Source organism: Rhizobium leguminosarum (assembly GCF_019798305.1).
Classification (GTDB): domain Bacteria; phylum Pseudomonadota; class Alphaproteobacteria; order Rhizobiales; family Rhizobiaceae; genus Rhizobium; species Rhizobium leguminosarum_U.
In genome coordinates this window covers 1-55,733 of record NZ_JAAXDD010000019.1, presented here as the reverse complement: position 1 = coordinate 55,733, position 55,733 = coordinate 1, and the positions used below count along the sequence as shown (strand labels likewise).

55 protein-coding genes and 3 pseudogenes (1 of these 58 running past the window's edge) are annotated in these 55,733 nt (G+C 61.6%); 25 read left to right on the top strand and 33 right to left on the bottom strand.

Annotated elements, in window-relative coordinates; genetic code table 11:
• Window positions 1-770: the 5' portion of an extracellular solute-binding protein gene (locus tag HFO99_RS28700; protein ID WP_222298968.1), read on the bottom strand. Its footprint begins 280 nt before the window's first position; the window shows 770 of its 1,050 coding nt (coding positions 1-770); it begins with the start codon at window positions 768-770; the stop codon falls past the left edge of the window.
• Window positions 767-2,002 (bottom strand): ABC transporter ATP-binding protein, encoded by a 1,236-nt coding sequence (locus tag HFO99_RS28695; RefSeq protein WP_222365053.1) that lies wholly within the window; start codon window positions 2,000-2,002, stop codon window positions 767-769. The genes HFO99_RS28700 and HFO99_RS28695 overlap by 4 nt, the downstream gene beginning before the upstream one ends.
• Before the next feature lie 502 nt (window positions 2,003-2,504).
• Here HFO99_RS28695 and HFO99_RS28690 point away from each other — a divergent pair.
• The 4 genes from HFO99_RS28690 to HFO99_RS28675 all read left to right on the top strand — a co-directional run bounded on the left by HFO99_RS28690 (window position 2,505) and on the right by HFO99_RS28675 (window position 6,441).
• Complete coding sequence (locus HFO99_RS28690) at window positions 2,505-3,437, top strand: ABC transporter substrate-binding protein (RefSeq protein ID WP_222333264.1); 933 nt, start codon at window positions 2,505-2,507, stop codon at window positions 3,435-3,437.
• A gap of 5 nt (window positions 3,438-3,442) precedes the next feature.
• Window positions 3,443-4,315 carry an amino acid ABC transporter permease gene (locus HFO99_RS28685; protein ID WP_222333262.1) on the top strand — a complete coding sequence of 291 codons (873 nt, stop codon included), beginning with the start codon at window positions 3,443-3,445 and terminating at the stop codon, window positions 4,313-4,315.
• 88 nt (window positions 4,316-4,403) lie between these two features.
• Window positions 4,404-5,534, top strand: coding sequence for a sugar phosphate isomerase/epimerase family protein (locus tag HFO99_RS28680; RefSeq protein ID WP_222333260.1), 1,131 nt, complete (start codon window positions 4,404-4,406; stop codon window positions 5,532-5,534).
• Window positions 5,535-5,694: 160 nt separating this feature from the next.
• Window positions 5,695-6,441: a GntR family transcriptional regulator gene (locus HFO99_RS28675; protein WP_222365051.1), complete on the top strand. Its 747-nt coding sequence runs from the start codon at window positions 5,695-5,697 to the stop codon at window positions 6,439-6,441.
• 199 nt (window positions 6,442-6,640) lie between these two features.
• Here the strand turns inward: HFO99_RS28675 and HFO99_RS28670 are convergent, their stop codons facing one another.
• The 9 genes from HFO99_RS28670 to HFO99_RS28630 form a co-directional block, all read right to left on the bottom strand.
• Entirely contained in the window at window positions 6,641-7,015 is a 375-nt protein-coding gene (locus HFO99_RS28670) for a DUF3307 domain-containing protein (RefSeq protein WP_064249617.1), read from the bottom strand.
• A 13-nt stretch (window positions 7,016-7,028) separates the two neighbouring features.
• Window positions 7,029-8,891: an adenylate/guanylate cyclase domain-containing protein gene (locus HFO99_RS28665; RefSeq protein WP_222365049.1), complete on the bottom strand. Its 1,863-nt coding sequence runs from the start codon at window positions 8,889-8,891 to the stop codon at window positions 7,029-7,031.
• Window positions 8,881-10,197 (bottom strand): NAD(P)/FAD-dependent oxidoreductase, encoded by a 1,317-nt coding sequence (locus HFO99_RS28660; protein WP_222365048.1) that lies wholly within the window; start codon window positions 10,195-10,197, stop codon window positions 8,881-8,883. The genes HFO99_RS28665 and HFO99_RS28660 overlap by 11 nt, the downstream gene beginning before the upstream one ends.
• Window positions 10,198-10,200: 3 nt before the next feature.
• Window positions 10,201-10,674, bottom strand: a complete 474-nt coding sequence (locus HFO99_RS28655) for a DoxX family protein (RefSeq protein WP_222253886.1) — start codon at window positions 10,672-10,674, stop codon at window positions 10,201-10,203.
• Window positions 10,675-10,688: 14 nt separating this feature from the next.
• Complete coding sequence (locus HFO99_RS28650) at window positions 10,689-11,474, bottom strand: putative DNA-binding domain-containing protein (RefSeq protein ID WP_222365046.1); 786 nt, start codon at window positions 11,472-11,474, stop codon at window positions 10,689-10,691.
• Window positions 11,464-12,489, bottom strand: coding sequence for a DUF692 domain-containing protein (locus HFO99_RS28645; protein ID WP_222253884.1), 1,026 nt, complete (start codon window positions 12,487-12,489; stop codon window positions 11,464-11,466). Before HFO99_RS28645 ends, HFO99_RS28650 begins: the two co-directional genes overlap by 11 nt.
• Before the next feature lie 41 nt (window positions 12,490-12,530).
• Window positions 12,531-12,800: a DUF2282 domain-containing protein gene (locus HFO99_RS28640; protein WP_003545955.1), complete on the bottom strand. Its 270-nt coding sequence runs from the start codon at window positions 12,798-12,800 to the stop codon at window positions 12,531-12,533.
• A gap of 243 nt (window positions 12,801-13,043) precedes the next feature.
• Entirely contained in the window at window positions 13,044-14,123 is a 1,080-nt protein-coding gene (locus tag HFO99_RS28635; RefSeq protein ID WP_222365044.1) for a patatin-like phospholipase family protein, read from the bottom strand.
• A gap of 35 nt (window positions 14,124-14,158) precedes the next feature.
• Window positions 14,159-14,989 carry a 3-hydroxybutyrate dehydrogenase gene (locus HFO99_RS28630; RefSeq protein ID WP_222253881.1) on the bottom strand — a complete coding sequence of 277 codons (831 nt, stop codon included), beginning with the start codon at window positions 14,987-14,989 and terminating at the stop codon, window positions 14,159-14,161.
• Window positions 14,990-15,178: 189 nt separating this feature from the next.
• On the opposite strand from HFO99_RS28630, the gene HFO99_RS28625 reads away from it, so the two are divergent.
• From HFO99_RS28625 to HFO99_RS28615, 3 genes are all read left to right on the top strand, one after another.
• Window positions 15,179-16,075 (top strand): LysR family transcriptional regulator, encoded by an 897-nt coding sequence (locus HFO99_RS28625; protein WP_162118318.1) that lies wholly within the window; start codon window positions 15,179-15,181, stop codon window positions 16,073-16,075.
• A 190-nt stretch (window positions 16,076-16,265) separates the two neighbouring features.
• Entirely contained in the window at window positions 16,266-16,757 is a 492-nt protein-coding gene (locus tag HFO99_RS28620) for a cupin domain-containing protein (RefSeq protein WP_222253880.1), read from the top strand.
• Between the two features lie 85 nt (window positions 16,758-16,842).
• The gene (locus HFO99_RS28615) at window positions 16,843-18,060 is read left to right on the top strand and encodes an MFS transporter (RefSeq protein WP_222253879.1); all 1,218 of its coding nucleotides are present in this window, start codon (window positions 16,843-16,845) and stop codon (window positions 18,058-18,060) included.
• A gap of 550 nt (window positions 18,061-18,610) precedes the next feature.
• Here the strand turns inward: HFO99_RS28615 and HFO99_RS28610 are convergent.
• The 6 genes and pseudogenes from HFO99_RS28610 to HFO99_RS28585 all read right to left on the bottom strand — a co-directional run bounded on the left by HFO99_RS28610 (window position 18,611) and on the right by HFO99_RS28585 (window position 22,663).
• Window positions 18,611-19,750, bottom strand: a complete 1,140-nt coding sequence (locus HFO99_RS28610; RefSeq protein WP_222253878.1) for a PAS domain-containing sensor histidine kinase — start codon at window positions 19,748-19,750, stop codon at window positions 18,611-18,613.
• 113 nt (window positions 19,751-19,863) lie between these two features.
• A pseudogene (locus tag HFO99_RS34005) lies at window positions 19,864-19,983 on the bottom strand (alpha/beta fold hydrolase); the annotation flags it as partial.
• Between the two features lie 127 nt (window positions 19,984-20,110).
• Window positions 20,111-20,618 (bottom strand): annotated as a pseudogene (locus HFO99_RS28600) (DUF4334 domain-containing protein).
• Window positions 20,619-20,791: 173 nt separating this feature from the next.
• Window positions 20,792-21,355 carry a biotin transporter BioY gene (locus HFO99_RS28595; RefSeq protein WP_222253901.1) on the bottom strand — a complete coding sequence of 188 codons (564 nt, stop codon included), beginning with the start codon at window positions 21,353-21,355 and terminating at the stop codon, window positions 20,792-20,794.
• A 25-nt stretch (window positions 21,356-21,380) separates the two neighbouring features.
• Window positions 21,381-21,989: an energy-coupling factor transporter transmembrane component T family protein gene (locus HFO99_RS28590; RefSeq protein ID WP_222253875.1), complete on the bottom strand. Its 609-nt coding sequence runs from the start codon at window positions 21,987-21,989 to the stop codon at window positions 21,381-21,383.
• Window positions 21,989-22,663: an energy-coupling factor ABC transporter ATP-binding protein gene (locus tag HFO99_RS28585; RefSeq protein WP_222253874.1), complete on the bottom strand. Its 675-nt coding sequence runs from the start codon at window positions 22,661-22,663 to the stop codon at window positions 21,989-21,991. Before HFO99_RS28585 ends, HFO99_RS28590 begins: the two co-directional genes overlap by 1 nt.
• A gap of 118 nt (window positions 22,664-22,781) precedes the next feature.
• Between HFO99_RS28585 and HFO99_RS28580 the strand changes: the two genes are divergently transcribed.
• Window positions 22,782-23,972: a winged helix-turn-helix domain-containing protein gene (locus HFO99_RS28580; RefSeq protein WP_222253873.1), complete on the top strand. Its 1,191-nt coding sequence runs from the start codon at window positions 22,782-22,784 to the stop codon at window positions 23,970-23,972.
• A 197-nt stretch (window positions 23,973-24,169) separates the two neighbouring features.
• Here HFO99_RS28580 and ribB read toward each other — a convergent pair whose 3' ends face one another.
• The 3 genes from ribB to HFO99_RS28565 form a co-directional block, all read right to left on the bottom strand.
• Window positions 24,170-25,273: a 3,4-dihydroxy-2-butanone-4-phosphate synthase gene (ribB, locus tag HFO99_RS28575; RefSeq protein WP_064249625.1), complete on the bottom strand. Its 1,104-nt coding sequence runs from the start codon at window positions 25,271-25,273 to the stop codon at window positions 24,170-24,172.
• 13 nt (window positions 25,274-25,286) lie between these two features.
• Window positions 25,287-26,384, bottom strand: a complete 1,098-nt coding sequence (gene aroC / locus HFO99_RS28570; protein WP_222253872.1) for a chorismate synthase — start codon at window positions 26,382-26,384, stop codon at window positions 25,287-25,289.
• Between the two features lie 232 nt (window positions 26,385-26,616).
• Entirely contained in the window at window positions 26,617-29,796 is a 3,180-nt protein-coding gene (locus tag HFO99_RS28565) for an EAL domain-containing protein (protein ID WP_222253871.1), read from the bottom strand.
• A gap of 244 nt (window positions 29,797-30,040) precedes the next feature.
• Between HFO99_RS28565 and HFO99_RS28560 the strand changes: the two genes are divergently transcribed.
• Entirely contained in the window at window positions 30,041-30,301 is a 261-nt protein-coding gene (locus HFO99_RS28560; protein WP_003569889.1) for a DUF1344 domain-containing protein, read from the top strand.
• A 274-nt stretch (window positions 30,302-30,575) separates the two neighbouring features.
• Here HFO99_RS28560 and HFO99_RS28555 read toward each other — a convergent pair whose 3' ends face one another.
• The 4 genes from HFO99_RS28555 to HFO99_RS28540 form a co-directional block, all read right to left on the bottom strand.
• Window positions 30,576-31,166, bottom strand: a complete 591-nt coding sequence (locus HFO99_RS28555) for a histidine phosphatase family protein (protein WP_222253868.1) — start codon at window positions 31,164-31,166, stop codon at window positions 30,576-30,578.
• A 23-nt stretch (window positions 31,167-31,189) separates the two neighbouring features.
• The gene (gene fabI, locus HFO99_RS28550) at window positions 31,190-32,008 is read right to left on the bottom strand and encodes an enoyl-ACP reductase FabI (RefSeq protein ID WP_222253867.1); all 819 of its coding nucleotides are present in this window, start codon (window positions 32,006-32,008) and stop codon (window positions 31,190-31,192) included.
• Between the two features lie 121 nt (window positions 32,009-32,129).
• A complete protein-coding gene (locus tag HFO99_RS28545) occupies window positions 32,130-33,347 on the bottom strand; it encodes a J domain-containing protein (protein WP_222253866.1) in 1,218 nt (405 codons plus the stop codon).
• 293 nt (window positions 33,348-33,640) lie between these two features.
• Window positions 33,641-34,099, bottom strand: a complete 459-nt coding sequence (locus HFO99_RS28540; RefSeq protein ID WP_222253865.1) for an RT0821/Lpp0805 family surface protein — start codon at window positions 34,097-34,099, stop codon at window positions 33,641-33,643.
• 66 nt (window positions 34,100-34,165) lie between these two features.
• On the opposite strand from HFO99_RS28540, the gene pdxH reads away from it, so the two are divergent.
• Window positions 34,166-34,786: a pyridoxamine 5'-phosphate oxidase gene (pdxH, locus tag HFO99_RS28535; protein ID WP_028742776.1), complete on the top strand. Its 621-nt coding sequence runs from the start codon at window positions 34,166-34,168 to the stop codon at window positions 34,784-34,786.
• 6 nt (window positions 34,787-34,792) lie between these two features.
• Here the strand turns inward: pdxH and HFO99_RS28530 are convergent, their stop codons facing one another.
• Window positions 34,793-35,830, bottom strand: a complete 1,038-nt coding sequence (locus HFO99_RS28530) for a polysaccharide deacetylase family protein (RefSeq protein WP_222253864.1) — start codon at window positions 35,828-35,830, stop codon at window positions 34,793-34,795.
• 247 nt (window positions 35,831-36,077) lie between these two features.
• Here HFO99_RS28530 and HFO99_RS28525 point away from each other — a divergent pair, with 247 nt between their 5' ends.
• Complete coding sequence (locus HFO99_RS28525; protein WP_222365042.1) at window positions 36,078-37,361, top strand: D-alanyl-D-alanine carboxypeptidase family protein; 1,284 nt, start codon at window positions 36,078-36,080, stop codon at window positions 37,359-37,361.
• An 83-nt stretch (window positions 37,362-37,444) separates the two neighbouring features.
• A complete protein-coding gene (locus HFO99_RS28520; RefSeq protein ID WP_222333230.1) occupies window positions 37,445-37,762 on the top strand; it encodes a MazG nucleotide pyrophosphohydrolase domain-containing protein in 318 nt (105 codons plus the stop codon).
• 94 nt (window positions 37,763-37,856) lie between these two features.
• Here the strand turns inward: HFO99_RS28520 and HFO99_RS28515 are convergent, their stop codons facing one another.
• The 3 genes from HFO99_RS28515 to HFO99_RS28505 all read right to left on the bottom strand — a co-directional run bounded on the left by HFO99_RS28515 (window position 37,857) and on the right by HFO99_RS28505 (window position 40,828).
• Window positions 37,857-38,348 carry a GNAT family N-acetyltransferase gene (locus HFO99_RS28515; protein WP_222298947.1) on the bottom strand — a complete coding sequence of 164 codons (492 nt, stop codon included), beginning with the start codon at window positions 38,346-38,348 and terminating at the stop codon, window positions 37,857-37,859.
• Between the two features lie 17 nt (window positions 38,349-38,365).
• Complete coding sequence (gene tldD, locus HFO99_RS28510; RefSeq protein ID WP_222365040.1) at window positions 38,366-39,781, bottom strand: metalloprotease TldD; 1,416 nt, start codon at window positions 39,779-39,781, stop codon at window positions 38,366-38,368.
• A gap of 372 nt (window positions 39,782-40,153) precedes the next feature.
• On the bottom strand, window positions 40,154-40,828 hold the full coding sequence (locus tag HFO99_RS28505) for an invasion associated locus B family protein (RefSeq protein ID WP_222365039.1): 675 nt from the start codon (window positions 40,826-40,828) through the stop codon (window positions 40,154-40,156).
• 316 nt (window positions 40,829-41,144) lie between these two features.
• On the opposite strand from HFO99_RS28505, the gene coxB reads away from it, so the two are divergent.
• The 6 genes from coxB (at window position 41,145) to HFO99_RS28475 (ending at window position 46,471) form a co-directional block, all read left to right on the top strand.
• Window positions 41,145-42,029, top strand: a complete 885-nt coding sequence (gene coxB, locus HFO99_RS28500; protein WP_064248600.1) for a cytochrome c oxidase subunit II — start codon at window positions 41,145-41,147, stop codon at window positions 42,027-42,029.
• Between the two features lie 17 nt (window positions 42,030-42,046).
• Window positions 42,047-43,768, top strand: a complete 1,722-nt coding sequence (gene ctaD / locus HFO99_RS28495) for a cytochrome c oxidase subunit I (RefSeq protein WP_222365038.1) — start codon at window positions 42,047-42,049, stop codon at window positions 43,766-43,768.
• A 67-nt stretch (window positions 43,769-43,835) separates the two neighbouring features.
• The gene (locus tag HFO99_RS28490; RefSeq protein WP_222333226.1) at window positions 43,836-44,786 is read left to right on the top strand and encodes a heme o synthase; all 951 of its coding nucleotides are present in this window, start codon (window positions 43,836-43,838) and stop codon (window positions 44,784-44,786) included.
• Window positions 44,786-44,926: a hypothetical protein gene (locus HFO99_RS28485; protein ID WP_018069103.1), complete on the top strand. Its 141-nt coding sequence runs from the start codon at window positions 44,786-44,788 to the stop codon at window positions 44,924-44,926. Before HFO99_RS28490 ends, HFO99_RS28485 begins: the two co-directional genes overlap by 1 nt.
• Window positions 44,923-45,531, top strand: coding sequence for a cytochrome c oxidase assembly protein (locus HFO99_RS28480; protein ID WP_222365035.1), 609 nt, complete (start codon window positions 44,923-44,925; stop codon window positions 45,529-45,531). Before HFO99_RS28485 ends, HFO99_RS28480 begins: the two co-directional genes overlap by 4 nt.
• A 61-nt stretch (window positions 45,532-45,592) precedes the next feature.
• Entirely contained in the window at window positions 45,593-46,471 is an 879-nt protein-coding gene (locus tag HFO99_RS28475; RefSeq protein WP_222333224.1) for a cytochrome c oxidase subunit 3, read from the top strand.
• Between the two features lie 501 nt (window positions 46,472-46,972).
• Here the strand turns inward: HFO99_RS28475 and HFO99_RS28470 are convergent.
• Window positions 46,973-47,614 carry a chloramphenicol phosphotransferase CPT family protein gene (locus HFO99_RS28470; protein ID WP_222365032.1) on the bottom strand — a complete coding sequence of 214 codons (642 nt, stop codon included), beginning with the start codon at window positions 47,612-47,614 and terminating at the stop codon, window positions 46,973-46,975.
• A gap of 119 nt (window positions 47,615-47,733) precedes the next feature.
• Here HFO99_RS28470 and HFO99_RS28465 point away from each other — a divergent pair, with 119 nt between their 5' ends.
• From HFO99_RS28465 to rnhA, 5 genes are all read left to right on the top strand, one after another.
• Window positions 47,734-48,114: a DUF983 domain-containing protein gene (locus tag HFO99_RS28465; RefSeq protein ID WP_003545995.1), complete on the top strand. Its 381-nt coding sequence runs from the start codon at window positions 47,734-47,736 to the stop codon at window positions 48,112-48,114.
• The gene (locus tag HFO99_RS28460; RefSeq protein WP_222365030.1) at window positions 48,107-48,862 is read left to right on the top strand and encodes an SURF1 family protein; all 756 of its coding nucleotides are present in this window, start codon (window positions 48,107-48,109) and stop codon (window positions 48,860-48,862) included. Before HFO99_RS28465 ends, HFO99_RS28460 begins: the two co-directional genes overlap by 8 nt.
• A 63-nt stretch (window positions 48,863-48,925) precedes the next feature.
• Window positions 48,926-49,927: a 4-hydroxy-3-methylbut-2-enyl diphosphate reductase gene (ispH, locus tag HFO99_RS28455; RefSeq protein WP_003545997.1), complete on the top strand. Its 1,002-nt coding sequence runs from the start codon at window positions 48,926-48,928 to the stop codon at window positions 49,925-49,927.
• A 69-nt stretch (window positions 49,928-49,996) separates the two neighbouring features.
• Window positions 49,997-50,962, top strand: coding sequence for a homoserine kinase (locus HFO99_RS28450; RefSeq protein WP_222365027.1), 966 nt, complete (start codon window positions 49,997-49,999; stop codon window positions 50,960-50,962).
• Window positions 50,959-51,414, top strand: a complete 456-nt coding sequence (gene rnhA / locus HFO99_RS28445; protein WP_064248608.1) for a ribonuclease HI — start codon at window positions 50,959-50,961, stop codon at window positions 51,412-51,414. The genes HFO99_RS28450 and rnhA overlap by 4 nt, the downstream gene beginning before the upstream one ends.
• Before the next feature lie 244 nt (window positions 51,415-51,658).
• Here rnhA and HFO99_RS28440 read toward each other — a convergent pair whose 3' ends face one another.
• The 3 genes from HFO99_RS28440 to HFO99_RS28430 form a co-directional block, all read right to left on the bottom strand.
• Window positions 51,659-52,744 (bottom strand): putative zinc-binding metallopeptidase, encoded by a 1,086-nt coding sequence (locus tag HFO99_RS28440; protein ID WP_222365025.1) that lies wholly within the window; start codon window positions 52,742-52,744, stop codon window positions 51,659-51,661.
• Window positions 52,745-52,893: 149 nt separating this feature from the next.
• Window positions 52,894-53,085: a CsbD family protein gene (locus tag HFO99_RS28435; protein ID WP_064248610.1), complete on the bottom strand. Its 192-nt coding sequence runs from the start codon at window positions 53,083-53,085 to the stop codon at window positions 52,894-52,896.
• A 115-nt stretch (window positions 53,086-53,200) separates the two neighbouring features.
• Window positions 53,201-53,806: a YqgE/AlgH family protein gene (locus HFO99_RS28430; RefSeq protein ID WP_222333217.1), complete on the bottom strand. Its 606-nt coding sequence runs from the start codon at window positions 53,804-53,806 to the stop codon at window positions 53,201-53,203.
• A 141-nt stretch (window positions 53,807-53,947) separates the two neighbouring features.
• Between HFO99_RS28430 and HFO99_RS28425 the strand changes: the two genes are divergently transcribed.
• Both HFO99_RS28425 and HFO99_RS28420 read left to right on the top strand, forming a co-directional pair.
• Entirely contained in the window at window positions 53,948-54,787 is an 840-nt protein-coding gene (locus HFO99_RS28425) for a protein-disulfide reductase DsbD domain-containing protein (protein ID WP_222365023.1), read from the top strand.
• A 130-nt stretch (window positions 54,788-54,917) separates the two neighbouring features.
• Window positions 54,918-55,403, top strand: a complete 486-nt coding sequence (locus HFO99_RS28420; protein ID WP_222365020.1) for a peroxiredoxin — start codon at window positions 54,918-54,920, stop codon at window positions 55,401-55,403.
• A gap of 139 nt (window positions 55,404-55,542) precedes the next feature.
• On the opposite strand, the pseudogene HFO99_RS28415 reads toward HFO99_RS28420, so the two are convergent.
• Window positions 55,543-55,733, bottom strand: a pseudogene (locus tag HFO99_RS28415) (IS110 family transposase); the annotation flags it as partial.

Genomic DNA, 55,733 nt, shown 5'->3' with positions numbered 1-55,733 from the left:
GAGCCGGTCTCCGGATGGACGAACTCGGCGTTGAGGCCGAGGCTCTTCAGGTGGGCGACGTTGCCGGTCGAGCACATGAACACGGCGATTTCGCCCTGCTGGAACAGCGTCATCTGATGGTTGGTGCTGTCGACCACGCCCTTCAGATGCTCCGGATGATCCTTGAACAGCTTGAAGACGGCGTCCATGTCGTTGGGGCCGGAGCCGAAGATCTTGGCGATCTCGGTATAGGCCATGACGGCGGTGTTCGAGGCAAAGCCGGTCCAGGAAACCTTGCCGCTATAGGCCGGGTTTTCGAAGAGATCGCGATAACCCTTCGGCTTCGGAACGAGATCGGGATTATAGGCGATGCCGTTGACTTCGATGGTCACGGTCGGGCCGTATTCGCCCTGGAAGGACGGATCGAGCATGCCCCAGTTCTTGAGCTTGCTCGGATCGATCTTCTGGATGAGATCCTTCTCGATGGCGACGGCCATCTGACCGGGCGACATCAGCAGCGTGTCATAGGGCGGGTTGCCGGGGCTTGCCATGATCTTGGCAAGCTGGTCCTGCGCCATCGCCGGGGCAATCGTCAGGTCATAGCCTGCATCCTTGACCATCGGCGTCAGCACTGTGCGGTAGGCATCCTCCCAGCTGCCTGGGAAAGTGGCGGCAACGGCTCCGCCGCCGGCAGCGCGGGCGGCAAATGGAAGCATGGCCGATGCGGCGACACCGGCGGCCAGGAAACCGAACCCACGACGGGTAATCTGAAAGTCCTTCATCTCGTTCACCTCTGTTGAATTGTTGCTTCACTCATGATTTCCGGTTCGGCCGGAAAGGCGTGACACCTTGCGGTGTCGATCTCTGCAAATAGCTTCGTTCCCGGTTCGGGAATGAATGTGGAGGGGCCTCTGACCTCGGAAGCGCGCAGGCCCGCACCGTCTTCCAGAACAAGGTCATGGACGAGGGAAGGGCCGAGCGGCACGGAAACCGTCATGCGAACGGGCAGGGTGCTCTCGCTCGGCTGCGTCGCTAGGCGAACCTCTTCCGGCCGGAAGGTGATCGTGACCTTCGAGCCGAGGGTGAAGTTCAGCCGGCGCGGCAGGAGCAGGGTCCGGTCATCGGCAAGGCCGATCAGTGTGCCGTCGGCATCGAGGCGCAGCACCGTTCCGTTGAGCAGGTTTGCCTGGCCGATGAAGCTGTTGACGAAAAGCGTCTTCGGGCGGTCATAGACGGTCATCGGCGTGTCGATCTGCTCGACATTGCCCTTGTTCATCAGCACCAGGCGGTTTGCGAGGCTCTGGGCTTCCTCCTGGTCGTGCGTGACGATCAGCGTCGTGATGCCGAGCGTCTTCTGCAGGTGCAGCAGCTCCACCTGCAGATCGAAACGCAGGGCGCGGTCGAGCGCGCCGAAGGGTTCGTCTAGAAGCAGAAGGGAGGGGCGCCCGGCGATGGCGCGGGCGACGGCGACGCGCTGCTGTTGTCCGCCGGAGAGTTCCCGCGGCAGGCGGTTGCCATAATCCTTGAGCCTGACGAGAGACAGCATCTCCTCGACGCGCGACTTGCGCTCAGTGCGGGGAAGCTTCTGGCAGGCCAGCGGATAGGCGATGTTTTCTGCGACCGTCAGATGCGGAAACAAAGCATAGTTCTGAAAGACCATGCCGACGCCGCGTGAGCGGGCCGAGACATCGGCCAAGTCTTCCTCCCCGAGCACAATCCTGCCGGTCTTCGGCTGGATCAGCCCGGCAATGGCGCGCAGCACGGTCGACTTGCCGCAGCCGCTCGGCCCGAGCAGGGCAACGATCTCGCCGGCCTCGATATCGAAGGCCACATCGCTGATGGCATTCTGGCCACCATAGCTGTGGGTGAGGCCCTGAACGCTGAGCCGTTTGCGTTCAGCCATATTCGGTATGCCTGGCATAGGGCCTCCCTGGTTCTGGGTCGAGGTCACGGATTGCTGCGCGGTCTCCGGCACAAGACGGAGATGCGGTCCGGCGAGAAATTTTGCGTCGAGCTTGTTCATGAGAAACGAATTGCAAGCGGCGTGCCAGTTTTGCCGTTCGTCGTTGATGGTTCTTCCAAGCCTCTGAAAATTAATCAGTATTTTTGACTTATAAAGTTTCTAAAGTTTATAATAATGATTATTCGATTTGAGATTCGCATTTACTTTTTGTATAAATTTTCGCCAGCGCCGTATATTAATTGGGCATCAGATAGAAGTAGCCACGGCCCTGAGCGGGGATCAAGCGGCGAAAAGTGCGGGTCTTGGCCTCTGAATAGGTGTTTTTGGGTCTTGGGGGCGAATGAGACGGTCAAAAATGATGCGGCGGGGCTCGGGAGCGCAAAAATTGTGCATTCTATGTTCGGAACTTTATACGAATTCTAGTGCGAAACTTCTTCCGAAATATCGATATCAACAAAAATCCTAGTGATATCAGATAATTATTGATCAAGAACTGCAAGTGGCACGGCGATTGCATGGATGATCCCGAGAATTCACCGATACAAAAATGTCAGGGGATCACATGATGCGCATTCAGAAAATCTTGAAGGCCGGAGTTGCCGGATCGATGGTCACTTTGATCGCGGCCTCTGCTTACGCTGCCGGAGGTGCCGCCGAGAAGATGGCGGCCGACGCCGATGTCGCCAAGCTCCCCGGTGTCGTCCTCACGCAGAAACTGGCCGACGGGCTGCCGCCCTCCATCAAGTCATCGGGCGTGCTGAAGGTCGCGACCGACCTGACGCCGCCGATCAGCTTTCATGGCGAAGACGGCAAGCTGATCGGCATCGATGCCGATATCGCTGCCGCACTGGGCGTCATCCTGGGCCTCGATGTTGAGATGACCGATGTCGGCGCAGGTGCCGCAATCGTGCCCTCCATATTGGCGAAGCGCTTCGACCTCTCGATCTCGGGCATCAACGACGATCCGGAGCTGGAAAAGCAGGTCGACGTCATCGACTATATGTATGACGCGACGACGATCATGACGATCAAGGACAATCCTCTCGCCATCAAGGGCATGGAGGATCTGTGCGGCAAGAAGGTCGCCGTTCCCGTCGGTACCTTCCAGGCGAAGATGGTCGAGGCGGCATCGGCCAAATGCGCGACGCCGGTCAACATCATGTCGATCCCGAAAATGCCGGATGTGCTGCAGGCCGTCCGCACAGGGAGGGCTGACGCCACGGTCAACGGTTACGCCACCAGCGTCTACACGACCGAACACCAGACTGGAAACGGCAAGGGGCTGCAGGCGCTGCCGGATATCCGCCTTGCCGTCGGTTATCTCGGCATGCTGACCGCCAAGGACAATCCGCAGCTGCGCGACAGCGTTGTTGCCGCCTTGCAGCAGATGGTGGACTCCGGCGCCTACGAGACCATCATGAAGAAGTGGAGCCTCGGACCGCTGGCCGTGAAGACCGTCAAGGTCAACGATGCCGCCAGCATGCCCGCGGATTGACGCCGATGGCCCTGTTTCAAGCGTCACCCATATCGCTCTCCCTTGCGCCATCGGTCGGAAGACCGATGCGTTGGGGCCAGATCGCAACCGGTGCCATCGCGATTTCAGCGCTGGCCTTCTTCGCGCTCGTCGTCGGGCAGAGCCAGAGCATCCAGTGGTCCGAGATCCCCCGCTATCTGGTGGATCCTTCGATCCTGCGCGGCGTGCTGCTGACGCTTGAACTGACGGCAGGCGCCATGGTGTTCGGCATCGTGCTCGGATGCCTGCTGGCGCTAATGGCGACGAGCCAGAACCTGGTTCTCAAGGTGATCGCCGCCGGCTTCGTCTGGTGGTTTCGCGGCGTGCCGCTCATCGTCCAGATCTTCTTCTGGTTCAATATCGCCCTCTTCATCCCGCAGGTCGGGATGGGAAGCTTCACCATTTCGATCAACGATCTGGTGACGCCGGCCCTGGCCGGCTTCCTCGCACTTGGGCTGCACGAAGCCGCGAACATGTCGGAGATCATCCGCGGTGGCCTGGTCGCGGTCGATCGCGGCCAGCGCGAAGCGGCCACGGCGCTCGGGCTGAAAAAGACACAGACTTTTTTCACCGTCATCATGCCCCAGGCCACGCGTATCATCGTGCCGCCGACGGGGAACCAGGCCATCGGCATGCTGAAGGCCAGCGCCATCGTCTCGATCATCGGCATGCAGGATCTGCTGACGCAGGCCCAGGCGATCTACGCCCGGAACTTCCTCGTCATCGAACTGCTGTTCGTCGCCTCGATCTGGTACCTCGCCATCACGAGTGTCGCATCCATAGCCCAGCATTATCTCGAAAAGAGTCTCGTTCCGAAAGGCCGGACAGCAGAGAAGCCTCGCGCTCCCGGACGGGCGTGATCGCGGATCGATCGACGTGAATTGAGATCAACAACGAAGGGGTCGCCAGTGCAGCGCGCCCCATCAGGAAACAGCAGAGGAGCATGACATGAAATTGGGAATCGACAGCATAAAGCTGCCCGAGGCAAAGAAGCGGGGGCCTCTGGCAAGCCTTGATCACGTCAAGGAACTTGGGCTCGGAGGCATTTTCTTCAGTACGGCGCTGGACATGAGCCCCAACCTCGACAGCGGCCTGCTGCGCGAGATCAGGGCGAAGGCCGACGACCTTGGCCTCTATCTCGAAAGCGGCATCGGCAAGATCAATCCCTATTGCAGCGCCGAGGAACCGGCGCTGCGGGCAGCCGGCGGCGGCGATATCATCGCCGGCTTCACGCGCATGATCGAGGCAAGTGCCTCAATCGGCTGCCATGAGCTCTGGGTTGCTCCGGGCAATTTCAAGAGCGAATATCGCGGCCGGCTGGCCAATGACCGCTTCCGCACCGATGTGACCTGGGAAGAGCAGTTGATCGGGATCGAAAAGGTCCTCCGCAAGCTCGCTCCCGTCGCCCGCGCCAATGGCGCGCACATGAACATCGAAACCCATGACGAGATCACCTCCTTTGAGATCCTGAGACTGATCGAGAAGGTCGGCGCCGATTGCGTCGGCGTCGTCTTCGACACGGCAAACGGACTGCAGCGGGGCGAGCATCCGGTCTTCGCCGCCAGGCGCCTGGCTCCCTATATCCGCCAGACCCATATCAAGGATGCCTATGTCGGGCGCGCTCCGGGTGGTCTCGATTTCCAGACCAGACCCGTTGGCGGCGGCATCGTCGATTTCGCCACGATCCTTCCCATTCTTGCGGACGCCCACCCGACGCTGAACCTGTCGCTGGAAGTCGCCCAGTCTGTCGCCGACAAGCCTCGCAAAGCCAATCCGCGCCAGTGCATCGAGCTCGACGATCCTATCTGGCGCGCCGGCCACCCCGACCTGACGGCGGATGAGCTTGCGGCCTATATGGCGATGGTGGATGCCTATGAGAAACGGGTCGCCTCAGGTGAGTTTCCGGACTGGGTCGCCTATGAAAGCAGCCAATACGGCTACCCGACCTACGAAAATCAGTCCTACGGCTTTGCCGAGGCGATCGGCTTCATCCAGCAATCGGCGCGTCATGTCGAGGCGGTTTGCGCCGAACAGGGCATTGCCCTGTCGGTGCCGGAAAAGAAGCAGAAAGCGGCCTGAGTCCCGAAGCAGTATCGGCGTTTTCGCCGGTACCGTCGATCGAAATACATGTGCGGAGATGATCTACGCAGGAATATTCTTATGGAAATAATTATCGGGCACGGATATCTGGTGACGATCGAATCCACGCCGGGCCGCCAGAGGCAATTTGGAGACTGCAATGAGAAAGATGCGCCGTCAGAGTCAGAAAGCGATGACAGCGGCCAATGGGTCGGTGGAGAGCGCCGATACCCATGACGATGTCTCGGAACGTATCCGCGCCACACTTGCCGCCGCCATCGGCGAAGGGGCGCTCAAGCCCGGCACCAAAATCCTGGAGGAGGCGATCGCCGAGCATTTCGGTGTCAGCCGAACCGTCGTGCGCGGGGCACTCGGCGTGCTTGAAAGCGACCACCTGCTGGAACGCAAGAGAAATCGCGGCACCTTCGTCGCCGAGCCGAGCGTCGAGCAGGCAAAGAGCCTTTTCGAGGCGCGTCGGAAGATAGAGAGGCTGCTTCTGGAACTCGTCATCGCCCGTGTCACGCCAGAGCAGCTGGATACACTGCAAAAGCTGACGGACGAAGAAGAGCACATCCACCACCACGGCGACGAAAAATCGAAGACGGTTCTGTCCGGCAAGTTCCACATCGTGCTTGCCGAAATCGCCGGCAACCCGGTGCTGACGGAAGTGCTCGCCAAGATCGTCGCCCGGCTTTCCCTGGTCATGTCCTTGTACGAAGAAGACCGCAAGGACGACTGCGGCGCGGACCACCATCGCATGATCGTAGCCGCCTTGAAGGCGAAAGACCTCGCCAAGGCGCAACAATTGATGGACCACCATCTCGCCGACATCGAGGGTCGTGTGCGCCTGACCGAAGGGCAGGGCGACCGGCACACATTCCTGGCCGTACTGGAGAATTTTTCCTGATGGAGACCTGCGCGTATCGCTGATGCTTGCTCCAGGACTTGAATCAACAAAAGTCCGGCGAGCTACCTGCCGTGGCGGGTTCGTGCGTACAGCCCTCCAGCCGCTTGGAGACGGCAGGAGAGGGCAGTCATCCCAGTCTGGACTGGCTGACAGCAGACATTCGGATGATCTGCAGGATCGACGAGACGTCTGTCTTCGGTCACATCGCAACAGCCAAAATCCCGGTGTAGGTCAGATGATGCAACAACTGATCGGCTCCGTGCGCGGCCCAGTAAGGACGGCTTGTCATGGCAGCCGGATGGCGGCGCGCGTGAACGGCCTTTAAGTGATCAACGGTGAAGTGAATTAGAAATTCGCCTAGCGCCAAGACCGCGACCGTCACGCCATCCAGCCCGAACAGAAGCAATCCCGGTAGGGTGCCCGCTACGTGGATCGCGGCATGGATATAGCCACCCGGATGACGGATGTCGCCCTTGCCCTGCAGAATCCAGGCCGGCTGCAAGAGATAATCGGCGGCGAAATGCTTGACCTGCAGCCAGGCGAGTAAGCCAATAAGGAAAGATGCGCTTTCCATGATCCATCCTCCCTCAAATCGGGGGCGATTTCCGGTCCAGGGTAAAGATCGGCACCGGTTGCGATTTGCCGCGCACCACCGTCTCTCCCAGCGAGCGGGCATCGAGCCGCCGGTCCGCCCGTTCCCACGTCTCGCCACTCAACACGATTTCAACGCCTTTGTCTTTGGCGACGCCGACCAGGCGGCTTGCGAGGTTTACGGCATCGCCAATCGCCGTGTAGCTCAGGCGTTCGGCCGAGCCGATATTGCCGACGAGTGCCGTGCCGCTGTTGATGCCGATCCTGACCCGCACTGCGTCGTGCTGGGGCGCGAGCGGCGGGATGGCATGCATCGCGTCACGGATCGCCGCCGCCGCACGGCAGGCGCGCGACGCGTGATCGGGCTCGTCGTTCGGGGCATTCCAGATCGCCATCACAGCGTCGCCGATGAATTTGTCGACCGTGCCGCCCTCGGCGTGGATCGCGGCGATGGAAAGCGTGAGGAAGCGGGTGAGATGCGGTTCGACACCGGCGCCGAGTTCCTCGGTCATCTCCGTAAAGCCTGGCAGGTCGGCGAAGAGAACCGTGATGTCGGTAAGCTTGCCGCCGGGCCTGGGCTCGATGCCGCCGTTGACGAGCGGCTTGACGACATCGAGCGGCATGAAGCGGGCGAAGGCCGATAGCCCCGAAGACATTCGTTTCAGCGCGACGGAGAAGTCATTGAGTTCAACCAGCATGGTGGGCGTGTGGCTGACGGCATCGAGTTCGAAGCGTTCGACCGCATGCAGCTGTTGGGCAAGGCGGGCGAGCGGCCGGGCGAAAAGCAGGCGGGCGAAAATAATCGCGGTGACGGCGGCGAGCAGCGCGATGGCAGCGACGATGAAGAGCACGCGCTTGGTGTTTTCATCGATATCGCCGGCAAAGGTGGAGCGCGGAATGGCCGTCAGCAGCCGCCAGTCTTCAAACGGCAGCGCACTGGATGAAATGAAGACCGGCCCGAGAGCGGCACTCTGTTGCAGCGTGCGGAAGACGTTTTGAGGATGGGTTCGGCGCGCGGATGCGACGGCAGCAGAAAGCACGTCGGCCTTCGGAAAATCGGCGAGATGCGCCGCCATGATGCCGTCCGACGGTTCAGAAGTGGCGAGGACCACATCGTCCTTCGCGAGCACATAGACTTTGCTCTCCGAGGGCATGTTGAGATTCTGCAACGTCAGCGACAGCCGCCTGAGGCTGACCGCTACCATGACGACACCTTCAAGCCGCCCGAAGGCTTCGACCCGTTTTGAAAAAACGATCGAAGGTTCGAAACCGTTTGGCAAGATGTCCACGACGGTCCAGGCCGGATCGGTGCGGTCCTTGCCCTTGCGATACCAGGACGAGCCCTCCGTCACATAGGCGCTCTCGGTCATGACGCGCTCTTCGAAGAAGATGTCGCCGGGGATCGGCTTGTACCGGTCACGGCGCAGCGTGCGCGGCTCGCCGGGCGCGGCTTTGCCGATTTCGATCATCTCGATCCGGCCATCGGCGGCGGCATGTGAACCGAAGAAGCGCCCATCGGTGAAACCGAACCCGATCCAGGCGATCGCCGGCTGCTCACGCAGCAGCGAGAGAAATAGGAACTCGCGCTTGACCTCGTCATCGGGCTTGATGGCGCCCTGGAAGAAGACCGAGCGGATTATTTCCGCGGTGCTCGATACCAGTGCGAGTTGCGAGGCGAGTTCGTTGCGAACGGCGCCGGTGCTCTGCGCATCGAGGGCCGCCACGACATTATCGACATTGGCACTCGCGGTGCGTTGCCAGATCAGATGGACGAGGGTCGCCGTCGAGATGACGGCAAGCAGCAGCAGCATGGTGACTGCGCGGCCCATCTTCACGCGTGGAAGGAAATCAGCGCTCATGGCGGTCGGTGATGAGGCGGGCGCTCCGCTCGTAGCGAAGATAGGCCAGGCCCCAATCCATGAAAACCACGAGGCGATTGCGGAAACCGACGAGGAACCAGAGATGGGCGAGGTTCCAGATCAGCCAGGCCGAAAACCCGGATAGCCTGATCCGTCCGAAATCGGCGACCGCCGCCTTGCGGCCGATTGTGGCGAGATTGCCGAAATGCCGATAGCGGAACGGCTTGACCGGATTGCCCGCGATGAGCGCCCGGATGGCATGCGCGGCATGCTCGCCCATCTGCTTGGCGGCCGGCGCTGTGCCTGGCACGGGATGGCCATCCGCGTTCTTCGCCGCAGCGGTATCGCCGATGACGAAGATGTTGTCGTGACCGTGGACATTCAGCCGTTCGTCGACCACCGTGCGGCCGGCGCGGTCGGCCCCGGCGCCGAGCCATTTGGCCGCTTTGGATGCCATGACACCTGCGGCCCAAAGCACGCATGCCGAGCGAATCTGGCGGCCGTCGGCGAGCATGACGCCTTCGCCATCGCAATGGGTGACGGCAGCGGTGGGCAACACTTCGACGCCCAGGCCTTCGAGCTGACGCTGCGCCTTTGCCGAAAGGCAGCCCGGCATGGTGGGCAGGATACGGTTGCCGGCTTCGACCAGAACGACGCGTGCCGAAGCGGCATTGATGTGACGGAAGTCGCGAACCACGACGTTGCGGGCAAGTTCCGCAATCGCACCGGCCATTTCGACGCCTGTCGCGCCGCCGCCGACCACAACGAAGGTCAGTAACGCCTCGCGCCGCTGATCATCCTCAGTGACTTCGGCGCGTTCGAAAGCGGTGAGAATCCGGGCGCGGATCTCCGTCGCATCGCCGATCGTCTTCAGGCCCGGCGCGCTTTCGGCCCACTCTTCATGGCCGAAATAGGCATGACGGGCGCCGGTCGCGACAACAAGATAGTCGTAGGGGATGGTCCGCTCGGCGGTGTGAACAACCTGCGTGGCTTTCTCGATCCGTTCGACCCTTTGCATCAATACCGTCACATTCTTCTGGCGCGACAGGATGCGGCGGATCGGCATCGCGACTTGAGCGGGGGACAGGCCTGCAGTCGCCACCTGGTAGAGCAGCGGCTGGAAGAGGTGATAATTGCGACGGTCGATGACGGTGATATCGACCTGGATGCCCTTCAGCGCCATCGCTGCGGCAAGCCCGCCGAAGCCGGCACCGAGAATGACCACGCGCGGGCGGCCATTCCCAGGCATTGGGCGGATCATGTTCGGCGCACCGCCCGTCATCGCGCCGTCGGCTTCGATCCGCATGGCTCAGCGCTCCCGCGAGAAAAAGCGGCCGGCGAGATGGTCGAGCGAGATGACGCCCGCGCCTCGCGCGAAAATCAGCAGCAGCGGAGCCGCCCAGGTCAGATGTTCGCCCCAATGGGTGGGATAGACGAAGATCTGGATCGTCGCCACGACCCCAAGCAGCATAAGCGCCGCGAGGCGCGAGAAGAGACCGAAGAAGATCAGGATTGCACCCGACAGTTCGGCGGCCGTGGCGAGCAGGGCTGCGACGCCGGGATCGAGCACCGGCAGGCGGTATTCGAAGGCGAAGAGCTGGACCGTGACGGGCCAGGAGGCGAGCTTGCTCTGCGACGATTGCCAGAACACGTTCGCAACAGTGAGCCGCGCGACGAACTGCACCGCCGAAAGCGGCACGGATGAGGCTAGCCGGAGCGCCTGCGAATAAAGGCCGGCGAAACCGCCTCGTTCGGGCATGGATGTCGGGGTCATCATGGTCATCGATCCATTCCTTGTCAGTTGATGTTTGCAGGTTGGTGGCGGACGCGCGTGACGAGTCCGTCGGCAAAGAGACCGCCGAGCGAGGCGACGAGGTCGAAATTCGGATCGCGCGCGGCGGCTTTCTGGACGGCATTTTCAAGTCCGCGGCCGCTCTTCAGCGCCTGCAGAAAGGCGTAATGGGCACCGTTGAGGCGGAGAAAACGAACGCTGTCCCGGTTCCGCCACAACGCGATCCGCTGCGGTTGCCTTCTGATGTCGCCAAGCTGGTCGAGATCGCCGCTTGCCTGGTGCGCCGACCAGATGTCGAGCGCCGGCCAGCGGCAAAAGAGCAGTCGCAAAGACGGCTGGAGGATCAGGTCGGGCATGGTGTCTTCGCCACCCCGGGAGAGCTCAGCCATATTCGCAGGCGGCAGCGCCGGCGCATCGAGCGCCTCGGCGATCAGCCATTCAAGCCGCGCCGTATCGGCGATGAACGGCATAGGCTTGAGGTCTTCGAGCCGGCCGAGGAAGTCGGCGAAGTCGCTGCCATAGCGTACCAGCCGCGCTTCGGACGGCGGGCTCACGCGAATGAAGCTCGCGGCAATATGGCGGAAATACCGCTCTCCAATCAGGCTGACGGCGACCGGGAAGACCGATACGAGCGTGGCGCTCAGCGATGCGAATGTGTTGTTGCGGTAGATGTTGAAGCGGCGCATCGGATCGAAGCGGCCGCCCGTATCGAATGAGGGACCGAGATCCGGCCCTCGACGGTTAAGGATAGCATCCGCGACGGCGTGCTGCAGTTCGAGTTCAGACAGCATAACGCGCCCTCCGCGTGACGGAGTTGCTCGCGAAGACCGACGGTGTGATCGTCGTCAAGGCCGAGATCGCCGGCATGGCGCCGCGTGCGAGATTGCTCGTGGAGAACAGCTCGATGCCGTGGAACCGGCGATCCGGCTGCTGGGCGATCTGCGGCGCACCACGCTTCTCGAAACCGATCGCGGCGGCCATCATGTCGGCCCACATTGCTTCGCCGAGCAGCACATCGAGCGCGGGAACCTCGGTGTCCCATTCAATCAGCGTCGGGCGTGGGCCAATCTTGCGCAATACATGCGCATAGAGCGACCAGACGGCCGGCGGCACGCGGGAGCCATGATCGTCGATCAGCACGATGTCGCCCTCTACCTCGTTGACCGCATGGCCGGCGAGATGGATCTCGCCGATGGCATCGGCCGGCAGGTCGTCGATGAAGGCCTTGGCATCGAAATCGAGATTGCAGGCTGAGACATAAACATTGTTGACGTCGAGCAGGAGGCCGCAGCCGGTGCGCTTGACGAGCTCGGCGAGGAATTGCGCCTCGGTCATCGTGGAATTGGCGAAGGCGATATAGGCCGACAGGTTCTCGATGAAGACGCGGCGCTGCAGCCTGTCCTGCAACTGGTCGACATTGGCTGCAACGATATCGAGCGCATCGTCGTCATAACGGAGCGGCAGGAGATCGTTGAGATAGGCGCCGTCGGCAACGCTCCAGGCCAGATGTTCCGAGACCAATGCTGGCTGAAACCGGATGCACACGCTCCGCAACCGTTCCAGATGGTCCCGATCAAGGCCCGAAGCGCTGCCCAGCGAGAGACCGACGCCGTGCACCGACAGCGGATAGGTCTCGCGCAACTTTTCCAAAGCATCGACGGCCGCGGAATCGCCCATGTAGTTTTCAGCATGGACCTCCAGCCATCCCGCCGAAGGCCGGCGGGAGATCATATCGGAAATATGCCGGGAGCGCAGACCAATGCCTGCGGCATCCGGTACTGGAAGATTAGGAAATATCTTGGACATTGGTCACTCCTTCATATGGGTTGAATGAAGCTCGGGAGCCCTCAGGCCTTGGGTTCGATGGCGCCGCCGGAAATCTTGGCGCAGGTGCCGGCCGGAACGTAGACCCAGGCATCACCCTGGTTGTCGGCCGTTGAGGTGCCGGCGCAGGAATGGGTGGCCGTCTGGCAATCGTTGAGGCCGGCCTTGACGACGCCGTAGCACTTCTCGAACGAGAATTCGGGCTGTGCAGCCGGGCCGGCAAAGGCGCTGGAGGCAGCCATGGAGGTGATGGCAGCAAGGGCGGAGCCGATGAGGATGCGGGTCGAGTTCATGGAAATGTCTCCTGGTTGAGGTTGGATCAAACCGGTTTTCGGCTTGACTGAAATTACTTTCCCGCATTGCCGGTGATGTTTGAAATGCTGTTGCGGCATGGTTTTGATAGGCTGGCGCTATGCGCGGCGGCGGCTGGCGAGAAGGCAAAAAATACCCCCGGGTGGCGACCGGGGGGAGAAGTGGCGTGCCGCGAGGGAGTGAGCGGGACGGAACCGGCGACGCGGAAGGAAGTCCCTGGAAAATCAGAGATATCGTTCGCGAATGTCGACCGTCGATCGCTTGCCGATGTCCTGGTAGTTGGCCAGCAGCCACATGTCGGCGCATTCCCGGCCGCGGTCGCGCAAATCGACCAACGCCCCCCAATCGGCATTGAGCTTGCTTGACACGGAAAGGCTTTTCATCGTCTCGTCATCGGAGATGCCGTGCACGAAGATGCGCTTGAGATTGCCGGTACTTTCGGGAGATGCATCGATCAAATCGGTGACGAAAGCCACCGCCCGCATTTCCCGCAGCAGCGACGAATTGAAACTGATCTCGTTGATGCGATTGAGTATCTCGGAGGCGGTGTGCGGCACCTCGGCCCGCTCGATCGGATTGATATGGACGACCAGCACATCCGGCGTGTCGCAGCCATAGATCAGCGGAAAGATTGCCGGATTGCCCATATAGCCGCCATCCCAGTAGGACTCACCGTCGATTTCGACAGCCTGAAACAGGAAGGGCAGGCAAGCCGATGCCATGACGGCGTCGACCGACAGTTCGTCATTGCCGAACACCTTGACCTTGCCGGTCCGGACATTGGTAGCGCAGATGCTGAGTTTCACCGGGCAGCGCGCCGTGCGGATCGCCTCGATGTCGACCGATTGCTCCAAGATCTGCCGCAGCGGATTGAAATTGAACGGGTTGAACTGGTAGGGCGACATCAGTCGCGTCACCATGTCGAACATCATGAAGGCCGGCGAAAATTCCAGCGCCCGCGATCCGGTTATCTTGTCGAAGATCGTGGGTTGCAAAGGCCCGGATGCCGACGCATGGCTGACGCGCCGCCAGAAATTGGCGAGCGCGGTCTGGGCGCCGCTCCGCCCGCCTTCGGCCAGGCCATAGGCCAGCACGGCGGCATTCATCGCGCCGGCGCTGGTTGCGACGACACCTTCCAAGGACAGGTTCGGCTCGTCGAGCAGCCGGTCGAGCACGCCCCAGGTGAAGGCGCCATGCGCGCCTCCGCCCTGGAGCGCCAGATTGAGCGTCCGCGGCTCTGGCGCAGAGGAGGCGACAACCGCGTTGTCGGCGATTATTTTCTTCACACCTGTGTGCTTGTTCATGGTCCTCACTCCCCGATTTGTTGGTGTTGAGATTTTCAATGCGCCGTCCAGCCACCATCGACCGGTATGGCCGTGCCGGTGATGGAGCCTGCGAGATCGCAGCAGAGAAAGACGCTGAGCGCGCCCATTTCCTCGACCGTTGCGAACCGCTTGGTCGGCTGGTTCTTGAGAAACACGTCGCGGATCACTGCGTCGCGTGCGATGTTGTGCGACTTCGCCTGCGCGTCGATCTGCTGCTCGACAAGCGGCGTCCAGACATAGCCGGGGCAGACTGCATTCGACGTCACGCCGAATTCGGCACCCTCAAGTGCAATCGACTTGGTGAACCCCACCATGCCGTGCTTTGCTGCGACATAGGCCGACTTGAAGGGCGAGGCGACAAGGCCGTGCGCCGAGGCGACATTGATGATGCGGCCATAACCGCGCTCGCACATGCCGTCGAAAGTGGCCTGGACAAGATGAAAGGCGGCCGACAAGTTGATCGCCATGATCGCATCCCACTTCTCAGGCGGAAATTCGCCGATGGGAGAAACGTGCTGGATGCCGGCATTGTTGACGATGATATCGATTTGGCCGAATCTGGCCTTGGCGCGCTCCACCATCATCAAGATAGCGTCGCGCTTCGACATGTCGGCGCTGTCATAGGCGACATCGACATCGTTGCTCTCGGCCATCTCGGCGCGCAACGTTTCAATGTCGGCGGGATCGCCGAATCCATTGAGCATGATCGAGGCACCCGCCCTTGCCAGCGCATGGGCAATGCCAAGGCCGATACCGCTGGTCGAGCCGGTCACGATCGCGGTACGACCCTCGAGCATCTTCCGGCCAGTTAGTGCTTCAGTTTCGGTAGCAAGCAGATTGAGCATCGCATTCTCCATTTTTAGGCGCCACGACGTGTAGCTTTCCGTTCAAAATGGCGCGGTTGCAGTCATAAGAGAAATGCCGCTCACTAATGGAATTGATAATTCAGTGGCATTGGCCGAATATAGCGCCGAGGACCAGAGTAGATGCATTGGCTTACTTTGGAATTGTTGGGGAATTGTTGGGGAGCGGATATGGATATCCATCACATCCGGTATTTTCTGGCCGTTTGCGAAACGCGCAATTTCACGCGCGCGGCGCAGAACTGCAATGTCACCCAGCCCGCGCTGAGCAGAGCGGTTCAGCAGCTCGAGGACGAGGTGGGCGGGCTGCTTTTCCGTCGCGAACGGAACCTCACCCACATCACCGATCTCGGCAATCTCTTGCGTCCGCGTTTCCAGCAAGTGCAGGACGAACTCCTGGGCGTCAAAACCGAGGCATCGAAATTTCTCTGTCTCAACGATGCGCACCTCAAGGTCGGCATCATGTGCACGATCGGACCGCGACGCTTTACCGGCCTGCTCACCGACTTCAACATGCGCCACAAGGGTATCCAGCTCCAGCTCGTCGAGGGCATTCCGGCCAAGTTGGCGGGATTGCTGGAGCAGGGCGAGCTCGATATCGCGATCATGTCGAGCGCCGACAATTTTCCGGAGCGCTTCGATGTGACGCCGCTGTTTCGGGAACGGTTCATGCTGGCCTTTCCGGCGGGGCACCGGCTGAGCCAATACGATGCCATTCCGATCGCCGCGATCGATGGCGAGATCTATCTTCGCCGTGTCAATTGCGAGTACTGGGACTACCTGACGGATCTCTGTGACGCCCAGGGTGTGAGCACGATCGTCTCCTATTCGAGCGAACGTGAGGACTGGATTCAGAATCTTGTCGCTGGTGGTCTCGGTATCTGTTTCATTCCTGAATACAGCGCCGTCGTGCCTGGCCTGCAAGTCCGGCCGGTCGCCGAACCGGAGGTAACCCGCGAAGTCTGCCTTGTAACCGTAGCTGGCCGCCGCTTCTCCCCGGCCGTCTCGACTTTCGTCGGTGCTGTCAAATCTTACGGTTGGGCCGCGCTGCCAGGCCGCTCACATTGAAAGCATAACGAATAATGAACTGCGCTCCGTGTCCTGGCGATGCGGAGCGTCCGCACGTCCTGCGTTTCACGATAGCCTCAGGCTATGGAATTGAGAATGAGGCGGCATTTCTCATTCGCAATCACCTTCTGCATGCTCTTTGTCATGCCCGGCGCGAACGCTTCATCCGGGCCCAACAAGGAGAACTCTGATGAAATTCGAAGTTAATGCCAAGCGCCTGACGCTCGCCTCCGTCCTCGCTCTCGCGTCCTTCACCACCATTTCGACCGGCCAAGCCTATGCCGGCGAATGCCCGGCCGACCAGGTCGCCGAAAACGGCATGCAACCCGGCGAAATGATGCCGAAGGGTGTGACCGACAAGGTCATCTCGTCGATCGACCTCGCCTCCAAGGGAGATGCCTGGAAGAACAGCGCCCTGCGGATGCGCAAGCTGGTTGTGCAGCCTGGCGGCGTCGTGCCGTGGCATTCGCATGAGAGCCGTCCGGCCAACATCCTGATCGTTTCGGGCTCGATCACCGAATACCGCAGCACGTGCAAAGTGCCGATCGAGCATAAGGCTGGCGACGTGACTGCCGAATTCGGCATGCTGTCGCATTGGTGGAAGAACAACGGCAGCAAGCCGGCTGTTCTCTACTCCGCCGACATCCTGACCTCGGAAAAGCAAAAGAACGAATCCATGTGAGCCGCTTCCGAGCTCGCTGACAGCGTCTCCGGCCCGCCAAGCCGGAGACACCACACGCATTCACCCGACACTTGGAGTGATCGCCATGACCGGCATCGAGCATGTCCTCAACCCGCCGAGAACGACCCTCGGCGCTACCGCCGCCGATGGCTGGCGCTTTGCCGTCATCGCGCTGATTTCTTTCCTGACATTGGTCGATCTCTTCGCGGCTCAGGCGATCCTGCCCGCGCTTGTGGAGAAATTCCAGGTCAGCCGCGCCGCCATGGGCTTTGCCGTCAATGCCAGCACGTTCGGCATGGCCGTCGCCGGGCTTGGCATAGCCTTCTTCGGTCGCAGGATCGATCGCCGTAGCGGAATCTGGATCAGCCTTGCGCTGCTTTCCCTTCCCACGACAGCTCTCGCCTTTACCCACGATTTGACGGTTTTTGCCGTCCTCCGTATCGTCCAGGGCCTCTGCATGTCGGCAGCCTTCACGCTGACCATTGCCTATCTCTCGGAACACTTCTCGCCAACCCAGGCGACAGGCGCCTTGGCGGCCTATGTCACCGGCAATGTCGCGAGCAATTTCTTCGGCCGCATCCTCTCCGCTGTCGTGGTCGGGTTCGGTGGGCTTGAAATCAACTTCCTCACTTTCGCGGCCCTCAACATCGCCGGCGCGCTGCTTGTCCGGCTCACCCTCAAAAAGACCTCGGCCATGATGCAGACCAGCGAAGACGGGTCGTTCAACATGCGCCGCTGGACCTATCATTTCGCCGATGGTGAGCTGCGCCGTGTCTTCGCGATCGGCTTCCTCATCCTTTTCGTCTTCATCGGAACCTTCACTTATGTGAATTTCCAACTCGTGGCACTCGGCCTGTCGCCGATGACGCTCGGCCTCGTTTATCTGGTATTCCTGCCGTCGATGCTGACCACGCCGATGGCAGGCAAGCTCGCGGTCCGGATCGGGGCAAAAATCGGGATCATCTCGACGCTTGGGCTCGCCGTTGTCGGTCTCGCGGCACTTCTGAGCGTCAGCTTGCCTTTGGTGTTGGCCGGACTGGCGCTCGTTGCAATAGGGACATTCCTCGCCCAAGCGATCGCCACCGGATTGGTTGGCCGACGCGCGGTCACGGACAAGGCAGGCGCCAGCGGAATTTACCTCGCCTCCTATTACACCGGGGGTCTCGCAGGCAGCCTCGTACTCGGCCAGATCTATGATCAGGTGGGCTGGCCGGCCTGTGTCGGCATGCTCGTCGCAGCGCTGCTTGCGGCCATCGTGATCGCCCTTCCCATCGGCTCAACGCCCGGTCCACTCCGGCGATGATCCGAAACGCACATCGAACGGCATTCTCCATGTTCTGATCCATCAGGCGAACGACGGTTCGGTGAATGCGGTCTTGCCCGCTGATGCAACAGCCCGCGCTTGACGTGCCGCTGGATGTCATAAAAGTTTCATATTCGGGCTATTGCCGGGACCAGGAAAATAATCCACTATTTTAGTAGGAAACAAGATTTCCTGAAACAAACGAAGGAGACTTATTGAATACACTTTTATCGGATGGCGTGTTTTTTGTATGCTTCATCGCCTTTTGTGCCGTGATGCTTGCGAGTAGAAAGCACAGCTCAGGCGGTTCGCAAGGCGCTGGCGACGGTGGTGGAGTTGGGTTCGACGCCTCATACGGTGGCGACCGTGACGGTGGCGATTGTGACGGTGGCGACGGAGGGTGTGGAGACGGCGGAGGAGACTAGATCGAACGAAAACAGAAGAATGCCCGACCGCCTCAAGGCGGTTTTTTGTTGCCCGGATCCCGGACGGTGCCGAGACGGCAATCGACCGGAAGGTTGGCCATGCCGACGCGGCTGTGCAGCCCGGATCAATCCAACGGCATCACAAAGGTAAAGCGCGTCTCCTTGTCATCGGAACTGACCGCGATCGTCCCGCCATGGGCGCGGGCGATTTCCGAAGCGATATGGAGACCCAGCCCCAATCCTCTTTGAGTTGTGCCGACTTCGCCCCTGAAATAAGGCTGAAAAAGCCTTGTCATCGCATCGCAGGAAATCGGAGGGCCGCTGTTGGCGATCCAAAGTTCCAGTCTTCCGTCGACAGTTGCCGCCGAGAGCCGCACCGGTTCGTCCGGCGTCCCATGGGTAAGGGCATTTCCGAGCAGGTTGGACACCAGCTGGCCAATCCGGCCGCTGTCGCAGTTTATCGGTCCGGCGAATTCGATACTCACCTCAATCCCGCGCTCGAGATGACAGGAGCGGAGTTCTCCGATGACCTGTCGCAGGATCGGTTCCAGATGCTCCGCTCGCCTCTCGATCGTGATGCCGCCACCCAATCGTCCGCGCGCAAAGTCGAGGACGTTGTCAATCAGGCCGGACATGCGAACGACGCTGCCCTGCATCAAATCGAGAACGTTAATTGAGCGATCGGTCTGCTCCTCTTTTCGCAGCATGCGAGCCGCGGCGGCGATCGAGGCAAGCGGGTTGCGCAGGTCATGGCCAAGCACAGCGATGAACTGCTCCCGCAATTCGGCGGTTTGCTGTTCAAGGTCGAGCTGGGATTTGACGATGGCGCCGGCTGCGTCCGCGGCTGCGCGCGCCTCGACCAACTCCCGTTCATAACGGCGACGCTCGGCAGCCTGGAACATCGTCACGCGGGTGAAAAGCAGGGCACCGTCTTCTGCGCGTCTTTCCATTGCATTGGCGAGCACGGGCAAGGTTCTGCCGTCGGCCGTCACAAGATCGAGAGCAACCTCATTGAAAAACCCCTGCATGCGCAGCAAAGGCGCAAAATGGGATTCGTAGGATATCCGGCCCGACGTGTTGAGCAGGTCGCGAAGTCGTTTGCCGAGGAGTTGCTCGGCAGGGATGCCGATCCAGGTCGATAGCGTTCGGTTCAACTTGACAATGCGCCCGTCCGGCTGCAGCGAAAGATAGCCGCATGGCGCGTTTTCGTACAGGTCCTCGAGGTCTTCCGCCGGCATGAAGATCTTCGTGTCGCCACCGGTCATCGAACGGACCGCCGGATTGCAGATATGACCTCGTCGGGAGCGCTGAGGTTAGGGCAGTGGTCACTGGCGTTCAGCGCGACCAATTGACTATTTGGAATTTGCTGATGAACGAATTCGCCGACCGGGGCCACGAAGCGCCACATATCTTGGTCGCACCCGAATCCATGCGAAAAGATCATCGCACGCTGGCCATCGCCCCGGACTTGAACATGATTTCGATCGATGACGGTCATCTCGCCCTCTGCCCTGCCTTCATAGCATGTTCCGCCTGTATTGGATTGAGGAAAGAATTGGGCAATGGGTTCGATGGTCGTGTGCCGCGATGTTCCAGAGGTGGCCGCCAGCCGTTTGCTGCATACCTCAGTCCGCCAATTTCCGGAGCTTGAAGAAGAACCGCCGAGGGTCGCCGCGGACGCACATCATTCCGGCAATCTCGTCATCGTCAATCCTGCGGAAATAGTCCACGATCGGCTGTTTGTCGTAGATCATCGCAGCCGTTTCGATGCCGTCGAGGGCCTGAAGCCGCAATGAAGCGGTCGTGCCTCTCGCTCGAAGCACCTTCTGCAGGTATGAGAACCAGCCGCGGGCGACGAATGTCCGGCCAAAGGGCGCCATCTTGATCGCCAGACCAATGGGTAACAAGCTTGGCTCAAGCGCCACGAGTCGGCCAGGTCTCCATGTGAAGAGCAGGGCGTCCAAACCAGTTGAGATTCTCGAGCACGCCGTCCAGTGGATGACCTGACGTGATACCGACGCCGCTCCAAAGGCCGACCATGTCCTTCGGCTGGACAGGATCCAGCGACCGGAACCAGGCAGTCATTTCCTCCTGCCGGTCGCCTCGCATGGGTTCTCCTTCAGGGACGTTCATTGCAGAAAAATGAAAAGAAGGTTTGGAAGTTCCCGTTCATGCGGACCTGGCGGAGCGCTTGGGTTTTCGCATAGGCTCAATTTTAAACAATCTTATTTGGCCGCCTACGTCTTTAAGCGCAACGGCCCCCGAAGGGGCCGTTGGGTGTTCACCAGACAAGACCGGCCTCTGCGTCAGGCGCGCGACGGCAGCAGGGGATAGCCGACCATGACGGCGCGGCCAAGCAGGGCTGCGACGAAAGCCTTGATCACATCGCCGGGAATGAAGGCCATCGAGCCGACGAAGGCTTTCGTGAAGCCGAGACCGGCGACGGTCGCCAGATAAGTGATGCCGAAGGCGTAGAGCACGACGATGCCGCCGACCATGGCGGTGAGGAAGAAGCTCACTGTCTGCACCAAGCCGGATTGCTGATGGTTGACCAGCCGTTCGCTGAGATAACCGGTGACGAAGGCGGCAAAGATCCAGCCGACCAGGAAGCCGGCCGTTGGCGATGCGAAGATCGCAAGCCCGCCGCGGCCGCCGGAAAGCACCGGCAGGCCGATCGCCACCAGCACCAGCACGATCAGCACGGCAATTGCGCCGCGCCGGGCACCGAGCACGACGCCGGCCATCATCACGCCGAGGGATTGGGCGGTGATCGGCACCGGAATGAAGCCGAGCGAGATCGGCGGCAGCAGGCCGAGTGCCACGATGATCGCGGCAAAGAGGGCGGTAAGAACGAGGTCGCGAGTGCTCATCATGAATTCCCGTGTTTATCAATCGTTAACTCACATGCCGCCGAATGCCGCGCGCGTCAATCGCCGCGGCAATATTATCCGCATCCTTGAGCGTCAGGATGATCAGCGGCGCAAGCAGCGTCGTCGGCCGCACCTTCAGCCCGCGTGCCTTATGCGCCTCGCGGATCGCCTGATAACGGCCGACGATCTCCGGCACGAAGCGCAGCACCAGCCCCAGCGCCAGGCCGATATCGTCGGCCTGCACCCAGCCGGTGCGTTCGAGCGGGCGGGCAAGCGCCGTCACCTCGTCGATGAACGCGGTGATCGACGTCGTCGCTGTCACCATGGCAGCCAGAAGCATCAGCGCCGTCAGCCGCAGCAGGGGCACGAGCGCCTCCTGCCAGGGATCGAAGATGAGGTTGAAGAGTGCCACGACCGCGATCGTCAGGAAGATCGGCCGCAGCCGCCGGAGCCCATCCGCAAACGGCAGGCCGATCATCCGGTAGAGAACCGCCGTCAGCAGCACGGCGATTGAAAGCAGGATGAGGTTCCCGCTGACGAACAGCACGACGCCGAAGATCGTCAGCGACAACAGCTTTACCCGCGGCGAAAGCCGGTGCATCACGCTGTTGCCTTCGACATAGAGCGACTGCATTAGGCGGCGATCTCCTTGTAGCGGGCGATCGCCTCAGTAGCCGGCGCATCGGCGGCAAGCCGCCCTTCATGAAACAGCAGCACCCGCTCGAAACCGGCGATCAGCTCCAGATCATGCGTGATGATGATGGCGCTTTCCGGCAGCCCGGCGATAATCCCTTCAACCAGCGCCCTATTCTTGAGGTCGAGCTGGTTGGTCGGCTCGTCGAGAATGAGAATGCCCGGCCCCGTTGCCAGCACCGAGCAGAGGGCCGCCACCTGAAGCTCGCCGCCGGAAAGCTCATGCGCGCGTCGTTCGGCCAGCGCCTCAGCGCCGAAGCGGGCCAGCACGCCCTCGACCTTCGCCTCGATTTCCGCCTTGCTGAAGCCGCGCCGCTTCAGCCCGAAGGCGATGTCGTCTTTGACGATCGGCAGGATGATCTGGTTCTGCGGCGATTGGAAGATGAAGCCGACATCGGCCACCGCAGTCTTTTCGTCGCTGGTGTCGCGGCCGTTGACGGTGACGCGGCCGACCGATGGTTTGGTCAACCCGTTGATCAGACGCGCGAAAGTGGTTTTGCCCGAACCGTTCAGCCCGATGATGCCGATGCGTTTTCCACTGATGCCGAGCGTCAGCGGCTGCAGCGCCACACGCGCCCCGAAACTGACCCCGGCACCTTCGAAACGAATATCCAAACCAATCCCTCGCATCCATGCGATCCCGCTTCTATACGGGTAATCGAGGATGATGAAAGAGCAAATGTCGCTGTCGATATCGGGTGGCTAGGAAGATTTTCCGGATTATGATGGGGTCATGACGAATCTGCTTTCCAATTCCGACGCCCGCCGTGTCTTCCTTGCCAAGCAGGGCCTCAGCGCCCCGCCCAACCGCGCCTTGACCAAGGCCGGCCTGCTGCAGCTCATCCATGAGCTGGGTTTCGTCCAGGTGGATAGCATCCAGACGGTGGAGCGGGCGCATCATCAGATCCTGTTTTCCCGCAATCAGACCTATAGACGCGAACATCTGAAGGCGCTGCTCGAAAAGGAACGCGCGTTATTCGAGCACTGGACGCACGATGCCTCAATCTTGCCGAGCGCCTTCTTCGTCTATTGGAAGCACAAGTTCCGCCACCAGGAGACGGTCTTGATCGAGCGCTGGCGCAAATGGCGCGGCGAGGGCTTCGAGGCGGCTTTCGAGGAGACCTATGAGCGCGTGCGGCGCGACGGCGCGATCCTGTCGCGTGACATCAAGGCCGACGGCCACGTTTCCGGCGGCTGGTGGAACTGGCATCCGAACAAGACGGCGCTCGAATATTTCTGGCATACCGGGAAGCTCGCCATCGCCGGCCGCTCGAATTTCCAGAAGATCTATGATCTCACCGAGCGGGTCATTCCGGCCGAATTCCGCGAGCCAGAGGTGAGCCGCGAAGAGTTTGTCGACTGGGCCTGCCGCAGCGCGCTCACCCGCCTCGGTTTCGCCACCCATGGCGAGATATCGGCCTTCTGGAACCTGGTCTCCCCCGATGAGGCCAAGGCCTGGGTATCAGCCCATCGCGACGAACTGATCGAAGTGCTGATCGAATCAGCGCTCGACGGCAAGGCGCGACCCTCCTGGGCCTTTGCCGATTTCCCCTCGACGCTCGACAGCTATCCCGATGCTCCGCCCCGCATCCGCGTGCTCAGCCCCTTCGACCCGATGATCCGCGACCGCAACCGCACCGAACGCCTGTTCGGCTTCTTCTATCGCATCGAAGTCTTCGTGCCCGAGCCGAAGCGCGAATATGGCTATTACGTCTTCCCGCTGCTCGAAGGCGACCGGCTGATCGGCCGCATCGACATGAAGGCGGATCGCAAGAGGTCGACGCTCGACGTCAAGCGGCTCTGGCTGGAGCCGGGCGTCAAGCCGTCGGCCGGGCGGCTGGAGAGGTTGGAAGCGGAGTTGGAGCGGCTGGCGCGGTTTGCCGGTGTGGAGAAGGTCCTGTTTCTGGAGGGGTGGAGGGGGTAGTCGAATTACCCTCAGTGCCTCATCACGCACTCCCTCATCCCTGTGCTTGTCACAGGGATCCAGCGCACCCAAGTCCTTGGGTGCAGGAAACTCTCTTCGTAGAAGCAAATGAATCATTCACGGCGCGGACGCGCCGTGGCTGGATTCCTGTGACAAGCACAGGAATGAGGGAGGGCGAGGGTCAGAGCCCACGCCCCTCAGCAGATCTCCGTCGTGCTGATCTTGATGCCGAAACCTTCCAGGCCGACATAGTGACGTTCGCGGCTGGTGAGCAGCTTGATCGAGCTGACGCCGAGATCCCTGAGGATCTGGGCGCCGAGGCCGATTTCCAGCCATTCGCTGTCGCGCGTCTGGGCTTCGGCATGGGCCTCGCGGCCCTGGCTGCGGCCTTTGCGGCCGTTATCGTGGTGACCGACGCCGACGGAGCCTTCGCGCAGATAGACGATGACGCCGCGGCCTTGCTCGGCAATTTTCTGCATGTAGAAATCGACCGGGCTGTTCTTGCCGAAGAGGTCCTCGGCGACATTCTCCGGATGCAGACGGACCGGGATGTCGACGCCGTCGCGGATGTCGCCGAAAACGACGGCGAGATGCTGCATCGGATCCCAGGGCAGGGAATAGGTATGGGCCTTGGCCTTGCCGAACGGCGTCTCGATGTCGAAGCTGGTGCCGAGTTCGATCAGCGTTTCCTTGCGCTGGCGGTAGGCGATGAGATCGGCGACGGAGACGAGTTTCAGCCCGTGCTGCTCGGCGAAGTCGACCACCTGCGGCCCGCGCGTCACCGTGCCGTCGTCGTTGACGAGCTCTGAGATGACGCCGATCAGCGGCAGGCCGGCGAGCTTGCAGAGGTCGACGGCCGCTTCCGTGTGGCCGGAGCGCATCAGCACCCCGCCTTCGCGGGAGACCAGCGGGAAGATGTGGCCGGGACGGACGAAATCGGAAGCGCCGACATTCGGATTGGCGAGGTTGCGCACCGTCAACGTCCGGTCGTCGGCCGAGATGCCGGTCGTCGTGCCGTGCTTGAAATCGACCGAGACGGTGAAGGCCGTCGTATGGGCCGAATCGTTTTCCGCCACCATGGCGTTGAGGTTGAGGCGCTTGGCCTCTTCCTTCGGCATCGGCGCGCAGACGATGCCGGATGTGTGGCGCACGATGAAGGCCATCTTTTCGGGCGTGCAATGTACCGCGGCGACGATCAGGTCGCCTTCGTTCTCGCGGTCATTGTCGTCCATGACGACGACGATCTCGCCGGCTTCGAAGGCCCTTATGGCGTCGACGACGCGCTTCTGGTCATAAGACATGGGGCGAGCGCTCCTATTTCAGACGGCCGGTCTGGCCGCGGTCGCGAAGATAATGGTCGGCGATGGCGCAGGCGACCATCGCCTCGCCGATCGGCACGGCGCGGATGCCGACGCAGGGGTCGTGCCGGCCCTTGGTGCGGATATCGACATTCTTGCCCTCCGCATCGATCGACTGGCGTTCGGTCAGGATCGAGGAGGTCGGCTTGACGGCGAAACGCGCCACCACCGGCTGCCCGGTGGAGATGCCGCCGAGAATACCGCCGGCATTGTTGGAAAGGAAGATCGGCGTGCCGTCATTGCCCATGCGCATCTCGTCGGCATTGTCTTCGCCTGACGTTTCGGCGGCGGCAAAACCATTGCCGATCTCGACGCCCTTGACGGCGTTGATCGACATCAGCAGCGAGGCGATGTCCTGGTCGAGCTTGGCATAGATCGGCGCGCCGAGGCCGGCCGGCACACCTTCGGCGATCACTTCGATGACCGCGCCGATTGAGGAGCCGCTTTTGCGGATGCCGTCGAGATACTCCTCCCAGACCGGCACGATTGCGGCATCGGGCGAGAAAAACGGGTTTTGATCGATCTGGTCCCAATCCCAGTTGCGGCGGTCGATCTTGTGCTTGCCGATTTGCACCAGCGCGCCGCGCACCGTGACGCCAGGCAGGACGAGGCGGGCGATGCCGCCGGCGGCAACCCGCGCAGCGGTTTCGCGCGCCGAGGAGCGGCCGCCGCCGCGATAGTCGCGAATGCCGTATTTGAGGTCATAGGTATAATCGGCATGGCCGGGGCGGTATTGCCGGGCGATCTCGCCGTAATCCTTGGAGCGCTGGTCGGTGTTTTCGATCAGCATGGAGATCGGCGTGCCGGTCGTCGTCATCGTCTCGCCATCGGCGTCGAGCATGACGCCGGACAGCACCTTCACCAGATCGTCCTCGCGCCGCTGCGTCACGAAGCGGGATTGCCCGGGCTTGCGCTTGTCGAGCCAGACTTGCAGGTCCTCGAGCTTGAAGCGGAGCCCTGGAGGGCAGCCGTCGACGACACAGCCGAGCGCCGGACCATGGCTTTCGCCCCAGGTGGTTACGCGGAAAAGGTGACCGAATGTATTGTGCGACATGTGTTCCCACGGTGGCGCGCCAAAGCCGGTCGCTACCGGCCGCGCCATTGCTTGAAAAGGCGCGACACTCATAGGCCAAAAAACCGCCGAGGCAAAAGCCTTTCTTTGCGCCAAACCGGCAGCCAGGAAATGTTGTTTCCGTCCGCTGTCAGGGACGGGCGGTGCATTGTGCCGCCATTCTCTCTGCACAGGCGGGGAGGGGTCAGGGCTGAGGGCGATCGGCGGGCAGCGATCAGGACGCCAGCCGCCAACCCGTTCCGGTGGCTTCGTTGGTGAAATCGTCGAAGGAGAGCGGCCGCGAGAAGGCATAACCTTGCAGGATATCGCAGCCGAGATCGCGCAGCAGTGCGGCGTGTGCCGCCGTCTCCACGCCTTCGGCCACCGTCTCGACGCCGAGCGAGCGGGCGATTTCGATGATCGAGCTGACGAGTGCGCGCTCCTGCGAGGCATTGACGATCGGCTGCACCAGCTGGCGGTCGATCTTCAGGCGCTTGGGCTTCAGTTTCAAGAGGCTGACGATCGAGGTATGGCCGGTGCCGAAATCGTCGATCTCGATATCGATGCCGAGCGCCTTGATGCGCTCGAGATTCTGCGAGACGACGTCCTCGCTCTCGTCGAGGAAGATCGATTCCACCAGTTCGAAGGAGATTTCACCCGGACGGATATGCAGGTCGGCGAGCGATTCCAACAGGCTGCCGTCATGCAGCCTTCGCGCCGAAACATTGACCGAGACCTTGGGCACTATAATGCCACGCGCTGTCCAGCGCACCTTGTCGCGCAGCGCCGTTTCGAGAACGATCCGGTCGAGCATCTGCACGACATTGATCTCGTCGGCAATGCGCAGGAACTTGTCGGGGGCGAGCCACCCCTTGGACGGGTGCTTCCATCGCACCAGCGCCTCGACGCCGGTCAGTTCCATCGTCCGGGCCGAAAATTGCGGCTGATACCAGGCGGTGAATTCACCATTGTCGATGCCGGCGAGGATTTCGTCGGCCGTCCGCTTGGTGTTGATGATATCGGCCTGGAGATTGTGATTGAAGAATTCGAAGCGGTTGCGGCCCATGCTCTTGGCGCGGTAGAGCGCGATATCGGCATTGATCAGCACCTTGCGCGCGTCGACATGGATGCCGTTGGCGAGCGCAATGCCGATCGACACGCCGCAGCGGCAGGAAAAGCCCTGGAAATCGATCGGCTGGCGCATCTCCTCGATGATCCGCGTCGAAAGCTGCGCCATCTCCTTGTCGCCGACGTCGAGGGCCAGAATGACGAATTCGTCGCCGCCGATGCGCGCGACGATGTCGCTGCCGCGGACATTCTTGGCAAGCACCTTCGAGGCGTGCACCAGCATCGCATCGCCGGCCGCATGGCCGAGCGTATCGTTGATGTCCTTGAAGCGGTCGAGGTCGATGTGCAGGATTGAGAATTTCTGCCGCTGCTGGCGACCGTCATGGGTCAGGCTTTCCAGTGCGATATCGAGCTTGCGGCGGTTGGCGAGTGCGGTCAGCGGATCATGCAGCGAATTGTGCTCGATCCTGTTCTTGACAAGCTCAAGCTCGATATTCTTGGCGACCGCCTCGTCCTTGGCCGCCTTCAGCCGGATCGTCATCAGCACGTCTTCGGTGGCATCGAAGGCGATGCCCATGATCTTCACCTCGCCCGTCCCCGTCTGGTGGACCTTGCCGACCGAGCGCACATAGCGCACCGAGCCGTCGTCGACGAGCACGCGGCAGACGAGTGTGTGTGTATCGCCGTTTTGCTTGAAGTGACGCGCGCTTTCGAGCGCGAGAGCCCGGTCCTCGGGGTGGATGCAGCCAAGCCAGGTCTCCTCGGTCATGAAGCCGTTGCGCGGGGTGAGGCCGTAGAGTTCGTGCATCCGCTCGTTCCAGATCGAGCCGCCGAGGCCGGGCCGGGCTTCCCATATGCCGCACTGATAGGAATTGAGCGCCAGGTCGAGCCGGCTGGAAAGCTCGGCGAGCTGCCCCTCGCGGCTCGAGAGCTCTTCAAGCGCCAGCTCCAGCTCGGCATTCTTGACTTCGCTCGTATCCTTGGCCTTGCGCAGCGTGTCGGTGATCTCCGCGTCGGCAGTCACGTCCCAGACGATACCGATCGTCTTGCTGACGCCGCCGGCATCCGTATAGAAGGCGCCGACCGATCGCAGGTGGCGGATACCGTCGTCGGCGAGCATGATGCGGTATTGCGCCGTGCAGGCAGCACCGGCAATGCTGCAGCTGAAGAAATGCACTTCGGCGACGTCGCGGTCCTCGGGCAGGACCGCCGCCAGCCACTCGTCGAGCGCCCAGCTTCCTTCCTCAGCCGGCTTGCCGTGCAGGGCCGCGGCGCGCGTGTCCCAGAGCAGGCTGCTCGAATCATCCTGCAGCTCCCAAATGCCGATATTCGAGGATTCCAGCGCCAGATTGAGCCGCTGCGACAATTCCAGCAGTTTTGCCTCGCGCGTTTCCAGCGCGGCAATATTGCGATTGCGCTCGCCGAGCAGAAGGGTCACGAAGAAGATCGGCACGATGATGATGAAGCCCGCGGCAAGGATGATCAGACGCAGCTCGGTGCGGTTTTCGGGTATCGCGTTCCAGCCGCTGTTCGGGACCGCGGAAAGCTCCCACTTGCCGCCGGCAAAGCCGATCTTCTGACGCATCGGATGCTTGTCATCGATATCGGATGAACCGAAGAACGGCGGCGGCAGAGCAGCATTGGTCGCGGCCGCCGCGCCGATATCGCGGATGGCGATCGAAAGATGGTCGAGATGCGGATAGCGTTCCCGGTTCTCGCGGTCGCGTGCCGGCATCAGCCCGGTCGCCTGGTAGAACATCGTCTGGTCGATGGCGACCTCGACTGCCCCCCAGAGCCGCCGCTGGCCGTTCTCCCTGACGAAAACCGGGAAGAAAATGGCAAAGGCGTCGCGGCTGTCAATGCTGATCGCGCCGTAGAAGCGCGCCGACTGGTTGCTGGCCGCGCTGGTCATCGCCTGGCGGAAGAACAGAGCCTCGCGCACATCGCGGCCGATCCGCTCATTGCCGGACTGCGATGGGTGGATATCGCGGATGATGAAATCAGGCGCGACGGCGATGTGAATGAAAGACGGGTTCTGGATCAGCAGCCAGTTGATCTGGCGCTCCATCTCCTCTCCGTTTGCCGCGCTGACGGAGATCAGGTTCGTCAGGTCGCGCACGACGCTGAGGTCCATATTGATCTGGGCCATGACGCGGGCGCGGATCAGGTTCGTCTCGTTTTCGGTGCGGATGTGAAGTTCGCGCACATGAGACGCAGTATTGGCCTGGTCGAGCCCGAAGCCGACCATGATGACGACCAGGGCGACAAGCGACGAAACCAGAAACGAGACGCGGCTATTCTTCAACACGCGCCGCAACTGCTTGCTGTCGCCGAGCCTGGATAACAAAATGAAACCCCCATGTTGACGAGCAACTGTAGGGCGCGCGGGTTAATTTACGATTGCCCGCCGGAGATGCCGAAAGATCGCAGGAAGGGAAAAACCGCGGATTAACGCACCATCTTGATTATATTTAAAATCCTATTCATCAATTGGGCGGGAAAAGCCATTCTTACGGGCAATTTTCGCCATATTCAGGAGCTTATCTGTGGCCAGTCAGTTTCTCGTGCAGCGTCTTAAAAGGATTGTAGCCATGCGTTTCGTCGTCGCCACGCTTTTGGCAACAGCAAGCTTCCTGTCACCAATGAGCGGTTTTGCCGAGAGCGCCGATGTCGAGGCGACGATCAAGAAGGTCGACACGGCCAATCTCGTGCTGACGCTCGATGACGGCAAGACCTATCAGGCGCCCGAGGAATTCAATTTCGACGGCCTCGAAGCCGGCGTGAAGGTGATCGTCTTCTATACCGAGGTCGACGGCAAACGCGTTATCAACGATCTCGATATCGTCAAATAGGCAGTTCTCTGGAGAATGACCGGATGAGGTACGCGCCGATGGCTGCCCCTCACCCTAACCCTCTCCCCGTAAACGGGGCGAGGGGACGTGCCCTACGAGAGGTTGGCGGGGAACGGAGAGGTCGCGCCTATCGCCCTTCGCCCCGCGAGCGGGGAGAAGGTGGCGGCAGCCGGATGAGGGGCTGGTCTCGGCAATCTCCCTGGGCAGCACAGGCCCGAACAGCTCGTTCGCATCCCCAATCCGACCTACTGAGCGCATGGCAGGCTGGCAATGGCTACAGCCAGGCGATCGTCCGCTCCGTGGTTTCGATCCTGATGATCCGGTCCTGTGGGATCGCGCCTTCTGCAGCGGTGCTTTTCGGCAGGTCGGCGATCGCCTGGAACAGCGTACGGATGACGCCGCCATGCGTCACGCAGACCGTCGGCCGATCGACTGAGTTTAGCCATGAGCCGGTGCGCCAGGAGAGGATTTCATAGCTTTCCGCGTCATCGCCGGGCGGAATGAAATCCCATTTCGAAGCGTTGCGTTCCGCCACCCGCTCGCGCTGCGTCGCCTTCAGCTCCTTGAGCGTTGAACCTTCCCAGTCGCCGAAGGAAATTTCCACCAGCCTCGGATCAGTGCGATAGGCCAGCGGCGGCAGGCCCATGGCGGTGCGCATGATCTCCATCGTCGCGCGCGTACGCTGGAGCGGGCTTGCGACGAAATCGAACTGGTCGATCGTGTCGCCGAGAATTCCGGCAAGCGCGATGCCGTTCTGCCGGGCCTGTTCTAGGCCCGTTGCATTCATCGGGATATCCTTCTGACCCTGCAGGCGGCGCTCGGCATTCCAGGCGGTCTGGCCGTGTCTGATCACGTAGATAAGCACGGTCTCGCATCCATATGGAGAAATCAGTCCTTGATGACGGAAATGTCGGGCGCGTCGACCGCCTTCATGCCGATGACATGATAGCCGCTGTCGGCGTGGTGCACTTCGCCGGTGACGGAGCGCGACAGGTCCGACAGGAGATAGAGGCCGACATCGCCGACTTCCTCGATGGTGACGGTACGGCGCAACGGCGCGTTATATTCGTTCCACTTCAGAATATAGCGGAAATCGCCGATGCCGGAGGCGGCAAGCGTCTTGATCGGTCCGGCCGAAATGGCGTTGACGCGGATATTCTGCGGGCCGAGGTCGACTGCGAGATACTTGACGCTCGCTTCGAGCGCGGCCTTGGCGACGCCCATGACGTTATAGTTCGGCATCACCTTTTCGGCGCCGTAATAGGTCAGCGTCAGCATGGCGCCGCCATCCGTCATCAGCTTCTCGGCGCGGCGTGCGACCGAGGTGAAGGAATAGACGGAGATCTGCATCGTTTTGGTAAAATTGTCGGGCGAGGTGTCGACGTAGCGGCCGGTCAGCTCGTCCTTGTCGGAAAAGCCGATCGCATGCACGAGGAAATCGATCTTGCCCCACAGCTTTTCGACGTTTTCGAAAACGGCGTCGATGGTGGCTTCGTCGGCGACGTCACAGTGGCCGACGAGCGTCGCGCCGATTTCGGCGGCGAGCGGCTCGACGCGCTTCTTCAGCGCATCGCCCTGGTAGGTGAGCGCGACTTCTCCGCCCTGCGCATGAATGGCCTTGGCAATACCCCACGCAATCGAACGATTGTTGGCGACACCCATGATGACGCCGCGTTTGCCTGCCATGAGGCCGGATGCTTGAGCCATATTTCGCTCCCTAGGATTCTGATCGATCCTGCCTATGGCATAGGCCGTTAATCGGTTCAAGCTTGGCCGGGATCATCAACTGTTAGGGATCGTAATAAAGGGTGCGAATGTCATAAAAATTTCATAGGAACAGGCCTTCGCGCATGCTTCGCATGAGATCGGTGATTTTGTCGTCGGGTTTTTCCCACAAGATAATGCGCAATTCGACAACGAGATCGCCTCTGCCGCCCTCTTCGCGGGGCAATCCCTGGCCGGGAACCCGGATCATCTTGTCCGAGCCGGACCATGCCGGGATCGTCACGTTCAGCGGGCCGCTCGGCCCTTCGATGCGCGCCTCGGTGCCGAGCACGGCATTTTCGATGCTGAGCGGCAGCACGGCGTGCAGATCGAAACCATCGACCGTGAAGCGCGGATCGGGAGCAATGCGAATGTTGACGACAGCGTCGCCGCGCTGCATGCCCGGCAGCTTGAAGCCTTGTCCCTTGAGCCTGATCTCGTGACCGTCGGTCGTGCCTGCCGGCAATGCGAAACCGATTTCGCGGCCCTCCGGCAATGACGCGGTGATCCAGCCGCTCTTCAACACGTCGTCGATCGTGACCGTCGCCGTCGTCACCTCATCCGGTGCCCTTTCGAGGCCGGTATCCTTGGCGCCGGTGAAACGGCGCACCAGGTTTGTCAGGATACTGAGCGGCAGCGACAGGTTGGCGGCGGCATTTGCCCCAGCTTCGCCCGCTTCCTCGTCGCCCTTGGTGTCGGCCTCGGCGGCATCGCCATCCATGCGCTTGCCGGCCTCGCCCTGGGCGTTTTGGGCCTGCTGATTTTGGGCCTGCTGATATTGTGTCTGCTGGACGCGACCCTGCGCCTGGCCGCCGGCAGCCGCGCGGGCCTGGGCGCCGAAAATGCGATCCACCATCTCGTCGGCCGCCTCAGCGGAACCTGCCTGTTGCCTGGAGCCGTCGGCAGCAGCCTTCTGGGCGGCGCGCGCCAGCTCTTCCATCACGCGCTCGGCATTGGCCTGCGCCGCCTTGGCGCGCACAGCCGCCTCGCGGGCGGCCTGGCGCTGCTGCATGATCGTCTGTTCGTGCTTCTTGGCTTCGGCCATCCGCAGGGCATTGTCGAACAGGCTGCGTTTGCGCGGGTCCTTCAGCGTTTCATAGGCGCGGCCGATCTCGGCGAACCGGGCCGTCGCCGTCGGATCGTCCTGATTGTGGTCGGGATGGGCCGATTTGGCCATGTTGCGCCAAGCCGCCTTGATCTCGTCGACTGCCGCGTCGCGCCTGACGCCCAGAATTTTATAAGGATCGCGCATGTTAAAACCGCCGGTGTTGCGATGCGGCAAGCCTCGTCCTTGCCCGGCATCCCCGTTCAATAAAACCTGTGTGGCGCCACCCGCTACAAAGGCAGGAACAGCCACTCTCAACGCCGATCCTGCGGCGGAGTTGCTAATCACTTGTTATTTCTGTGGAGACATGTGGGGTGTTTCGCGGCGAATGGTTAGCTCTTTGCTAAGCATTGGGCCGAAACCGGTCGGGCGTTAACCTGTCGGCAACAGCTCCGCGCCTCTTTTCGGGCGCGCAAAAGAACGCTGTCACACAGTTGATTATGCAGAGGCAGATCAGCTTTCCCGCCGGATCAGCTTTCCGGCTGGAAACTCAGAAGCTGCCAGTTGCCGCCGCCGACGAGGCAGGTCTTGCCGTAGAATTTGGCGATGCCGACATAGGAATGGCGGGTCGTGCGGAACTGCCGGCAGACCTGGCCGGACTCATTGTTCTCGACGATCGTTTCGATGACGCCGGCACTGCCGGTCGATGCGTTCGCCCAGGGAAGCGGCTGGCCCTCGAGCCTTTGCACGTCGGCCGACGTGACGGCATTGCGCACGGTCATCTCGTCGGAGAGCGTGTCGGTGCTCGGCGGCGTCTGCGGCACGGTGCCGGTTGCCACCGACCGGTCGACCTTGGCGTCACTCAGGAAATCCATGCCGCCGCCGACGCAGCCGGAAAGCGACATCATCGCGACGCCGATGACGAAGGATGCGCTGCTGCGTCGCAGTAGGGCCTTTGTATAGCGAGATGACTTTGCTATCACTTCCACCCTGCATCCTGTCCAGTTATCAAAAAGCTGGGCGAGTTTTGAATAATCCGGGGCATTTGAACCAATATGTCGGCAAACGAGTTAACAAGCGGTGACTTTACCGAAAGTGGCGAACCCTTCAAGCTCTTTGCCGAATGGCTGAAAGAAGCCGAGGCGTCCGAGCCCAACGACCCGAATGCGGTGGCGCTGGCAACGGTCGATGAGGATGGCCTTCCGAATGTCCGCATGGTTCTCCTGAAGGGATTCGACGACGACGGTTTCGTCTTCTACACCAATTTCGAGAGCCAGAAAGGCCGCGAAATTCTTGGCCAGAAAAAGGCCGCCATGTGCTTTCACTGGAAAAGCCTGCGCCGTCAAGTGCGGCTGCGCGGTCCCGTCGAGATCGTCACCGACGCCGAAGCCGACGCCTATTTCAAGACACGTGCGCGCGGCAGCCGCATCGGCGCCTGGGCCTCTAAACAATCCCGTCCGCTCGAAAGCCGCTTCGCGCTGGAAAAGGCCGTGGCCGAATATACCGCGCGTTATGCCATCGGCGAGATTCCGCGCCCCGCCCACTGGTCGGGCTTCCGCATCCGGCCGACCTCGATCGAATTCTGGAAGGATCAGAAATTCCGCCTGCATGATCGGGTCGAATTTCGCCGGCCATCACCGGAAGGCGAATGGGACAAGGTGCGGATGTATCCGTAACGGGCCTTACCGGCCCATCAGCTTCAGCGGTATGCCGGAGGCAAGCGCCGAGACGTAGCGTCGTTTCTGGTAGAAGCCGTTGAGCGAAATGCGCGGGAGATAGCCGGTGAGCCGCGCTGTCGGCAGCCCGGGCTGCGTGGTGAGCGCGAGGGTAAAGCCGAGATTGCGTGCGATGCGCGCCTCGCGGGCGGTCGCAGCCGCCGGCGTGCCGTAGGGATAGGCGATCGTCTCGGGACGGATGCCGGTCACCGCCTCGAGGTAATCCGCCGAAGCCTGCATCTCGATTCGCACTTCGGCTTCCGGCAGGCGGGCGAGCGCGCGATGGCTGATCGTATGGGCGCCAAGCGCTGCGAGCGGATGGCTGGACAGCCATTGCAATTCACCGGCCCCCATCACCAGTTCGCGGACGATATCCGTCGGCTCGATGCCGTTTTCCCGCGCCAGCAGATCGATCGCGGCGACGGCGCGCGCCTCGTCGGAGCGGTGGATATACCAGGCGAAGCGGTCGAAGGCATGCCATTGCTGCTGCGGGCTGTCGAGCACCAGGCGCTCCATGCCGCGGCCGAAATCGAAACGGAGCTCACTCGCCTGGCGCAAGAGGATCGCCAGCGTCTCCCACCAGATACTGTGAGAGCTCTCGGCAAAACCCTTGGCGACGAACACCGTGAACGGCGCCTCATGCCGTTCGAACACCGGCAGCGCATGTTCCAGATTGTTGCTGTATCCGTCGTCGAGCGTGAAGGCCGCAAACGGCAGTGCGCCCTCGGGCTCTGCCAGCAGCGCCGGCACCTGATCGAGCGGCACGAAGCGATAGCCCTGCCGCCTCAGCCGCTGCAGCGCCGCGTCGAGAAAACGCGGGGTGATTTCGAGATGCGCATTCGGTTCGAAGGCCTCTAGCACGTGCGGGCGGACATGATGCAGCGTGAAGACGACGCCGCGCCCGCGCGCTTCGCGCATCAGCCCGGCCGAGCCAAGCAGCCAGGACACCTCGAGCCCGGCGCCGATCGCAGCGCGTTTTGCCAGTCGCTTGAATTGTCCCGTCATGCGGCGCCTGTCCCTTGCCTTTGCCGGAAACTAGCAAGTGTGGCTTAAGCCTTGCTGAATCCCTGTTCGGAACAGGTCTTTGATTTCCTGTTAACCAAGGCGATGAAAAGACTAGAAAAATGATAGGCGTTGCCTCAAAGTCGCGCCAAACTTACGGCTTCTGTCACATTACGGCACAAACGCCGGTCTGACCGAAAGCTTGCATCGAGGGCTGCGCATCAGGGGCCAGGGTATGAGGGGAAAGTGCATGAGAAAGCTTTTGGCGGCTGTGTTGACCGTAACGCTTGCGGTTTCGGCGCCACTTGCGGCCCTTGCCGGAAATGCTTCGCTGATCCTCGATGCCCGGACCGGCAAGGTTCTCGCCGCCGAAAACGCCGATACGCTGAACCATCCGGCCTCGCTGACGAAGATGATGACGCTCTATCTCACCTTCGAGGCGTTGAAGCGCGGCAAGATCACCTGGGACACGCCGATCCGGATGTCGAAATACGCCGCTACACGCCCGCCGACCAAGCTTGGCGTCAAGGCTGGCGGCACGATCACCGTGCGCGAGGCGGTCTATGGCATGATCGTCAAGTCCGCCAATGATGCCGCCTCCGCCATGGGTGAGAAGCTCGCCGGCTCGGAAAGCGGCTTTGCCCGGGTGATGACGGCCAGAGCCCGCCAGCTCGGCATGAGCCGCACCGTCTTCGTCAATGCCTCCGGCCTGCCGGACGGCCGACAGGTCACGACGGCGCGTGACATGTCGACGCTCGCCATCGCGCTGATGAAGAATTATCCGAACGAATACCGGCTGTTTTCGATGGCCAGTTTCAATTTCCGCGGCCGGACGGTGCGCGGCCACAACAATCTCATGTACCGCTACCAGGGCATGGACGGCATCAAGACCGGTTATACCAACGCCTCCGGCTTCAACCTCGTCAGCGCGGTCAGAGACGGCAACCGCCGCGTTGTCGGCGTCGTGCTCGGTGGCCGCACGGCCCGCAGCCGCGACGCCAAGATGGCTGGTTTGCTCGACCGTTATCTCGGCCGTGCCTCGTCCTCCGGCGGCGCAAAGCTCGTCGCGAGTGTCGGCGCGAGGGAACCCGTCGAAGTCGCGTCTGCCGCCGAGGCCTCCGATGTTCCGGTGCCGCTCAACGCACCGCGGCAAGTCGACGATCTCGCAGCCAAGAGCCTGGCCTATGCCGACGACGCCGTCGTGCCGCTGGATCGTCCGGTCGCGATGGACGAGATCCTGAACGCCGGCAAGACACCGAAGACATCAGCAGGGAAGACCGATGGCGACTGGCAGATCCAGATCTCGGCCGCACCGAGTGCCGATGCGGCGCGTGCGCTTCTGGCCCAGGCGAAGTCGGAAGGCGGCGCACCGCTCGTTTCCGCTTCGCCCTATACCGAGGCGGTCGGGCAGGGAGCTAACAAGATCTACCGCGCCCGCTTCGTCGGCTTCGCCAGCAAGGATGCCGCCGTCTCGGCCTGCGATGCGCTGAAGCAGCGCTCCTATGACTGCATGCTAATGCCGGATCGCGGCTGATCGCCGCCCGGCACTCTGGGCAATCCCAGTCTGGACAATCATCGAGAATCAGGGTCTCCTCCGTAAACAAAAGGAGAACGCCCATGCTGCGCCATCTCGCCGATCAGTTCGAAACTTCTTCCTCCACCCATGTCGCCGCCAACGGCATTGAGCGTGATGCCGATTGGTTCCTTCTGAAACTGCAGGAGGAAATGGGCGAACTGACACAGGCCTGGAACCGGCTGACCGGGCGCGGCCGTGCAAAGGGGCGTTCACCGGAAGATATGCAGCAGGACCTTGCCGACGAGACCGCCGACGTTCTCGGCCACCTCCTGCTCTTCGCCCGACGCAACGATATCGACCTTGCCGCCGCGATCGAACGGAAGTGGCTGTTTCAGCCGGCGCAAACGTCGAAGAGCTGATGCAGGGCGGCCAAAACGTGCGGCGGTTTTCGGACGGTCGCTTTAGGCGAGGCTGTTCGTGTTCAGCCGCATCACGATCTTCCCGGAGCTTGGGTCAGCCGACCTTATGGCGGTAGAATTTGCTGTCCACCGCCATCAGCGGGAAGGAGCGGGGCAGGGCGCTCTTGGCAATCTCGGTAAAGCCGTTCTTCTCGTAGAAACGATGCGCGGCGACGAATTTGTCGGTTGTGCCGAGGAAGATATCGGTGAGGCCGGCATCTCTGGCATGGGCGAGCAGGCGATCGAGGAGCCGCGCCGCGACGCCGTGTTCGTGGCCGCGAACCTCAGCTGAGACGAACATCTTGCGCAGCGCCGCCTGGTTGTTGCCGATATCCTTGAGCCCGACCGTGCCGACGATGGCGCCATCCTTGACGGCGACCCAGAACTGTCCCTTGCCGGACTGGTAGAAATCCGGGATGACCCTGAGATCCGGCTGCGCATCGGCGGTGATGTCGATGCCGAATTCCTCGCGCTGGATCGGCAGGATCACCGAAAGCACGGCATCGGCGTCATCGGCTGTGAAGGTCCTGATTTCAATGTACGCCATCAGCCGATCCTTTTGCCTCAGGTCTGGGTGCCGCCGACCGTCACCTGATCCATGCGCAGATGCGGCTGGCCGACGCCGACGGGAACCCATTGGCCGGCCTTGCCGCAATTGCCGATGCCGGTATCGAGCTTCATGTCGTTGCCGATCATCGACACCCGCTTCATCGCATCCGGTCCGTTGCCGATCAGCATCGCACCCTTGATCGGCGCGCCGACCTTGCCGTTCTCGATCAGATAGGCCTCGGTGCAGCCGAAGACGAACTTGCCGGAGGTGATATCAACCTGGCCGCCGCCGAAGGAGACGGCGTAGATGCCCTTCTTCACCGAGGCGATGATCTCCTCAGGCGTCTTGTCGCCGCCGAGCATATAAGTGTTGGTCATGCGAGGCATCGGCACATGGGCATAGCCTTGGCGGCGACCGTTGCCGGTGGGCGCCATGCCCATCAGCCGGGCATTCTGCCGATCCTGCATATAACCGACGAGCTTGCCGTTTTCGATCAGCACGTTGTAGGCAGACGGCGTACCCTCGTCGTCGATGGTGATCGAGCCGCGGCGATTGTCGATCGTGCCGTCGTCGACGACGGTGACAGTGGGAGCGGCGACCATCTGGCCGAGAAGGCCGGCGAATGCCGACGTCTTCTTGCGGTTGAAATCGCCTTCCAGCCCATGGCCAACAGCCTCGTGCAGCATCACGCCCGGCCAGCCCGAACCGAGCACGACATCCATCGTGCCAGCCGGTGCATCGATCGCCTCGAGATTGACGAGCGCCTGGCGCAGCGCCTCGTCGGCGCCGTATTGCCAGCTGCCCTCGGCGATGAAGTCGCCGAAGCCGATGCGCCCGCCGTGGCCATAGGAGCCGCTCTCCTGCCGATCGCCCTCGCCGACCATGACCGAGATATTGATGCGCGTCATCGGCCTGATGTCGCGCACACGATGTCCGTCGGCGCGCAGGATGTCGACGACTTGCCAGCTCGCGGCGACCGAGGCCGTCACCTGCCGCACCTTGTCGTTCTTGCCCCTGAGATAGGCGTCGATGTCCTGCAGGACCTTGACCTTCTCCTCGAAGCTCGGCTGGCCGATCGGGTTCTCGTCGCTGTAGAATTTCTTATTTGTGCCCTGGGGCGCTGCCGCATAGGAGCCGGAATAGCCGCGCGTCACCGCGCCGACGGCATCGGCCGCCCGCTTCAGCGCCGCCACCGAGAGATCGCCGGCATGGGCATAACCCACCGCTTCGCCGGCAACGGCGCGCAGGCCGAAACCCTGTTCGGTGTTGAAGCTGCCGCCCTTCAGCCGGCCATTGTCAAAGGTCAGCGCTTCCGCCTGCGCATGCTCGATGAACAATTCGCCGTCATCGGCGCCGGACAGGGCCTCGGCGACGTGCTTGCGCATCGTGGGTTCATCGGCATCGAAAAGCGTCAGGAGATCGGTGGTCATGGTATGGCTCCAAGCATGCGTTCAGGAGTGCACTTACTCCCTAGATAGGGCTCCACATAATAACGAGTGAAGCCCCGCCGTCGAATTATTCTTTTTTAATGGGATGGGAGCGGTGTCTACCGCCTTGCGCTGCGTGGCGGCGCGGCCTTTCTACATAATCAGCCTGGGAGCCGATTTGTTCGAGATGGCGAGCAAACAAATGCCCCTCACCCTAACCCTCTCCCCGTAAAAACGGGGCGAGGGGACGTGCCTTACGCGAGGTGAGTGGGGGGGAACGGAGAGGTTTCGGCATGTCCCCTTCGCCCCGTTTACGGGGAGAAGGTGCCGGCAGGCGGATGAGGGGCGGACCCACGGCAGACGACTAGCCCGCCCTCACGGCAGGGCGTCGAAACCTTCGGCGAAGCCCTTGAGATCGACGGGGATGCCGATACCTTCTTCCGGGGTCTGGAAGACGATGAAGGTTGCCTGGGCGCCGCTGCGGAAGGTCTTGAGCAACTCGTCCTCGAGCACGACCTCGGCATAGCAGCCATCGGCGAAGCAGCGGACGAAATAGGCGCGGCCGATATCCTTGCCGTCGACATTGAGCCCGAGGCCGTTCGGCAGCAGCACGCCGAGCGGCGCCAGCACGCGCAGAATCTTCGATTTCCGGTCGGCCGTCTTCAAGACGACGACGGAAAGGCCGACCTCCGGCCGATCCTCGGCGATGACATTCTGCATCAGCGCGCATTGTTCGGTCGCTGCACCCGCCGGCTTGTCGCAGACGACAGACCATGCGCCGTGATTGGATTTCACCGTGCCGGGCGCCGGCGGCTGCGTCTGGCCGGGTGTCACCTGTCCGACATTCGGTTTGGCGGCGCTCGGCTGTTGCGGCGCCGGAGCAGGGGTCGGCGCAGGCGCCGGCGCCGAAGCGGGCGGCGTGGCCTGCGACGGAGTGGGTTGCTGCTGTGCGAAAACGGGCGTCGTCGCTGCGGCCGCGATGCTGGCAGTCAGGAGAAGCGACTGCGCGAGGGAACGGAAACCCATGGAAACCTCTGGATATCGAATCATTGCGGCTATTGTTGAAGCTGCCCACCAAAAATGAAAAGCCCCACCCCGTGAAAACCGGGGGACTGCGGCGGAAATTGGACCTTTGCGAAATAATGTGTCGCGCGCGGATTGGCCGGAAAGCCGATTTTTCATATGCTGATGAAAAACTTGGGATGTTTTGCCGTTCTGACCTGCCTATGCTTTGAGCAAAAATGCCGCATAGACAATTGCTCTGACCTGTTGCGGCAAATGCCAAACTGTGGTTTGAAGCGCTGAAGATGGCAAGGATTCTGCGTTCTATTTTGCAGGTCAAGCGCTCGAGGGAGATAATAAGGTGATGAAGAAGGCTTATGCAGCCCTGACCACGCTGGTCTGTCTGCTTTTTGCTTCCGGCACATATGCCGACCAGCCCATGCCGTGGCAGGCGACGCTGCAGCCGGCGGCAACGCCGATCATGCGGGAAATCCACTGGTTCGAACAATATACCCTGTGGTTTATCGTTCCGATCACGCTTTTCGTTCTGGTCCTGCTCATCGTCGTTTGTTTCAAGTTCCGCGCCAGCGCGAACCCGGTTCCCTCGAGGACGAGCCACAACACGATGATCGAGATTGCCTGGACCGTGGGGCCGGTTCTGGTGCTGCTTCTTCTCGCCATTCCTTCGTTCAACCTGCTGACGGCGCAGCTGACGCTGCCCGAAAATCCCGACGTGACGATCAAGGCGACCGCCACCCAGTGGCAGTGGAACTACGAATATGAAGGTTCGGGCGAAAGCCCGCTGGCTTTCGATTCCTACCTCTTGAAGGATCAGGACCGCGCCGCCGCCGGCAAGGAAGACAAGTCGATCTATCCCAGACTTCTCGCCGTCGACAACGAGCTGGTCCTGCCGGTCAACAAGACGGTCCGCGTTCTCGTGACCTCCGCGCCGACCGATGTCATCCATGCCTTCGCCATGCCTTCCTTCGGCGTCAAGATCGATGCCGTGCCGGGCCGCCTGAACGAGACCTGGTTCAGGGCCGAGCGCGAAGGCCTGTTCTACGGCCAGTGTTCCGAGCTCTGCGGCAAGGACCATGCGTTCATGCCGATCGCCATCCGCGTCGTCTCCGAGGACAAGTACAAGCAGTGGCTGACCGCAGCCGCCAGCGACCTGCCCGGCGCCTACAAGACACTCATGGCCGCAACCGATGGTCCCGCAAAGACCCTCGACGTCGCCGAAGCACAGTAATTAAGGGGATCGGGACAATGGCTGGACCTTCCGCTCACGACGATCATTCTCATGATCACGATCGCATGCATGGCGATCACGCCGCCCATCATGACCACGCCCACGACGATCACGATCACGGGCACAAGCCGAGCTTTGCCAATCGCTGGCTGTTCTCGACGAACCACAAGGACATCGGCACGCTCTACCTGATCTTCGCGATCATTGCCGGCATCATCGGCGGCGCACTGTCGGTTGCCATGCGCATGGAGTTGCAGGAACCGGGCATCCAGATCTTCCACGGACTGGCCTCGATGGTCTACGGCTATGAGGGCGATGCCGCGATCGACGGCGCCAAGCAGATGTTCAACATGTTCACGACAGCGCACGCGCTGATCATGATTTTCTTCATGGTCATGCCGGCGATGATCGGCGGTTTCGCCAACTGGATGGTGCCGATCATGATCGGCGCCCCCGACATGGCCTTCCCGCGTCTGAACAACATCTCCTTCTGGCTGATCGTTCCCGCTTTCGCGCTGCTGCTGCTGTCGATGTTCGTCGAAGGCCCGGCAGGCGCCTATGGCACGGGCGGCGGCTGGACGATGTATCCGCCGCTGGCGACAAGCGGCACGCCGGGACCGGCGGTCGACCTTGCGATCTTTGCGTTGCACATTGCCGGCGCCTCGTCGATCCTCGGTGCGATCAATTTCATCACCACGATCCTCAACATGCGCGCTCCCGGCATGACGCTGCACAAGATGCCGCTGTTTGCCTGGTCCGTGCTGATCACCGCCTTCCTGCTGCTGCTGTCGCTGCCGGTTCTGGCAGGCGGCATCACCATGCTGCTCACCGACCGCAACTTCGGCACCTCCTTCTTCTCTCCGGAAGGCGGCGGCGACCCGATCCTTTACCAGCACCTCTTCTGGTTCTTCGGTCACCCCGAGGTCTACATCCTCATCCTGCCGGGCTTCGGCATGGTCAGCCACATCATCTCGACCTTCTCGAAGAAGCCGATCTTCGGCTACCTCGGCATGGCCTACGCCATGGTCGCGATCGGCGCCGTCGGCTTCGTCGTCTGGGCCCACCACATGTATACGGTCGGCCTGTCGCTCGACGCGCAGCGCTACTTCGTCTTCGCGACGATGGTCATCGCCGTTCCGACGGGCGTGAAGATCTTCTCCTGGATCGCGACGATGTGGGGCGGCTCGATCTCGTTCCGCACGCCGATGCTCTGGGCGATCGGCTTCATCTTCCTGTTCACGGTTGGCGGCGTCACCGGCGTCCAGCTCGCCAATGCCGGTCTCGACCGCTCGCTGCATGACACCTATTACGTCGTGGCCCACTTCCACTACGTTCTGTCGCTCGGCGCCGTCTTTGCGATCTTCGCCGGCTGGTACTACTGGTTCCCGAAGATGACCGGCTACATGTACAATGAGTTGGTCGGCAAGCTGCATTTCTGGGTCATGTTCATCGGCGTCAACCTGGTGTTCTTCCCGCAGCATTTCCTCGGCCTCGCCGGCATGCCGCGCCGCTACATCGACTATCCGGATGCCTTTGCCGGCTGGAACTACGTTTCCTCGATCGGCTCCTACATCTCGGCCTTCGGTGTATTGATCTTCCTCTACGGCGTCTTCGAAGCCTTCGCCAGGAAGCGTGTCGCCGGCGACAATCCGTGGGGTGAGGGTGCAACGACGCTCGAATGGCAGCTGCCTTCGCCGCCGCCCTATCACCAGTGGGAACAGCTTCCGCGCATCAAGTAATTTGCGCGGACATCAGGACGCCGCATGCGATACGGCGTCCTGATGGTAAGACATTCAGGACGGAATGATGACGGTCATCGACAATCACGAGGTGCTTGCAAAGGACGGCGAATTGTCGGAAGCGAGTGCGCGCGATTATTTCGAATTGCTGAAGCCACGAGTGATGTCGCTCGTGGTCTTCACAGCCTTTGCCGGTCTCGTGCTGGCGCCGGGCCACATCCATCCGGTCCTCGGCCTGATCGCCATTCTCTGCATCGCCGTCGGCGCCGGCGCGTCCGGCGCGCTGAACATGTGGTATGACGCCGATATCGACGCCATCATGAGCCGCACGGCCAACCGTCCGATCCCGGCCGGCCGCATCGCACCCTCCGAGGCTCTGGCCTTCGGCCTGGTACTATCAGGCTTCTCGGTTGTCATTCTCGGCCTGGCGGTCAACTGGCTCTCGGCCGGCATCCTCGCCTTCACCATCTTCTTCTACGCCGTCGTCTACACCATGTGGCTGAAGCGTTCGACGCCGCAGAACATCGTCATCGGCGGTGCTGCCGGCGCCTTCCCGCCGATGATCGGCTGGGCTTGCGTGACCAACAGCGTGACGATCGAGAGCACCGTTCTCTTCCTCATCATTTTCCTGTGGACGCCGGCGCATTTCTGGGCGCTTGCCCTCTTCAAGATGCGCGATTACGAGGCCGTCGGCGTACCGATGCTGCCGAACGTCGCCGGCGAGCGGGTGACCAAGCATCAGATCGTCGCCTATGCGGTGCTGACCGCCGTCTGCGCGGTCTTGCCGTCCTTCCTCGGCTTTGCGAGCTTCGGTTATGGCCTCGTTGCTGCCGCCCTCGGCGCGATCTTCATATACTGTTCCATCGCCGTCTGGCGCATGCCCGACGGCGACCCGAAGATGATCCCGGCAAAGAAGCTCTTCGGCTTCTCGATCTTCTATCTCTTCGCCGTGTTCTCCGCCTTGATGATCGACCGGCTTGCCTCGGTGGTGGTCTCGCATGCGGGAGGTTGGTTCTGATGGAATTGGTCAAGCTTACCGAAGCGCAGCGCAAGTCGCGCCGCAACCGCAACGTCGCCCTCGGGCTGGTGCTTGCCGGCCTCGTCATCCTGTTCTACGCGATCACCATCGTGAAGATCGGCGGGGGAATGGCTGGATGAGCGACAAGGCCGGTACACCGAAGAAGCATGTGCGCAACAACGGCGCCGTCGTGATGATGTGCCTGAGCTTCGCCTTCGGCATGGGCGCGATGAGTTATGCCGCCGTGCCGCTCTATCGCATCTTTTGCCAGGTGACCGGCTATAACGGCACGACGCAGCGCGTCGACCAGGTGTCGAGCGTCGTGCTCGACCGCACGATGCGCGTCACCTTCGACGCCAATGTCGCGCCCGGCCTGCAATGGGAATTCAAGCCGGTCCAGCGCGAGGTCAATCCGAAGATCGGCGAAACGATCCAGGTCAATTTCACCGCCGAGAATCGTTCGAACGAGACCCAGCGCGGCCAGGCGGTTTTCAACGTCACCCCTGGTGAAGCGGGCGTCTATTTCAACAAGGTCCAATGTTTCTGCTTTACGGAAACGGACCTGAAGCCGGGCGAGAAGCTCGACATGCCGGTCGTGTTCTACATCGATCCTGAAATCGTCAAGGCCGTGGAATCCAAGGATATCCATACGGTTACGCTGTCATATACGTTCTACCCGAAAGAGGGTCCGAAGCCGGTGGCTTCGAATGAGGGTGGAGCGGAGAAGATTGAAAAGAAACTTTGATCAAGGCTCGTTTCCGGCTATGCCGGGAGCGGAGTGAAGGAAGACATCCGGGGATAGCTACATGGCTGATGCTCACCAGAAGAATCACGACTATCACATCATCGATCCGAGCCCGTGGCCGATTATCGCTTCGCTCGGCGCCTTCATCATGGCGATCGGCGGCGTCTGCTACATGCGCTACCTGAACGGCGGTTCGTTCAAGGTCGCCGGTGCGGAGCTCGCCAATCCCTGGCTCTTTTATATCGGCTTCGCGCTGGTTCTCTACGTGATGTACGGCTGGTGGGCCGATACGGTGAAGGAAGCCCATGAGGGCGCCCACACCCGCGTCGTCTCGCTTCATTTGCGCTACGGCATGATCATGTTCATCGCTTCGGAAGTGATGTTCTTCGTCGCCTGGTTCTGGGCCTATTTCGACGCCAGCCTGTTTCCGAACGAGGCGATCCAGGCCTCGCGTCTGGCCTATACCGGCGGCACCTGGCCGCCGAAGGGCATCGAGGTCCTCGACCCCTGGCACCTGCCGATCTACAACACCGTCATCCTGCTCCTGTCGGGCACGACGGTCACCTGGGCGCACCACGCCCTGCTGCACAACGACCGCAAGGGCCTGATCCAGGGCCTGACGCTGACGGTGCTGCTCGGCGTGTTGTTCTCCAGCGTCCAGGCCTATGAATATGCCCACGCGCCCTTCGCCTTCAAGAATTCGATCTACGGCGCGACCTTCTTCATGGCGACCGGCTTCCACGGTTTCCACGTCCTCGTCGGCACGATCTTCCTGGGTGTCTGCCTGATCCGCGCGCTGCGCGGCGACTTCACCCCGAAGCAGCATTTCGGCTTCGAGGCCGCCGCCTGGTACTGGCATTTCGTCGACGTCGTCTGGCTGTTCCTGTTCTTCTGCATCTACGTCTGGGGCGGCTGGGGCGCACCCGTCGCAGCCGGCTGACCGGAACGAAACTTGAGAAAAGGCGGGCCTGGTGCCCGCCTTTTTTGTTGGTGGGGTCCGCGACAGCCCGCAACTTTTCGGAGACGCGAGAGGGATGTGCCACCCGGGCGGTCGAGGAACGGAGAGGTTGCCGCATGTGTCCTCTTCTCCCCAGCGGGGGTCCGAAGGACGGGTTGAGACCGGTGGCTCAACCCAGGCAAAGGTGGCCCGAAGGGTCGGATGAGGGGGCCACACGGCACGCCCTCTCATCTAACTATCCCGCCATGCCGACGCGAGCGCGGTCGAATCCCGCATGAATGTTGTTGGAAAGACCGGCTTTGCCGGCCCCTCATCCGCCTTACGGGCACCTTCTCCCCGAGGGGAGAAGAGGGAATCGAGACGCTGCGGCATATCTCTTCGGCCCAGCTACGGTGCCAAAGGTCGGTGCCGGCAGCCGGATGAGGGCTGCCATCGGCAATCTCTTCGGCCGAGGTAAAGGCTCCGTGCCAGCTTTTTATCGCCTCAGCGCGCCCCGGCGATCCGTTCGAAGGCCGAAGGCTCGGGAATACCGAAATCCAACTGGTGGCGGATCGCTTCGGCGCATTCGAGCGGCGTCAGCACTGACGTATCGACCTCCATGTCGTAGATGCCGGGCCGATGAACCTCGTCCTGCCAGCGCTGTACCGGTTCGGGTACTGCTACGTCCTCCGTGGCGCTGAGATAAAGCGTCTCGCGCCCTTCCTGGACAATGTCGCGCCGCTGCATGATCGTCTCGATCGGACAGCGCACGCCGACGAACAGCACTGGAAAGTCTTCCAGTCGCCGGGCGCAATCGCCGAGGATGCCGAGCGGCTGCGAATAGCTGTCATGGTGGCCGAGATCGGCGACGACATTGAGCCCCAGGCTGGCATGGATGGCGATCGATTCGTAGAGTGCTGCATAAAAGAACGGCACCAGTTCCTCGAGATCCGGCCGCTCGCCGCCCGGCCGCAGTCCGATGCCCGGCAGGTAGCGCTTCGGTGTCATGGCATTGTAGCCGTCGACGCCGAGGTTGATCCACGGTCCCTCGAATTCGTCCTGGATTGCGCGCGCAATGCTTGATTTGCCGCTCCGCGGCGCGCCGTTTAAAATAACGATCTGTCCGGCATGGCTGTCATTGCTCATCAGTTTTCTTCTTCTGTTTGGCGCGAATCGCTCGGCAGAGACCGCGTAGGCATTTCCATTTGGGATGCGAATACTTTATGGGAGAGTTAAGGCAGCATGGAATTGTCACAAGGAACAGCATGAACGAGGACAGCGCCCACTTTCCGCCCGTCGATCCGGTGAAGACAGGCATCAAGGGCTGCTGCCCGCGCTGCGGCCAGGGCAAACTGTTCGACGGCCTGCTCGGCGTGAAGCCGCGCTGCGCCGCCTGCGGCCTCGATTATTCCTTTGCCGATTCCGGTGACGGCCCGGCCGTCTTCGTCATCCTCATCGTCGGCTTCATCGTCATCGGCATGGTGCTGTGGCTGCAAGTGAATTACGGGCCGCCGATCTGGGTGCATATCCTGCTCTTCGCTCCACTGACGATTATCCTGTCGTTGCTGACGCTGCGCTGGTTCAAGGGCATCCTGATCGCCATGCAATACCGTCATAATGCCCGCGAAGGACGCCTGAGTGACTGAAATGGTGCATGCAATGCCGCGCCGCCGGCTGCCGGTTTTCACCGGCATCCTGGTGCTGATCGCCCTTGCCATCCTGATTTCGCTCGGCACCTGGCAGGTGGAGCGCCTCCACTGGAAGGAAGGACTGATCGCCGATATCGCCGCGCGGCAGGCAGCAAGCCCCGTGCCGCTTGCCGACATCGAGGCGATAGCGGCTGCAGGCGGCGACATCGAATACCGCAAGGTCACCGCTACCGGCCGCTACATCAACAACAAGGAGCGGCACTTCTTCGCCACCTGGCGCGGCCAGACCGGCTTTTACGTCTATACCCCGCTGGAGCTTGCCGACGGGCGCATTCTCTTCGTCAATCGCGGCTTCGTTCCCTATGACAATAAGGAGCCGGAAACGCGCATGCAGGGCCAGCTGACGGGAGAGCAGATCGTCACCGGCCTGGCGCGCGAAAAGCTTCCAGCCAAACCCTCCTGGGTGGTGCCTGACAACGACGTCGCCAAGAACATCTTCTACTGGAAGGATCTCGACGTCATGGCCGAGAGCGTCGGGCTGGAGAAAGCGAGCGTCATTCCCTTTTTCGTCGATGCCGATTCCACCCCCCATCCGGCCGGCCTGCCGATCGGCGGCGTCACCCAGGTGGATCTGCCGAACGACCATCTGCAATATGCTTTCACCTGGTACGGGCTGGCCGCCGTGCTCGTCGTCGTGGTGGCGATCTCCTGGTTCCGCAAGGGTGCCAAGGAACCTCAGCAATAGTATCACTTCAATTCTCGACGATATTGGGCTAGAGGTCCCTAAATCTCTCAACCCGGAACTGACATGAATATTGCGGCGAAACCTCCTTTGACGATCAGGCTCTGCGGCCCGCGCGGCTTCTGCGCCGGCGTCGACCGCGCCATCCAGATCGTCGTGCTGGCGCTGAAATCCTATGGCGCGCCGGTCTATGTGCGCCACGAGATCGTCCACAATCGCTATGTCGTCGAGGGGCTGGAGGCCAAGGGCGCCGTCTTCGTCGAGGAGCTGGACGAGATCCCGGCCGAACATCGCGCCCAGCCGGTGGTTTTTTCCGCCCACGGCGTGCCGAAATCCGTGCCGGAGGATGCGGCAAGCCGCAACCTCTTCTATCTCGACGCCACCTGCCCGCTGGTCTCCAAGGTCCACAAGCAGGCGATGCGTCACAATCGCCTCGGCCGCCACGTCGTCCTCATCGGCCATGCCGGCCACCCCGAGGTGATCGGCACGATGGGTCAGCTGCCGGAGGGATCGGTTTCTCTGATCGAGACGATCGAGGACGCCGACGCCTATGTCCCCGTCGATCCCGATAATCTCGGCTATGTCACCCAGACGACGCTGTCGGTCGACGATACGGCCGGCGTCATCACCCGCCTGCACGAGCGCTTTCCGAACCTGACGGCGCCGGCAGCGGATTCGATCTGTTATGCGACGACCAACCGCCAGGAAGTGGTGAAACAGGCAGCGCCAGGCTGCGATCTCTTCATCATCGTCGGCGCCCCGAATTCGTCCAACTCCAAGCGCCTCGTCGAAGTAGCGCTCAGGGCAGGGGCGAAGAAATCGATCCTCGTGCAGCGCGCCGCCGAGCTCGACTGGGACGAGATCGGCGCGATTTCGACGCTCGGCCTTTCCGCCGGCGCCTCGGCCCCCGAGGTCATCGTCAACGAGATCATCGAGGCTTTCCGCGCCCGCTTCGACGCCCGCGTCGAACTGGCCGAAACGGTGCAGGAAACTGAAAACTTCCTCGTCAACCGCGAACTGCGCAGTATCGAGCTGACGGCAGCCGACATGGCCTTCGTCAACGGCTAGATCGGCCTTCGGCCTGGCGTCCACTCCGGCAAATCCAATATCAACAAGGCATGAAGCGCGAGACCTCACTTGGCAGTCTATACCGATATCGCCGAAGACGATCTGAAGTGGTTCCTGACGGAATATGACGCAGGCACGCTGCTTTCCTACAAGGGGATCGCCGAGGGCGTCGAAAACTCCAACTTCCTGCTTCATACCTCCAAGGACCCGCTGATCCTGACGCTCTATGAAAAGCGGGTGGAAAAGAGCGACCTGCCTTTCTTCCTCGGCCTGATGCAGCATCTCGCAGCTCGCGGCCTGTCCTGCCCGCTGCCGCTGCCGCGCCGCGACGGCGCGCTGCTCGGCTCGCTGTCCGGCCGTCCGGCGGCGCTGATCTCCTTCCTCGAAGGCATGTGGCTGAGAAAGCCGGAGGCGAAGCACTGCCGCGAAGTCGGCAGGGCGCTGGCCGAGATGCATGTGGCCGGTGATGATTTCCAGCTGAAGCGGGCGAATGCGCTGTCCATCGACGGCTGGCGGGGGCTCTGGGAAAAATCCGAGGCGCGCGCCGGCGAGGTCGAGCCCGGCCTGCAGACCGAGATCCGCAGCGAACTCGATTTCCTCTCCGCCGCCTGGCCGAAAGGCCTGCCGGCCGGCGTCATCCATGCCGACCTCTTCCCCGACAACGTCTTCTTCCTCGGCGACCAGCTCTCCGGCCTGATCGATTTCTATTTCGCCTGCAACGACCTGCTCGCCTATGACGTCTCGATCTGCCTGAATGCCTGGTGTTTCGAGAAGGACGGCGCCTATAACATCACCAAGGGCACGGCGATGCTTGCGGGTTACCAGAGCGTCCGGCCGTTGAGCGACGCCGAAATCGCAGCCCTGCCGGTGCTGTCGCGCGGGTCGGCGTTGCGTTTCTTCCTGACCCGGCTCTATGACTGGCTGACGACACCTGAGGGCGCCATGGTCACCAAGAAGGACCCGCTCGAATATCTCCGCAAACTGCGCTTCCACCGCCAGATCAAATCGCCCGCCGAATACGGATTGAGCCTATGAAACACGTCGATATTTTTACCGACGGCGCATGTTCTGGCAATCCCGGCCCCGGCGGCTGGGGCGCGGTGCTGCGTTATGGCGATGTCGAAAAAGAGCTTTTCGGCGGCGAGGCGGATACGACCAACAATCGCATGGAGCTGCTGGCGGCAATCTCGGCGCTCTCGGCCTTGAAAAGCCCTTGCGAGGTCGATCTCTATACCGACAGCGCCTATGTCAAGGACGGCATTTCCAAGTGGATTTTCGGCTGGAAGAAAAACGGCTGGAAGACATCAGACAAGAAGCCGGTGAAGAATGCCGAACTCTGGCAGGCGCTGGAGGCGGCCCGTGACCGCCACAAAGTGACGCTGCACTGGGTCAAGGGCCACGCCGGCCACCCGGAAAACGAACGCGCCGACGAACTCGCCCGCCGGGGCATGGAGCCCTTCAAGAAGGGCAAGGCGGTTTCGTTTTAAGTCAGTTCGGCTCCTCGGCTCCTGACGGATGAGAGAAGAATACGGCGTCGCCACACATCTCTTCTCCCCAGCGGGGAGAAGGTGCCGGCAGGGCGGTTGAGGGGGTGAGCGACGACAGGAGCGAATGCACTGAGCGGAAGCGAAGGGCAATGAAGGGTGTGCCGTGTGGCCCCCTCATCCGACCCTTCGGACCACCTTCTCCCCGCTGGGGAGAAGAGGGGCGAGCAGCGCGCCCGAAGCTCTTTCAAGCCGCCCGCTGCTGCGGCCCCGTCGCGACGCCCTGGATCAGCCGGTGCAGATATTCGAGCTTGGCGACGACAGGCGAGGACAGCACGAAGGGGTAGGAGTCGGGCTGGCCCATGCTGCGCTGGATGGCGTTGATCGCCAGGCTGAGTGGCACCCAGGCGCTGACCAGCTGTTCGGCGCTTCTTGCCCTGTAGGGGATGAAATCCACCTCGCCGGCGATTTCTTCATGGCCGCGCGGATCGATGGCGATGCCGAAGGCGCGCGCGGTTTCGAGCGTGTCGACGATATGGAGGTAATGCGCGAAGCATTCGGCAAAATCCTCCCAGGGGTGCGACGCCGCATAGGCGCTGATGAAATTGTCCTGCCATCCCAACGGCGCGCCGCCGGCATAATGGGTCTTGAGAGCTGCCGCATAATCCTGCCGTTCGTCGCCGAAGACGGCACGGAAATCGGCTAGGCCGCCGCGATCGCGCACCAGCTTGTTCCAGATGAAATGGCCGGCCTCGTGGCGGAAATGGCCAAGCAGGGTGCGATAGGGTTCGTTCATCGAGCTGCGCGCCTGTTCGCGCGTCGCATCATCGGCCTCAGCGGCGCGGATGGTAATCAGGCCTTCCTCGTGGCCGGTCATGGCAGGCACGACAAAGCCGTTGCTCTCTATCGAATCTTCGAGGAAATCGAAGACCAGGCCGCCTTGCGGATCTTGCGCCCGATCCGGATGCGGCAGCTTCCAGCGCAGCAGCGAATAAAACAGATGACGCTGCGCCTGGCTGATGCGCCGCCAGCGATCGATGCCGTCCTGGGTATCGGTGTTCGGAACCAGCCGGTTATGGCGGCAGGCAACGCAGAATTCGCTCTCGCCATCATCGTCCACCAGCCAGTTGCAGATGTCGAGGTTGGCATTGGCGCAGAAGCGGACGTCGCGATCGGGATTGGAAACGAGCTGCCAGAGCGTCTCGTCGCGCGGCTCCAGCGCATGCATCGCGAGATCGCCGGGCAGGAAGCCGAGACGATGGTTGCAGCGCACGCATCGACGGTTGTCGAAGTGGACGACCTGATCGCAATTGTCGCAGGCAAAAAGCTTCATTGGGTCAATCTCTGCAGAGCATGAGGGTGGCAGACTAAAAATGCCTGCCGCGCGAGGGGCGCAGCAGGCATGGTGATAAAGGATGAGCGTCTACTGAGCATTCCTTAAATCGGAATCACAGCGTCCTTTGCGCGTCTTGGTGCTGTCGCTCAGAGCCGATCGACGGCGCCCTTGAGCTTGTCCTTGACCTTGCCGGTTGCGACTTGTCCCTTGCCCTTGGCTTCCTGGACGGCGCCCTTGGCCTGCATGTCGCGATCGTCCATGGCCTTGCCGGCGGCCTGCTTGGTCTTGCCGGCAATTTCATTTGCCTTGCCGGAAATCTTGTCGCTGGTGCTACCCATCTTGTGATGTCTCCTTGGTCGGCATGGGCCTTTTGTCCATGCTTGCGGAGATGAAACGTCACGCGTGGCTATTCGTTCCCGCTGCCGTCAGGTCAGCGACCGTTAGGCCAGCCTCTCAAGCATGGCCGGCTTCGGCCGACAGCATGGCGGCGGTCACGCCCATGCCGGCGAGCGCCCGCTCGTATTTGTCGTCGAGGCTGCGGTCGAAGATCAATTCCTCGTTGGCCGGGCAGGTGAGCCAGCCATTGTTGACGACCTCGTTTTCGAGCTGGCCGGCCGACCAGGAGGAGTAGCCGAGCAGCATTGTCGCCCGTGTCGGTCCGGCGCCTTTGGAGATGGCGCGGACGATGTCGAGCGTCGCCGTCAGGCAGATGTCGTCGCTGACGGGGATCGAGGAGTCGCTGGCATAATCGTCCGAATGCAGCACGAAGCCGCGGCCGCTTTCCACCGGGCCGCCGGTCTGGATCGGGAAGTCGCGCGCCCGCTTCGGCAGCACGATCGAATCTTCCTGCTTGATCATGTCGAGATGCAGCAGCACATCGGTGAAGGTAAGGCTCTGTGGCCGGTTGATGACGAAGCCCATGGCGCCGGCATCCGAATGCGCGCAGATGTAGATGACGGTGCGCGCAAAATTGCGGTCTTCCATGCCCGGCATGGCGATGAGGAACTGGCCATCGAAGAAGCCACGTTCCCGTCTGTTCTTCAGCGTCGATAAGGACATCGTTCCTCCTGCTGCTAGACCGCACCAAGGCCTCGACAAGAGAAACATGGGCCAATGTCACACATCAATCAACTGAAAATGAAGATTTAAATCGCCGCGACTTCTGGCGGCCAAACAGCATTTTCGGTAAACCTTTGTTCCATGATGATTATTTCCTCAGGCCCGCGCGGGCTTTTAATCGCGGTTGTGTCGGTGGTCGCAGCCCTTGTGCCGTTTTATTCCGCCCATGCGGAAATGAGCGCCTGGGCGGACAACGAGGGCGGCCGCATGCGCCTGGTGGCGCTCGCGCCCGATGCCGGCGGCAAAATCCGCGCCGCCCTTCAGATCGAGCCGAAACCCGGCTGGATCACCTATTGGAAAGAGCCCGGCGGCAATGGCATTCCGCCGCAAATCACCATCGCGGCGGAGAGCGGCGTCAGCCTCGATGCCATCGCCTATCCCGTTCCGAAACATTTTTTCAAGGGCGGGATCGAGGATATCGCCTATGACGCACCGGTGACGCTGCCGCTGTCGCTGACGGGGGCCGGCAAAGGCCCGGTTGCGATCGACGCTTTCGCCTTCATCGGCATCTGCAAGGATATCTGCATTCCCTTCCAGGCGAATTTTCGGCTGAAGCTTGGCACCGCCATGCAGTCGCACCCGCAAGAGGAGGCGATCCTCCATGCGGCCGATGCGAGGCTGCCGAAGCCGCCATCTGAGGATTTCGACGTGACTGCGTATGCGATGTCGCCTGACAGGAAGACGCTGTCGCTTGATCTCGTCTTGCCGGGTGAGGGGAAGACCGCGCCCGATATCATCGTCACCGGTCCGAGCGGCTATGCCTTCACCAAGCAGATCGGCGGCAAACGCGACGGCAGGACCTTCAAGGTCGACATATCAATCGGCAAGCTGCCGAAGGATTATGACATAGCAGGCAAGCAATGGAGCGTGCTCGTCATTGACGGCGAAAGGGCGATGGAGACCGCACTTGCCTTTCAATGATGGGCTCCTATAGTCGCCTCCGATCCCTGCGGCGCCCGCCGCCGCCAAGCCGGAATTTCCAAAGCCAGAACCCAAAGCCCGGAACCCCCCGGAGCCGGAAACCGCTAAGGAGAGAACCAAGGAGAAGACCATGACCATCGCGATCGGCGACAAGCTTCCTGCCGCCACCTTCAAGGAAAAGACGGCTGACGGCCCCGTCGAAATCACCACCGATCAGCTCTTCGCCGGCAAGCGCATCGTGCTCTTTGCCGTGCCGGGCGCCTTCACGCCCACCTGCTCGCTGAACCACCTGCCGGGTTATCTCGAAAACCGCGACACCATCCTCGGCAAGGGCGTTGACGACATCGCCGTCGTCGCCGTCAACGACTGGCACGTGATGGGCGCCTGGGCGCAATCATCCGGCGGCATGGGCAAGATCCACTTCCTTGCCGATTGGGATGCCGGCTTCACCAAGGCCGTCGGCCTCGACGCCGACCTCTCCGCCGGCGGCCTCGGCCTTCGCTCCAAGCGCTATTCGATGCTGGTGGAAGACGGCGTGGTCAAAGCCCTCAACGTCGAGGAAAGCCCCGGCCAGGCAACCGTCTCGGGTGCTGCCGCGATGCTGGAACAGCTCTGAGCGTTAACGAAAGTCTGCCCCTCACCCTAACCCTCTCCCCGTAAAAACGGGGAGAGGGGACGTGCCCTGCGAGGGGTTGGTGGGGAACAGAGAGGTCGCGGCATATCCCTTCTCCCCGCAGGCGGGGAGCAACCATGTTTCAATTTTGCCGGTACTGTGGCGTCCATTCGGTCTTTCGGATGAGGATGGCGTTGGCGAGAATGATGAGTTTTCGGGCGACGGCTATGACGGCGCACAGGTGTTGCTTCCCGTTGCTGCGCAAGCGCGTATAGAAGGAGGCCAGATCCGGATTGTGCCGGGTTGCCGTGAAGGCGCACATGAACAGGCTCT

Excerpts from the sequence above, each read along its gene's own strand:
- HFO99_RS28695 (WP_222365053.1), bottom strand. The coding sequence starts at position 2,002 with ATGAACAAGCTCGACGCAAAATTTCTCGCCGGACCGCATCTCCGTCTT.
- HFO99_RS28690 (WP_222333264.1), top strand. The coding sequence starts at position 2,505 with ATGATGCGCATTCAGAAAATCTTGAAGGCCGGAGTTGCCGGATCGATG.
- HFO99_RS28685 (WP_222333262.1), top strand. The coding sequence starts at position 3,443 with ATGGCCCTGTTTCAAGCGTCACCCATATCGCTCTCCCTTGCGCCATCG.
- HFO99_RS28680 (WP_222333260.1), top strand. The coding sequence starts at position 4,404 with ATGAAATTGGGAATCGACAGCATAAAGCTGCCCGAGGCAAAGAAGCGG.
- HFO99_RS28675 (WP_222365051.1), top strand. The coding sequence starts at position 5,695 with ATGAGAAAGATGCGCCGTCAGAGTCAGAAAGCGATGACAGCGGCCAAT.
- HFO99_RS28670 (WP_064249617.1), bottom strand. The coding sequence starts at position 7,015 with ATGGAAAGCGCATCTTTCCTTATTGGCTTACTCGCCTGGCTGCAGGTC.
- HFO99_RS28665 (WP_222365049.1), bottom strand. The coding sequence starts at position 8,891 with ATGAGCGCTGATTTCCTTCCACGCGTGAAGATGGGCCGCGCAGTCACC.
- HFO99_RS28660 (WP_222365048.1), bottom strand. The coding sequence starts at position 10,197 with ATGCGGATCGAAGCCGACGGCGCGATGACGGGCGGTGCGCCGAACATG.
- HFO99_RS28655 (WP_222253886.1), bottom strand. The coding sequence starts at position 10,674 with ATGACCATGATGACCCCGACATCCATGCCCGAACGAGGCGGTTTCGCC.
- HFO99_RS28650 (WP_222365046.1), bottom strand. The coding sequence starts at position 11,474 with ATGCTGTCTGAACTCGAACTGCAGCACGCCGTCGCGGATGCTATCCTT.
- HFO99_RS28645 (WP_222253884.1), bottom strand. The coding sequence starts at position 12,489 with ATGTCCAAGATATTTCCTAATCTTCCAGTACCGGATGCCGCAGGCATT.
- HFO99_RS28640 (WP_003545955.1), bottom strand. The coding sequence starts at position 12,800 with ATGAACTCGACCCGCATCCTCATCGGCTCCGCCCTTGCTGCCATCACC.
- HFO99_RS28635 (WP_222365044.1), bottom strand. The coding sequence starts at position 14,123 with ATGAACAAGCACACAGGTGTGAAGAAAATAATCGCCGACAACGCGGTT.
- HFO99_RS28630 (WP_222253881.1), bottom strand. The coding sequence starts at position 14,989 with ATGCTCAATCTGCTTGCTACCGAAACTGAAGCACTAACTGGCCGGAAG.
- HFO99_RS28625 (WP_162118318.1), top strand. The coding sequence starts at position 15,179 with ATGGATATCCATCACATCCGGTATTTTCTGGCCGTTTGCGAAACGCGC.
- HFO99_RS28620 (WP_222253880.1), top strand. The coding sequence starts at position 16,266 with ATGAAATTCGAAGTTAATGCCAAGCGCCTGACGCTCGCCTCCGTCCTC.
- HFO99_RS28615 (WP_222253879.1), top strand. The coding sequence starts at position 16,843 with ATGACCGGCATCGAGCATGTCCTCAACCCGCCGAGAACGACCCTCGGC.
- HFO99_RS28610 (WP_222253878.1), bottom strand. The coding sequence starts at position 19,750 with ATGACCGGTGGCGACACGAAGATCTTCATGCCGGCGGAAGACCTCGAG.
- HFO99_RS28595 (WP_222253901.1), bottom strand. The coding sequence starts at position 21,355 with ATGAGCACTCGCGACCTCGTTCTTACCGCCCTCTTTGCCGCGATCATC.
- HFO99_RS28590 (WP_222253875.1), bottom strand. The coding sequence starts at position 21,989 with ATGCAGTCGCTCTATGTCGAAGGCAACAGCGTGATGCACCGGCTTTCG.
- HFO99_RS28580 (WP_222253873.1), top strand. The coding sequence starts at position 22,782 with ATGACGAATCTGCTTTCCAATTCCGACGCCCGCCGTGTCTTCCTTGCC.
- ribB (WP_064249625.1), bottom strand. The coding sequence starts at position 25,273 with ATGTCTTATGACCAGAAGCGCGTCGTCGACGCCATAAGGGCCTTCGAA.
- aroC (WP_222253872.1), bottom strand. The coding sequence starts at position 26,384 with ATGTCGCACAATACATTCGGTCACCTTTTCCGCGTAACCACCTGGGGC.
- HFO99_RS28560 (WP_003569889.1), top strand. The coding sequence starts at position 30,041 with ATGCGTTTCGTCGTCGCCACGCTTTTGGCAACAGCAAGCTTCCTGTCA.
- fabI (WP_222253867.1), bottom strand. The coding sequence starts at position 32,008 with ATGGCTCAAGCATCCGGCCTCATGGCAGGCAAACGCGGCGTCATCATG.
- pdxH (WP_028742776.1), top strand. The coding sequence starts at position 34,166 with ATGTCGGCAAACGAGTTAACAAGCGGTGACTTTACCGAAAGTGGCGAA.
- HFO99_RS28530 (WP_222253864.1), bottom strand. The coding sequence starts at position 35,830 with ATGACGGGACAATTCAAGCGACTGGCAAAACGCGCTGCGATCGGCGCC.
- HFO99_RS28525 (WP_222365042.1), top strand. The coding sequence starts at position 36,078 with ATGAGAAAGCTTTTGGCGGCTGTGTTGACCGTAACGCTTGCGGTTTCG.
- HFO99_RS28520 (WP_222333230.1), top strand. The coding sequence starts at position 37,445 with ATGCTGCGCCATCTCGCCGATCAGTTCGAAACTTCTTCCTCCACCCAT.
- HFO99_RS28515 (WP_222298947.1), bottom strand. The coding sequence starts at position 38,348 with ATGGCGTACATTGAAATCAGGACCTTCACAGCCGATGACGCCGATGCC.
- tldD (WP_222365040.1), bottom strand. The coding sequence starts at position 39,781 with ATGACCACCGATCTCCTGACGCTTTTCGATGCCGATGAACCCACGATG.
- HFO99_RS28505 (WP_222365039.1), bottom strand. The coding sequence starts at position 40,828 with ATGATTCGATATCCAGAGGTTTCCATGGGTTTCCGTTCCCTCGCGCAG.
- coxB (WP_064248600.1), top strand. The coding sequence starts at position 41,145 with ATGAAGAAGGCTTATGCAGCCCTGACCACGCTGGTCTGTCTGCTTTTT.
- ctaD (WP_222365038.1), top strand. The coding sequence starts at position 42,047 with ATGGCTGGACCTTCCGCTCACGACGATCATTCTCATGATCACGATCGC.
- HFO99_RS28490 (WP_222333226.1), top strand. The coding sequence starts at position 43,836 with ATGACGGTCATCGACAATCACGAGGTGCTTGCAAAGGACGGCGAATTG.
- HFO99_RS28485 (WP_018069103.1), top strand. The coding sequence starts at position 44,786 with ATGGAATTGGTCAAGCTTACCGAAGCGCAGCGCAAGTCGCGCCGCAAC.
- HFO99_RS28480 (WP_222365035.1), top strand. The coding sequence starts at position 44,923 with ATGAGCGACAAGGCCGGTACACCGAAGAAGCATGTGCGCAACAACGGC.
- HFO99_RS28475 (WP_222333224.1), top strand. The coding sequence starts at position 45,593 with ATGGCTGATGCTCACCAGAAGAATCACGACTATCACATCATCGATCCG.
- HFO99_RS28470 (WP_222365032.1), bottom strand. The coding sequence starts at position 47,614 with ATGAGCAATGACAGCCATGCCGGACAGATCGTTATTTTAAACGGCGCG.
- HFO99_RS28465 (WP_003545995.1), top strand. The coding sequence starts at position 47,734 with ATGAACGAGGACAGCGCCCACTTTCCGCCCGTCGATCCGGTGAAGACA.
- ispH (WP_003545997.1), top strand. The coding sequence starts at position 48,926 with ATGAATATTGCGGCGAAACCTCCTTTGACGATCAGGCTCTGCGGCCCG.
- rnhA (WP_064248608.1), top strand. The coding sequence starts at position 50,959 with ATGAAACACGTCGATATTTTTACCGACGGCGCATGTTCTGGCAATCCC.
- HFO99_RS28440 (WP_222365025.1), bottom strand. The coding sequence starts at position 52,744 with ATGAAGCTTTTTGCCTGCGACAATTGCGATCAGGTCGTCCACTTCGAC.
- HFO99_RS28435 (WP_064248610.1), bottom strand. The coding sequence starts at position 53,085 with ATGGGTAGCACCAGCGACAAGATTTCCGGCAAGGCAAATGAAATTGCC.
- HFO99_RS28430 (WP_222333217.1), bottom strand. The coding sequence starts at position 53,806 with ATGTCCTTATCGACGCTGAAGAACAGACGGGAACGTGGCTTCTTCGAT.
- HFO99_RS28425 (WP_222365023.1), top strand. The coding sequence starts at position 53,948 with ATGATGATTATTTCCTCAGGCCCGCGCGGGCTTTTAATCGCGGTTGTG.
- HFO99_RS28420 (WP_222365020.1), top strand. The coding sequence starts at position 54,918 with ATGACCATCGCGATCGGCGACAAGCTTCCTGCCGCCACCTTCAAGGAA.